At 69.4% G+C, this 56,858-nt stretch carries 50 protein-coding genes and 1 tRNA gene (2 of these 51 cut by a window edge); 28 read left to right on the top strand and 23 right to left on the bottom strand.

The window, feature by feature from the left end:
• The 4 genes from IPK71_18115 to IPK71_18100 all read left to right on the top strand — a co-directional run.
• Window positions 1-503, top strand: the 3' portion of a protein-coding gene (locus IPK71_18115; protein ID MBK8215651.1) for a hypothetical protein. Its footprint begins 694 nt before the window's first position; only the last 503 of its 1,197 coding nucleotides appear in the window; its start codon lies beyond the left edge, outside the window; it ends in the stop codon at window positions 501-503.
• Window positions 504-648: 145 nt separating this feature from the next.
• A tRNA-Leu gene (locus IPK71_18110) sits at window positions 649-732 on the top strand.
• Between the two features lie 161 nt (window positions 733-893).
• On the top strand, window positions 894-2,681 hold the full coding sequence (locus IPK71_18105) for a hypothetical protein (GenBank protein MBK8215650.1): 1,788 nt from the start codon (window positions 894-896) through the stop codon (window positions 2,679-2,681).
• A gap of 10 nt (window positions 2,682-2,691) precedes the next feature.
• Window positions 2,692-6,177: a hypothetical protein gene (locus tag IPK71_18100; GenBank protein ID MBK8215649.1), complete on the top strand. Its 3,486-nt coding sequence runs from the start codon at window positions 2,692-2,694 to the stop codon at window positions 6,175-6,177.
• A 13-nt stretch (window positions 6,178-6,190) separates the two neighbouring features.
• Here the strand turns inward: IPK71_18100 and IPK71_18095 are convergent, their stop codons facing one another.
• Window positions 6,191-6,532, bottom strand: coding sequence for a histidine triad nucleotide-binding protein (locus IPK71_18095; protein ID MBK8215648.1), 342 nt, complete (start codon window positions 6,530-6,532; stop codon window positions 6,191-6,193).
• Window positions 6,533-6,606: 74 nt separating this feature from the next.
• Between IPK71_18095 and IPK71_18090 the strand changes: the two genes are divergently transcribed.
• The gene (locus IPK71_18090) at window positions 6,607-7,266 is read left to right on the top strand and encodes a hypothetical protein (GenBank protein MBK8215647.1); all 660 of its coding nucleotides are present in this window, start codon (window positions 6,607-6,609) and stop codon (window positions 7,264-7,266) included.
• 27 nt (window positions 7,267-7,293) lie between these two features.
• On the opposite strand, the gene IPK71_18085 is transcribed toward IPK71_18090, so the two are convergent.
• Complete coding sequence (locus IPK71_18085; GenBank protein ID MBK8215646.1) at window positions 7,294-9,285, bottom strand: protein kinase; 1,992 nt, start codon at window positions 9,283-9,285, stop codon at window positions 7,294-7,296.
• Window positions 9,286-9,456: 171 nt separating this feature from the next.
• On the opposite strand from IPK71_18085, the gene IPK71_18080 reads away from it, so the two are divergent.
• From IPK71_18080 to IPK71_18060, 5 genes are all read left to right on the top strand, one after another.
• Window positions 9,457-11,106: a hypothetical protein gene (locus tag IPK71_18080; GenBank protein MBK8215645.1), complete on the top strand. Its 1,650-nt coding sequence runs from the start codon at window positions 9,457-9,459 to the stop codon at window positions 11,104-11,106.
• Complete coding sequence (locus IPK71_18075) at window positions 11,103-12,065, top strand: hypothetical protein (protein ID MBK8215644.1); 963 nt, start codon at window positions 11,103-11,105, stop codon at window positions 12,063-12,065. Before IPK71_18080 ends, IPK71_18075 begins: the two co-directional genes overlap by 4 nt.
• A gap of 29 nt (window positions 12,066-12,094) precedes the next feature.
• A complete protein-coding gene (locus IPK71_18070) occupies window positions 12,095-12,325 on the top strand; it encodes a hypothetical protein (GenBank protein MBK8215643.1) in 231 nt (76 codons plus the stop codon).
• A 183-nt stretch (window positions 12,326-12,508) separates the two neighbouring features.
• On the top strand, window positions 12,509-13,462 hold the full coding sequence (locus IPK71_18065) for a DUF362 domain-containing protein (protein ID MBK8215642.1): 954 nt from the start codon (window positions 12,509-12,511) through the stop codon (window positions 13,460-13,462).
• Between the two features lie 319 nt (window positions 13,463-13,781).
• Window positions 13,782-15,641, top strand: coding sequence for a 4Fe-4S binding protein (locus IPK71_18060; GenBank protein MBK8215641.1), 1,860 nt, complete (start codon window positions 13,782-13,784; stop codon window positions 15,639-15,641).
• A gap of 45 nt (window positions 15,642-15,686) precedes the next feature.
• Here the strand turns inward: IPK71_18060 and IPK71_18055 are convergent, their stop codons facing one another.
• Entirely contained in the window at window positions 15,687-16,838 is a 1,152-nt protein-coding gene (locus IPK71_18055; protein MBK8215640.1) for a phosphatase PAP2 family protein, read from the bottom strand.
• Between the two features lie 712 nt (window positions 16,839-17,550).
• On the opposite strand from IPK71_18055, the gene IPK71_18050 reads away from it, so the two are divergent.
• Window positions 17,551-18,300 carry a VOC family protein gene (locus IPK71_18050; GenBank protein MBK8215639.1) on the top strand — a complete coding sequence of 250 codons (750 nt, stop codon included), beginning with the start codon at window positions 17,551-17,553 and terminating at the stop codon, window positions 18,298-18,300.
• 77 nt (window positions 18,301-18,377) lie between these two features.
• Here IPK71_18050 and IPK71_18045 read toward each other — a convergent pair whose 3' ends face one another.
• From IPK71_18045 to IPK71_18035, 3 genes are all read right to left on the bottom strand, one after another.
• On the bottom strand, window positions 18,378-20,138 hold the full coding sequence (locus IPK71_18045; protein ID MBK8215638.1) for an amidohydrolase family protein: 1,761 nt from the start codon (window positions 20,136-20,138) through the stop codon (window positions 18,378-18,380).
• A 154-nt stretch (window positions 20,139-20,292) separates the two neighbouring features.
• A complete protein-coding gene (locus IPK71_18040) occupies window positions 20,293-21,162 on the bottom strand; it encodes a hypothetical protein (GenBank protein ID MBK8215637.1) in 870 nt (289 codons plus the stop codon).
• Window position 21,163: 1 nt separating this feature from the next.
• A complete protein-coding gene (locus IPK71_18035) occupies window positions 21,164-21,469 on the bottom strand; it encodes a YfhL family 4Fe-4S dicluster ferredoxin (GenBank protein ID MBK8215636.1) in 306 nt (101 codons plus the stop codon).
• A gap of 286 nt (window positions 21,470-21,755) precedes the next feature.
• Between IPK71_18035 and IPK71_18030 the strand changes: the two genes are divergently transcribed.
• Genes IPK71_18030 through IPK71_18020 form a run of 3 tightly spaced genes read left to right on the top strand, consistent with a single transcriptional unit; the run spans window position 21,756 to window position 24,221 of the window.
• Window positions 21,756-22,463, top strand: coding sequence for a hypothetical protein (locus tag IPK71_18030; GenBank protein MBK8215635.1), 708 nt, complete (start codon window positions 21,756-21,758; stop codon window positions 22,461-22,463).
• On the top strand, window positions 22,456-23,436 hold the full coding sequence (locus IPK71_18025; GenBank protein MBK8215634.1) for an ABC transporter permease: 981 nt from the start codon (window positions 22,456-22,458) through the stop codon (window positions 23,434-23,436). The genes IPK71_18030 and IPK71_18025 overlap by 8 nt, the downstream gene beginning before the upstream one ends.
• Window positions 23,433-24,221 carry an ABC transporter permease gene (locus IPK71_18020; protein ID MBK8215633.1) on the top strand — a complete coding sequence of 263 codons (789 nt, stop codon included), beginning with the start codon at window positions 23,433-23,435 and terminating at the stop codon, window positions 24,219-24,221. Before IPK71_18025 ends, IPK71_18020 begins: the two co-directional genes overlap by 4 nt.
• Here the strand turns inward: IPK71_18020 and IPK71_18015 are convergent.
• Window positions 24,202-24,681: an acyl-CoA thioesterase gene (locus IPK71_18015; GenBank protein ID MBK8215632.1), complete on the bottom strand. Its 480-nt coding sequence runs from the start codon at window positions 24,679-24,681 to the stop codon at window positions 24,202-24,204. The genes IPK71_18020 and IPK71_18015 overlap by 20 nt on opposite strands.
• Window positions 24,682-24,800: 119 nt before the next feature.
• Here IPK71_18015 and IPK71_18010 point away from each other — a divergent pair, with 119 nt between their 5' ends.
• Genes IPK71_18010 through IPK71_18000 form a run of 3 tightly spaced genes read left to right on the top strand, consistent with a single transcriptional unit; the run spans window position 24,801 to window position 27,524 of the window.
• Window positions 24,801-25,490: an alpha/beta fold hydrolase gene (locus tag IPK71_18010; protein MBK8215631.1), complete on the top strand. Its 690-nt coding sequence runs from the start codon at window positions 24,801-24,803 to the stop codon at window positions 25,488-25,490.
• Window positions 25,491-25,527: 37 nt separating this feature from the next.
• Window positions 25,528-26,187: a hypothetical protein gene (locus IPK71_18005; GenBank protein ID MBK8215630.1), complete on the top strand. Its 660-nt coding sequence runs from the start codon at window positions 25,528-25,530 to the stop codon at window positions 26,185-26,187.
• Window positions 26,188-26,201: 14 nt separating this feature from the next.
• Window positions 26,202-27,524, top strand: a complete 1,323-nt coding sequence (locus IPK71_18000; protein MBK8215629.1) for a sigma 54-dependent Fis family transcriptional regulator — start codon at window positions 26,202-26,204, stop codon at window positions 27,522-27,524.
• 111 nt (window positions 27,525-27,635) lie between these two features.
• Here IPK71_18000 and IPK71_17995 read toward each other — a convergent pair whose 3' ends face one another.
• Entirely contained in the window at window positions 27,636-28,790 is a 1,155-nt protein-coding gene (locus tag IPK71_17995) for a patatin-like phospholipase family protein (GenBank protein ID MBK8215628.1), read from the bottom strand.
• An 80-nt stretch (window positions 28,791-28,870) separates the two neighbouring features.
• On the opposite strand from IPK71_17995, the gene IPK71_17990 reads away from it, so the two are divergent.
• Complete coding sequence (locus tag IPK71_17990; protein MBK8215627.1) at window positions 28,871-29,878, top strand: DUF72 domain-containing protein; 1,008 nt, start codon at window positions 28,871-28,873, stop codon at window positions 29,876-29,878.
• A 3-nt stretch (window positions 29,879-29,881) separates the two neighbouring features.
• Here IPK71_17990 and IPK71_17985 read toward each other — a convergent pair whose 3' ends face one another.
• The 3 genes from IPK71_17985 to IPK71_17975 form a co-directional block, all read right to left on the bottom strand.
• Window positions 29,882-30,235, bottom strand: coding sequence for a glyoxalase (locus tag IPK71_17985; protein MBK8215626.1), 354 nt, complete (start codon window positions 30,233-30,235; stop codon window positions 29,882-29,884).
• A 29-nt stretch (window positions 30,236-30,264) separates the two neighbouring features.
• On the bottom strand, window positions 30,265-31,449 hold the full coding sequence (locus tag IPK71_17980) for an MCE family protein (protein MBK8215625.1): 1,185 nt from the start codon (window positions 31,447-31,449) through the stop codon (window positions 30,265-30,267).
• 168 nt (window positions 31,450-31,617) lie between these two features.
• Window positions 31,618-32,400, bottom strand: a complete 783-nt coding sequence (locus tag IPK71_17975; GenBank protein ID MBK8215624.1) for an ABC transporter ATP-binding protein — start codon at window positions 32,398-32,400, stop codon at window positions 31,618-31,620.
• A gap of 218 nt (window positions 32,401-32,618) precedes the next feature.
• On the opposite strand from IPK71_17975, the gene IPK71_17970 reads away from it, so the two are divergent.
• Both IPK71_17970 and scpB read left to right on the top strand, forming a co-directional pair.
• Complete coding sequence (locus IPK71_17970; protein ID MBK8215623.1) at window positions 32,619-34,895, top strand: segregation/condensation protein A; 2,277 nt, start codon at window positions 32,619-32,621, stop codon at window positions 34,893-34,895.
• A 94-nt stretch (window positions 34,896-34,989) separates the two neighbouring features.
• The gene (gene scpB / locus IPK71_17965) at window positions 34,990-36,633 is read left to right on the top strand and encodes an SMC-Scp complex subunit ScpB (GenBank protein MBK8215622.1); all 1,644 of its coding nucleotides are present in this window, start codon (window positions 34,990-34,992) and stop codon (window positions 36,631-36,633) included.
• Between the two features lie 9 nt (window positions 36,634-36,642).
• On the opposite strand, the gene IPK71_17960 is transcribed toward scpB, so the two are convergent.
• Window positions 36,643-36,969 carry a helix-turn-helix transcriptional regulator gene (locus IPK71_17960; GenBank protein MBK8215621.1) on the bottom strand — a complete coding sequence of 109 codons (327 nt, stop codon included), beginning with the start codon at window positions 36,967-36,969 and terminating at the stop codon, window positions 36,643-36,645.
• A gap of 150 nt (window positions 36,970-37,119) precedes the next feature.
• Between IPK71_17960 and IPK71_17955 the strand changes: the two genes are divergently transcribed.
• From IPK71_17955 to IPK71_17945, 3 genes are all read left to right on the top strand, one after another.
• On the top strand, window positions 37,120-38,115 hold the full coding sequence (locus IPK71_17955; protein ID MBK8215620.1) for a hypothetical protein: 996 nt from the start codon (window positions 37,120-37,122) through the stop codon (window positions 38,113-38,115).
• A 168-nt stretch (window positions 38,116-38,283) separates the two neighbouring features.
• Window positions 38,284-40,851, top strand: coding sequence for a CehA/McbA family metallohydrolase (locus tag IPK71_17950; protein MBK8215619.1), 2,568 nt, complete (start codon window positions 38,284-38,286; stop codon window positions 40,849-40,851).
• Window positions 40,852-40,886: 35 nt separating this feature from the next.
• Window positions 40,887-41,942 (top strand): tRNA-dihydrouridine synthase, encoded by a 1,056-nt coding sequence (locus IPK71_17945; GenBank protein ID MBK8215618.1) that lies wholly within the window; start codon window positions 40,887-40,889, stop codon window positions 41,940-41,942.
• A gap of 4 nt (window positions 41,943-41,946) precedes the next feature.
• On the opposite strand, the gene IPK71_17940 is transcribed toward IPK71_17945, so the two are convergent.
• Both IPK71_17940 and IPK71_17935 read right to left on the bottom strand, forming a co-directional pair.
• Window positions 41,947-42,261 carry a DUF4286 domain-containing protein gene (locus IPK71_17940; protein MBK8215617.1) on the bottom strand — a complete coding sequence of 105 codons (315 nt, stop codon included), beginning with the start codon at window positions 42,259-42,261 and terminating at the stop codon, window positions 41,947-41,949.
• A gap of 82 nt (window positions 42,262-42,343) precedes the next feature.
• Window positions 42,344-43,195: a hypothetical protein gene (locus IPK71_17935; GenBank protein MBK8215616.1), complete on the bottom strand. Its 852-nt coding sequence runs from the start codon at window positions 43,193-43,195 to the stop codon at window positions 42,344-42,346.
• A 156-nt stretch (window positions 43,196-43,351) separates the two neighbouring features.
• Between IPK71_17935 and IPK71_17930 the strand changes: the two genes are divergently transcribed.
• On the top strand, window positions 43,352-43,984 hold the full coding sequence (locus tag IPK71_17930) for a phospholipase (GenBank protein ID MBK8215615.1): 633 nt from the start codon (window positions 43,352-43,354) through the stop codon (window positions 43,982-43,984).
• Here IPK71_17930 and IPK71_17925 read toward each other — a convergent pair.
• On the bottom strand, window positions 43,977-44,576 hold the full coding sequence (locus IPK71_17925) for a hypothetical protein (protein ID MBK8215614.1): 600 nt from the start codon (window positions 44,574-44,576) through the stop codon (window positions 43,977-43,979). The genes IPK71_17930 and IPK71_17925 overlap by 8 nt on opposite strands.
• A gap of 52 nt (window positions 44,577-44,628) precedes the next feature.
• On the opposite strand from IPK71_17925, the gene IPK71_17920 reads away from it, so the two are divergent.
• Complete coding sequence (locus IPK71_17920; protein MBK8215613.1) at window positions 44,629-44,991, top strand: YbjQ family protein; 363 nt, start codon at window positions 44,629-44,631, stop codon at window positions 44,989-44,991.
• A 37-nt stretch (window positions 44,992-45,028) separates the two neighbouring features.
• Here the strand turns inward: IPK71_17920 and IPK71_17915 are convergent, their stop codons facing one another.
• Window positions 45,029-47,134, bottom strand: coding sequence for a hypothetical protein (locus IPK71_17915; protein ID MBK8215612.1), 2,106 nt, complete (start codon window positions 47,132-47,134; stop codon window positions 45,029-45,031).
• Window positions 47,135-47,257: 123 nt separating this feature from the next.
• The gene (locus IPK71_17910; protein MBK8215611.1) at window positions 47,258-47,968 is read right to left on the bottom strand and encodes a DUF72 domain-containing protein; all 711 of its coding nucleotides are present in this window, start codon (window positions 47,966-47,968) and stop codon (window positions 47,258-47,260) included.
• 36 nt (window positions 47,969-48,004) lie between these two features.
• Between IPK71_17910 and IPK71_17905 the strand changes: the two genes are divergently transcribed.
• On the top strand, window positions 48,005-49,195 hold the full coding sequence (locus IPK71_17905; GenBank protein MBK8215610.1) for a pyridoxal phosphate-dependent aminotransferase: 1,191 nt from the start codon (window positions 48,005-48,007) through the stop codon (window positions 49,193-49,195).
• Between the two features lie 22 nt (window positions 49,196-49,217).
• Here the strand turns inward: IPK71_17905 and IPK71_17900 are convergent, their stop codons facing one another.
• Together IPK71_17900 and IPK71_17895 are read right to left on the bottom strand one after the other, a co-directional pair.
• Window positions 49,218-49,868, bottom strand: a complete 651-nt coding sequence (locus IPK71_17900) for a TetR/AcrR family transcriptional regulator (GenBank protein MBK8215609.1) — start codon at window positions 49,866-49,868, stop codon at window positions 49,218-49,220.
• Window positions 49,869-51,374: a coniferyl aldehyde dehydrogenase gene (locus IPK71_17895; protein ID MBK8215608.1), complete on the bottom strand. Its 1,506-nt coding sequence runs from the start codon at window positions 51,372-51,374 to the stop codon at window positions 49,869-49,871. It lies immediately after the preceding gene.
• Window positions 51,375-51,582: 208 nt separating this feature from the next.
• Here IPK71_17895 and IPK71_17890 point away from each other — a divergent pair, with 208 nt between their 5' ends.
• On the top strand, window positions 51,583-53,160 hold the full coding sequence (locus IPK71_17890) for a glycerol-3-phosphate dehydrogenase/oxidase (protein ID MBK8215607.1): 1,578 nt from the start codon (window positions 51,583-51,585) through the stop codon (window positions 53,158-53,160).
• Window positions 53,161-53,176: 16 nt separating this feature from the next.
• On the opposite strand, the gene IPK71_17885 is transcribed toward IPK71_17890, so the two are convergent.
• The 3 genes from IPK71_17885 to IPK71_17875 are packed head-to-tail and all read right to left on the bottom strand — an operon-like array spanning window position 53,177 to window position 55,775.
• Entirely contained in the window at window positions 53,177-54,052 is an 876-nt protein-coding gene (locus IPK71_17885; GenBank protein MBK8215606.1) for a hypothetical protein, read from the bottom strand.
• Window positions 54,049-54,873 (bottom strand): DUF455 family protein, encoded by an 825-nt coding sequence (locus tag IPK71_17880; GenBank protein MBK8215605.1) that lies wholly within the window; start codon window positions 54,871-54,873, stop codon window positions 54,049-54,051. Before IPK71_17880 ends, IPK71_17885 begins: the two co-directional genes overlap by 4 nt.
• Window positions 54,870-55,775: an endonuclease/exonuclease/phosphatase family protein gene (locus IPK71_17875; protein ID MBK8215604.1), complete on the bottom strand. Its 906-nt coding sequence runs from the start codon at window positions 55,773-55,775 to the stop codon at window positions 54,870-54,872. The genes IPK71_17880 and IPK71_17875 overlap by 4 nt, the downstream gene beginning before the upstream one ends.
• A 138-nt stretch (window positions 55,776-55,913) precedes the next feature.
• On the opposite strand from IPK71_17875, the gene IPK71_17870 reads away from it, so the two are divergent.
• Window positions 55,914-56,654, top strand: a complete 741-nt coding sequence (locus tag IPK71_17870) for a GNAT family N-acetyltransferase (GenBank protein MBK8215603.1) — start codon at window positions 55,914-55,916, stop codon at window positions 56,652-56,654.
• A gap of 50 nt (window positions 56,655-56,704) precedes the next feature.
• Here the strand turns inward: IPK71_17870 and IPK71_17865 are convergent, their stop codons facing one another.
• A protein-coding gene (locus IPK71_17865; GenBank protein MBK8215602.1) for a pyridoxal-phosphate dependent enzyme crosses the window boundary here: on the bottom strand, window positions 56,705-56,858 show its final stretch. 1,220 nt of this gene lie beyond the right edge of the window; the window shows 154 of its 1,374 coding nt (coding positions 1,221-1,374); its start codon lies off the right edge, out of view; it ends in the stop codon at window positions 56,705-56,707.

The raw sequence follows: 56,858 nt of genomic DNA, 5'->3' as shown, positions 1-56,858 counted from the left end.
CTTCGCCTCCGCCTTCCCCTCCGCCGGCGCCACCGACGTCGAGCACGGGCTTCGTCCTGGGGGCACACGGAGGCTACCTCGGGCGGCTCTCGTCGTCCCTCGACGACACCTCGGCGAGCGGGTTCACGCTCGGAGGGGACGCCCTCGTGCGCTTCGCGAAGGTCATCGTGGCGGGGGCCACCTTCGACGTAGGAAGTATCGACGGGGCGGCGACCGTGCTGGGAGCCGCACGCATCGGGTTCTTCACTCACCCCGAGAAGACCGCCTTCACCCTGAGCGCGCTCGCGGGCGGCCGCTCCGTCGGACGAGGCGTCGGCGGAGGGGGCGCGTTCGGAGGCTCGATCGGCTTCACGATCCCGATCGCCGGCCGTTTTCGGCTCGACCCACGGCTCGATCTCACGGCGACCTCGGTCGGAGACACGCTGCTCCCGATCCTTTTTCTGGGCCTAGGGTTCGCGTACGACAAGAGCTTCCCTCCGGCGCTCGAAGCCCCGCAGCGCTGACCGTCTTCGCCGAGGCGTCGAGCGAGCGACAGCCCGACGGGCGCGGGCGCCGGAGAGACGAAAGGTCGCGGGATCCGGGTCTCGGCCCGAAACCGCCGCGTTGCCTGTTTCGGAATCGTGGCCGTCGCCTTAGACTCGGCGCGCCGGCCCCTTGGCGAAATCGGTATACGCAGGGGATTTAAAATCCCTAGCCCGGAAGGGCGTGTCGGTTCGAGTCCGACAGGGGCTACCGTGTGCGTGACAAAGCCAGAATAAACCATAGTCCATTCCAGTACTTACAAGGGTCCACGGGCACTCTTTTGCGTCGAGCCCGAGGCCCGAGGGGGAGCGGGTTTGCGGCACCTTCGGGGGCCCGTTCGACTATGCTCGCCGGGCCCCTCGGACCTCCCCATGACGACGCTCACGCTCGGTCTCTCCTCGACTTTTTCGCGCCCTTCCCGCGCCGTTACCCTCGCGGGCCTCTCGCTCGCCCTCGTTTGCGTCGCCGAGCCACGCGCCTCGGCAGCCGAGCACGGCCCGCGTGTCGCGCACGCGGACGAGCCGCACGAGGCCCCTCTCGCGACCCGGTTCGACGACGAGGTCGAGCCCAAGGTCCCCGAGAACCTGCCCGACCTCGTGCTGACGACCGGCAAAGTCCGAAGGCGCACGCCGGAGCCGAAGGTCGTCTTCTTCGACATGCACGGCGAGTATCAGCTCCGCTACCAAGCGCAGCGCAGCGTGCTCATGGTGCCCACCGCGAGCGCCATCGACGAGCGCCCGGGCCTCCTCGAGGACTCGACCGGCCAGAACCACTTCGTCTCGCACTGGCTGCGCCTCGATCCTCGGCTCGTCGTGACCGACAAGCTCAAGCTCGTCTCCCAGTTCGACCTCCTGACCGGCGTCGTGATGGGCCAGCTCACGCGCGGTGTCTCGGCCGACGACACGCCGCGCGACGAGTACGACGGCTTCAAGAACGTCCAGCTTCGTTGGCTCTACGCCGAGGCGAAGCTCCCCATCGGCATCGTCCGCGTCGGGCAGCAGCCGAACCACTGGGGCATGGGCATCCTCGCGAACGACGGAAACCACCCGACCCTCTTCGGAGACTACCGCTACGGCTCCATCAGCGAGCGTATCCTCTTCGCCACGAAGCCCGGAGGAGAGAGCTCCGACTTCGTCATCGCGCTCGCGGGGGATCTCGTCTTCCGCGACCAGAACGCGAAGCTTTCGCGCGGTGACCAGGCGTTTCAGGGCGTCCTCGCCGCCTACTGGGAGCGCGGGCAGAACCAAGTGGGTGTGTTCAGCACCCTCCGGCGCCAGCGGACCGACCGCACGAGCGCGCCCTTCTCCACCTACACCGACGCCATCGACGCGGCGGCCGTCGACCTCTTCGCGAAGTTCGCGGCGCCCGTCCCCGGCACCGACGCGACCGTGTTCGGTGCGGCCGAAGGCGCCGTGATCTTGGGGACGACGAACGCGATCCGCACACAAGACCAGGCCCGCGACGACGAGAAGACCACCCTCCGGAGCTACGGCGGCGCGGCGATCGTCGGCATCGCGCACCGAGCCCGCGTGCCCGAAGGCGCCGCGGCCAAAGCGCCCGGCGAGAGGGGCTTCTTCGGCGATCTCGTCGCGCAGGTGGAGGTCGGGTACGCCTCGGGCGACGCCGACCCCTACGACGGCACCCAGAAGCGCTTCGTCTTCGACGGCAACCACCGCATCGGCCTCGTACTCTTCGACGAGGTCTTGCGCTTCCAGACGGCGCGCGCCTCCACGGCGGCGCGCGATCCGCTCCTCTCGAACGGGGAGCGCCCGACCCCCGGCTCCGACCGCATCCCCACGAACGGAGGCGTGTTCGGCGCGACCTACGTGAACCCGACCTTCGTCTACCGGCCGCACCCGAGCTTCGACGTCAAGGCCGGCATGCTGCTCGCGCAGTCCACGGCCGACGTCGTCGATCCGTACCGCACGGCGACGAGCGGCAGCTACGTGAACGCGCGCGGCGGCAACCCGAGGGCGAAGGACTACGGCCTCGAGCTCGACGCCGGCGTCGAGTGGCGCAAGGGCCTCTCGTTCGACATGACGCTCGCGCTCGGTATGCAGGCCGGGATCCTCTTCCCGGGGGACGCGCTCGCCGACGCGATGGGAGCACGCCTCAAGACCCCCTGGGTCACGATCACCCGCGCGGGCCTCTACTTCTGAAGGAGCCGCCATGTCGAAGACCTTCGCCATCACGACGCTCGTCGCGTTCGGTGCGCTCGCGTCGAGCGTCGCGTGCTCCATGGATACGGTGCCCGAGCGGCTCGGCCCTTCCCCCGTGCGCGGGGGGCCGACCGTGGTCTTCGACCCGACGCGAAGGCCCCTGCCCGCGATCCCGCTCCCGAACGACTACGCGACCTTCGCCGATCCGACGAGCCGAACCGGACGACGCATCAACGTGAGCTTGATCGCGCCCACGGCGATGGAGTCGCGCGCGCGACGCGACTTCGCGACGCTCGAGGGCTTCGGCCTCTCGTCGCCCATCTCCGTGCAGTTTGCACGCACCCCCACGGACGACCCTCGCCTGCCGGCCATCGACGTCGACGACCTCGCGCGCCGCATGCAGGACCCCGATCACGATTTCACGAACGATCCCGTCTACTTGGTAGACTTGACGACGGGCGTCCCGGTCTTCCTCGACGCGGGCTCCGGCGCGTACCCGCTCACCGTGCGCGACCCCTTCAAGTACTTCCCGAACGACCCGAAGGTCGACGAGCCGAACCTCGTCTTCGAGACGGTGGAAGAGGGAGAAGGCCTCGGCCAAGCGGCCTACACGCCGGCGCTCGACCTCGACTTCGACGGCGTGCTCGATCACCCGAACACCCTCGCGACGCCGGGTGTGCGTGGCGGAGAGCGCCGCGCATCGGGTGTGCCGAAGGTCGACGACGTGCTCGGGTTCTACGAGCGCGAGACCGACACGCTCGTGTTGCGCCCGCTCGTCCCGCTCGACGAGCGCCACGAGTACGCCGTGGTGCTGACCGACAGGCTACGAGGGCAAAACGCGAAGCCCGTCTCGTCCCCGTTCGAGGCGATCCACCACCCCCAGCAGCGCGCGATGGTGTCGCGCGTCGGCGATGTGCTCACGGACCCGCGCCTCGCCCGGTACTACGGCGACATCTCGGGCTCGGGCCTCGACCACGTGGCGTTCGTGTGGTCGTTCACCACCCAGCCCGTCGCCGAGGACATGCACCTCCTCCGCAACGGGCTCTACGGGAAGGGCATCTTTTCGCGCTTCGCGACCGCGTTCCCACCCGACGCCACCATCTTCCCCGCCGGGGGCCTCTCCGAGCGGCCCGAGGACGTCCCGGGGTGGCAAACCCAGAACGACGCGTGCAAGGCCCGCGCGAAGGCCCCCTACGTGATACGGCCGAACGACCCCGACGTGCGCGCCACGTTCGAGCTCTTGTTCTCGGAGCTCTTCGGGTTCGACAAGGGCCAGGTGAAGGCCATCATGGATGGCTACCGCTTCATCGACCACTTCGTCGTGGGCAGCTTCGCGTCGCCGTACCTCATGGGCGACCCGCGCTCCAAGGACCCCGACACCCGCTTCGACGCGAACTTTCGCACGGGCGAGGCGACCGTCACGCGCGACGACGTGCCGTTCTACATCGTCGTCCCGAAGCGTGGGGTCGGAATGGCGCAGCCCTTTCCGGTGTCGCTCTGGGGGCACGGCGTCACGGGCCACGCCGACGAGGTGCTCCTCTACGCGGGGGATTTCGCGCGGCAGGGGATCGCCATCGTCGCCTACGACAACCCCGAGCACGGCGCCGTGCTCACGCCGCAGCAGCGCATCTTGGCCGGCGCCAAGCTCCGCGAGAGCTGCCTCGTGCCGTGGCTCTCCGCGTACGAGAAGGGCCGCGCGCGCGACGTCACGGGCGACGGGCTCCCCGACTCGGGCGCCACGTGGTGGACGAGCCACATCTTCCACACGCGGGACAACTTGCGCCAGGGCCTCCTCGACGGCATGCAGTTCCTCCGGGTGCTGCGCGCGTTCGACGGCGTCAAGCGCTCGGCGCAAGATTTCGACGGCGACGGAAAACCCAATCTTGCCGGGGATTTTGACGGCGACGGTGTGCCCGACGTGGGCGGGCCGACGGTGCCCTACTACGCCTCCGGTGAGTCGCTCGGCGGCATCATGGCGGAGCTCCAGGGTGGGGTCGAGCCGCTCCTCACGGCGACGGCGCCGATCTCGGGGGGTGGCTCGATCGCCATGGACGTCGGGTTTCGCTCGTACGGCGTGGTCGACTCGGTCATGGGCCAGGTCATGGGCCCGTTCGTCGTGGCGGTGCCCGCCGAGGAGCGGAAAGAGCAGCGCCGCGAGCGCCGTCGTACGACGTGCGCCGCCGGAGAGCGCTCCGTGCGCCTCCACGTGAACGACTTCCTCGACGGCTACGAGATGGAGATAGCGTGCCTACGCGCCGACGAGCTCGACGAGGGCATGACGCTGGTCGTGACGAACGTGCGCTCGAAGGAGCGGAGGTGCGCGCGTGCAGGCAAGGACGGCCGCTTCCGTATTCCCGTCCCCACGACCGAGGGTGACCGGCTCGACGTGCAGGTCTACCGAAAGCGCGACGCGGTCACCTCCTACGGGACGTGCGAGCTCGTCGCCGAGCCCGAGCCCGGGCGACGCGTGTCGACGTTCGAGCGCGCGATCTCCGAGCCCCTCCCGGTTGCCGACGGTGACGCCACACGTTGCACGGGCGAGGCCGGTTGTGCGCAGTTCCGGGACCGCTTCTTCGACGTCGGGTCCGACCTCGTCGCGCCGAACGACGGCCTCGGCTTGCGGCGCCAGTCGCCCGAGCTTCGCAGGCTCCGCGATCTCGCGCAGATCGGCGTCGACGCGGCCGACCCCGTCGCGTTCGCGCCCTACTACTTCCGCAAGCCTCTCCTCGACGAGAACGAGCGTCCCGCCCCCCCTCGCGCCGTGCTCTCGACGAACACCGTGGGAGACAATTTCGTCCAGGTCGCGGCAGGGATGACCTTCGCGCGCGCCGCCGGCATCCTCCCCTTTTTGCCGCCGAAGGCCCTCGAGAGCTACCGCGAGTACGCCGACTTCGTGACTCCCGAGGCGCTCTACGCCGCGCTCGGGCGAAAGACGCCGATGCAGGTCGTGATCGAGACGGGAGTCAACGAGGGCATCGCGCGGCTCGGTCGGACGCAGGCCGGACCCGCGTGCAAAGGCAACTTCAAGCCGAAGAGCGACCTGTGCTCCGGAAAAGGCGAGCTGTCCGCCGAGGCGTGCCGCACGGCCCTCTTCGACGCCGACTGGGTCTCCGAAGGCAAAATGGGCATCGATCAGCCCCACCCAGCCGTCCCCCTACGCCTCGGACGTGCGCTCGGGACCTCGGTGCGCGACTCGGCGTCCCTCGCCGCGGCCTGGGCGCCGCGCCTCCAAGGTGTGCCCTTCGCGAGCGACGACCGCGGCTGGACGGCCGAGGCCCCGGTCGGCGCCGTGCTCTCGCACTACCTCTCCCCGGGCGGCGCTCACACCTGGAACGTCGGAGACGTGTGCGAAGCGTTCGACACCGCCACCTACGGCAACGCGCTGCTCGCGCGCTTCTTCGCCACCCGAGGGAGAGACGTCTACTACCTCACCCACCCCGGGACCCACGGTTGCCTCGCCGACGGATCGTGCCCGTTCCTGCGGCAGGCGCCCTGACGGCCGTAGCCGTTCAGCCCGGAGGCCAGGACATGCCACGGCCGCCGAGCACGTGCACGTGCAGGTGATGCACCGTCTGGCCGCCGTCGTCCCCGTTGTTCACCACGAGGCGGTAGCCCGGCCCTCCGAGACCGAGCTTGTCGGCCACCTGCCGAGCCGCGAGGAACACCTCGCCGAGCAGGGCGGCCTCGGAGGGGCCCGCGTCGTGGATGCATGCAAGATGCATCTTCGGGATGACGAGGACATGGGTGGGGGCGACGGGGCGAATGTCGCGGAAGGCGATCACGTGGTCGTTCTCGAGCACGATGTCCGCCGGGATTTCGCGCGCCACGATCTTGCAGAAGAGGCAGCTCATCGCCCGGAGCATACGAGAGCCCGAACGCGAGGAGAACGACCATCCGCGAGCCGCGTCTTTGGTACGTTCCCTCCATGAGCCGCTTCGATCTGCCCAACGGGCGCTCGCTCTCCCTCGACCACGCCGAGCAGAAGCTCCGCCTCCGCGCGGGTCTGCCGGGCGCGAGCCTCTTCGACCGCGCGGCGCACGCCCTCCGCAAGGCGCGGGGCAAGGGTCTCGACGTCGACGCGCGCCTCGATCTCGCGTTCGCCTCGAGCTGGCTCGTCAACTCTCCGGCGCCCTCCCCCGCCCTCCGTGCGCTCGCGACCGCACCGCTCCGCCCGGTGCTGCTCGCCGTGATCGAGGTGCTCGAGGGCCTCCCCGAGGTGCTCGCCCCGGCCGACGTCGAGGACCTCACGGTCGCCGTTCGGGCCCTGTCGACGGCCCTCGGCGACGACGCCGCGAAAGGCGCGGAGGCGCTCTCCAAGCTCCTCGCGCTCCTCTGCCCCGAGTCCGTGCCGCTCATGCCGGAGCCGGCGTGCACGTACCTGCTCGGCGCGCCTCCTTCGGATCCCGGGGAGCGGTTCGTGCGCGCGCTCGAGGTCTTCCGCGAGGCGACCTTCGCGCTCTACTCCGACCTCGTCGTCGTCGCGAAGGGCCACCCCCACGCCGTGTTGGACGCCGCCCAGGTCCTCGATCGTGTGCTCTGGTTCGACTCGGAGGGGCACCGCCACTTCCCCAAACTCGAGAGCTAATCCAAAGCAGTATCGGACACTTACGAGCTACACGTCGAACGCGGCGAGGCGCGTCGCCGTGAGGACCTCGACGGCGCGGAGCACGTCGGCCGCGGTGAACGAGCCCGTCTTCGTGGCGAGGCGGAGCACGTCTTTCAGCCCCTGGGGCTTCTCGAGCAGCATCATGATGCGCGACACGAGCGCGGGCCACGCGACCGACGCGAAGGCCGCCATATCGGGCGCGAGGGGGCGCAAGCGGAGCACCCGGTTCATGTGGCCTCGGTAACGCTCGAGGGGGGCATCGCCAGGCATCTCGGCCTCGAGGCCGGCAACCATGAGATGCGGGAGATCGAGGTCGAGAGGGAACTCGACGTGCGCCGCCGAGCGGTCGCGGTAGAACGCCACGGTGCCGGTCTTCCAGGTGAAGAGGTCGGCCACACGGTCACGACCCTGCTCGCGGATCGCCCGGAAGATCTCGACGGGGTCCACGAGCCCGAGCGAGATGAGCGTGTCGCCCATGCGCCCGTTGTACCGAGGGAGGATCGCGAGGGCGAGGTCGAGCTCGTCACGCGAGAGCTTGCGGCGGCGCACGAGGTACTCGCCGAGCAGCTCGCTCGCGTTCGACGACGCGACGTGATGGAGGCGACCCGAGAGAAAATAGAGCTCTTTTCGCGTCGATGCGGCGTTCGGGCTGCCCGGGCGCTCGGCGAAGAGCACGCCCGTCTCGCGCCCTTTGAGGACGTCCGCGAGGAGCGAGAGCATGCTCATCTCGGGGAGCTCGCCGGCGTACGTGGGCGCGCCTGGCCCCTTCAGCGCCGCGGCGCCGGTCGCCGTGGAGGGCGGCACGAAGCGCATGAGCTCCTCGATCTCCCGGAGCGGCTTCAAGCCCGTGCCCATGTAATCGACCCGATCGCCGGGACCGACCTCGCCCGTCGCGAGGGCCTCGATGAGCTGCGCGAACGTCCACGGGCCGTGGAGCCGCCCCGCCGCCGTCACGACGAACGAGGGCTCGGTCGTGTACTCGCTCGTCTTTCGCTCGTCTTCCTTCTTGGCGACGCCGACCGACACCGCCGGCATCTCGCCTTGGGACGGGACGCGGATCTCTCGGCTGGGGCCGCCGGCTTGCTGGGACGCGCGGACGAGGGCGGCGAGCTCGCTTCGGGCGGAAGCCGCGCCGGCGTCGAACGGGGCGAGGTGGGCTGCGAGCTCGGACGCGGTCGCGAAGCGGTCGTTCGGGTCCTTCGCGAGCGCGCGCTGGAGCACGTCGAAGAGGCCCTTCGGCAGCGTCGGGCGCGCCTGTTCGAGCACGTCGAGCTTGCAGTCGCGGATCGCGAGGAGCACCGAGAGCTGACCGCCGCCCGAGAAGAGCGGCTGACCGAGGAGCATCTCGGCCAGGACCGCCGCGAGGCTGAAGAGGTCGGCGCGGTGATCGGCGGCGTCGCCTTTGACCTGCTCGGGGGCCAGGTACGCGTACTTTCCCTTGATCGCGGCGCCGGCCTCGCTCCTCAGGGAGTGCCGCGAGGAAGACTGGGCGATGCCGAAGTCCCCGAGCTTCACCTTGCCGTCGGCGGAGAGATAGATGTTCGACGGCGACACGTCGCGATGGACGATGTGGAGCGCGTTGCCCTGAGGATCGCGCGCGGTGTGAGCGCTCGCGAGGGCCCTCAGGATCTCCCGAGCGATGTGCACGGCCAGACCGACCGGCAACGAACGGCCGTCTTGTTTCAGGCGACGGAGGAGGCGGTACCCGTCGACACCTTCGACGAGCTCGAGGGCGAGGTAAGGCTCGTTCGTGGACTCTTCGACGCCCGAGAAGAACACCTTCACGACGTTCTCGTGATCGATCGCCGCGTGGAGCCGCGCCTCGCGCTCGAACATGGTCCGCGCGTCGGGCTCGTTCAACATGTGCGGGAGGAGGCGCTTCACGACGATGCGATCGGGCAGGTCCGGGCGTGGCTCCGCAGGCCGCGCGACGTACACCTCGGCCGTGCCGCCCACGGCGAGTCGTGCTTCGAGAAAGAAGGGGCCGAACCTACGCATCGAGCCTTTATGGTCGCCGATCTTGCCAGGGGTTGCGAGATCCTTGCGAAGGATCCCGATGCGCGGGCGATAGACCCGACCATTCGAGAACCGGCCTTTTTAGCTCAAGAATCGGGAGGTTGGCCAGCTCTCGGGATTTTCTCGCCGTTCTGGTAAGACCCTGGGGGTCGCATGCCGAACTCACGGGGTCACATCGCACGAAACGCACGAGCGCTCGCGACGCGGGCCGTGGTCGCCCTCTCCTTGGGCCTCTCCGTCACCGCCGTCGCGGCATGCGACGCCTGTCAGCCCAAGGACACGAAGGTGGTGGCCCCAGCGGACGAGAAGCCCACGGTGCGGCTCTACCTCGTCTCCGACCTCGCCGGGGCCCTCGAGCCGTGCGGCTGCGTGAAAGATCAGCTCGGTGGCATGGACCACTTCGGTGCGCTCGTGCGCGCCGAGGAGGCCCGCGCGCCCGCGTACGCGACGGTCACCGCGGGCCCTACGTTCTTCATGGATCCGGACCTCGACGCTCAGAAGAAGAGCCAAGACGTCGCCAAGGCCGAGACCATCGCCGATGCCCTCGCGAGCGTGCGCCTCGCGGCCTTCGCACCGGCCCGAAACGAATGGGCCAACGGCCCACAAACACTCGAAACCATTACCAAAAAGAGTGGCGCCGCGTTCCTCTTCGCCAACGCCTCGGGCGCGACGACGGCGCGCGCGACCGTCAAAGAGATCGGCGGCGTCAAGGTCGGCTTCGTCGGCGTCTCGAGCCCGTCGAAGGCGCGCGAGGGAAAACCCCTCGAGGCCGTGAAGGACGGCCCTCTCGCCGAGGCGGTCACGGCGGGCCTCGCCGAGCTCGAGAAGCAGGGCGCCGACGTCACCGTCTTGCTCGCCTCGGTCGGTCGTGGAGAGGCGAAGCGCCTCGCCGATCAGTTCCCCAAGCTGCTCGCGATCCTCGTGGGCTCCCCGGGCGGCGCAGGCGAAGCGAACACCCAGGCACCGCCGGCCGAGCAAGTCGGGAACGTGCTCATCGTCGAGACGGGCAACCACCTCCAGACGGTCGGCGTGCTCGATCTCCACGTGCGCGAGAAGAGCTTCACCTTCGCCGACGGCACCGGCCTCGAGGTCCTTCGAAAGCGCGAGGCCTTGGCCGTCCGGATCGACGAGCTTCGGAAGAAGATCGCGACCTGGGAGGCCGACCCGACGGTCGCGAAGGTCGACGTCGACGCGCGCAGGCAAGAGCTCCAGAAGCTCGAGCGCGAGCGCGAAGGCCTCGAGAAGACGGCTCCCCCCTCGAAGGGCAGCTTCTACAGGTTCGCGATGCGCGAGATCCGGACGTCGCTCGGGAACGACGCCCAGATGTCGGGCAAGCTCTCGGGCTATTACAAGCGCGTCAACGAAGAGAACAAGCTCGCGTTCGCCTCCCGCTTGCCGCCCGCCGCCGGGAAAGACGACGCGACCTACGTGGGCGTCGACGCCTGCACGAAGTGCCACGAGGACGCGCGCAAGGTGTGGGACGGCACCGCCCACGCGCACGCGTACAAGACCCTCTCCGACCAGTTCAAGGAGTTCAACCTCGACTGCGTCTCGTGCCACGTGACCGGCTACGAGAAGCCCGGCGGCAGCACGATCACCCACGTCGAGCTCTTGAAGAACGTCCAGTGCGAGGTGTGCCACGGGCCCGGCTCGAAACACGAGCGGTCGCCCAAGGTGGCCATGCCCGTGCCCCGCCCCCAAGCCGACACCTGCACCGCGTGTCACCACCCTCCGCACGTGCACGAGTTCGACGGTGCGTCCAAGATGAACCTCATCTTGGGGAAAGGGCACGGACGAAAATGACCAGGCGGTTCGCGGCGCTCGTGGGGCTATGCGGCGTGCTGCTCGCCCCGCGTGTCGCAAGCGCGCAAGGGGATAGCCTCCGGGACCAGGCGCTCGCCGAGATCGGCACGGGCAACTTCGGCGAGGCGTGCCCGAAGCTCGAGGCGGCCTACGCGAGCGACGGGGCCGCGTCCACGCTCCTCGAGCTCGCGAAATGCCGCGACGAGGAGAAGAAGCTCGCGAAGGCCTACGCCGCGTACACCCGCTACCTCGGGCTCCCCGCGGAGCGCACCACCGACGAGGGCCAGAAGCTCGCGCGGTCGCGGGCGGCCGAGCTCGGCCCGCGCGTCTCGAGGGTCACCGTGCGTGTGCCCCCGGAGCTCCGCAGCCTCCCGGGGCTGCGTGTCCTCGTGGCCGGTCGCGAGATCCCCCACGAGGAGTGGGACGCGCCGCAGCCGGTCGACGCCGGCACCATCGAGATCACCGCGATCTTCCCGGGGGGCGGCGTTCGCTCCCGCTCGCTCGTCGTGCCCGTCGAAGGTGGCGACGAGACGGTCGACCTCCCCGACACGCCGACCGCCAAGGGCGCTCCCAAGGCCGTCCGTGTGCGCCTCCCCTACCGCCGGAACGAGCCCGACTACGCGGTCGACCCGTCGACGTTCGGCCCCTACCAGGTCGCGGGGGTCGTCACGATGACGGCCGGCGCGGTGGGGGCGGTCGCCGGCATCCTCGTCGGCCTCGTCAGCGCAGCCGACTACAACCGCGCGGCGCTGAACTGCACGAACGGGCTCTGCAACGATCGCTCGCACGTCGAAGCGGGCAACGCGGCCCGGGAGACCGGCGACATCGGCACCGTGGTCGGGCTCTCGGGCCTCGGGGTGCTCGCGGTGGGCGGGGCGCTCTACATTTTCGGCCCTAAACCATTGAAAGAACAGTCTTTTTCGCTCATCAAAACCCAGCGCTTCGGGGTGTCCTTTTGAAGGCGCGGAGAGCGGCGGTCGCGGTCGGCATGGGCGTGGGGCTTTCCGCGTGCAACGCGTTCTTCGGCCTCGATCCGCTCACGTACGAGCCCCTTCCCCCCGTCACTTACCCGACCGACGCCCCGACCGACGCGGCCGAGACCGGCGCGCTCGACGCCACCCCCGACGTGGGCCCGGACACGGGCGAACGCCGCGACGCCGACACGACCGACGGGGACGCCTCCCCCGAGGCGAGCGCCGACGCCGACAGCGACGGCTGAGGTCTCGCTTTCCCGCACGACTTGCGCCCTTCGAGTTGCCTCTCCGGCGAACTTGGCGCTAAGAGAACGTCGATGGCCGCGGAAAAGAAGCCCCACGAGCGCGCGAGCACACGAGCGACGGGCCGCGACGCCGGCGCGGTCGTCACCGACACGAAGCGCGAGCCCCTCTCTCGACGCGAGGCCATGACGCGCGTCGGTACGACCGTCGGCCTCCTCGCCGCGGCCTCCGCCGTCGGTCGCGCGGTGTGGGACAAGGGCGGCTTCGGGGCCAAGACGGGCACGGGCGAGCGGCAGGTGCGCGACTACCGCGTGAAGGCCGAAGGTCCGCTCGACATGGTGGTCGCCCGCGGACCGAAAGACCAAGACGACGTCTCTCCCGACGCGATCGTGCGCCGCGCCGTCGAGGCGATGGGCGGCATGAAGCGCTTCGTTTCGCGGGGCGACATCGTCGTCGTGAAACCCAACATCGGTTGGGATCGCATGCCCATCCACGCCGCCAACACGAACCCCGACGTGGTCGGCACGGTCATCCAGCTCGCGTACGAAGCGGGCGCGAAGCGCGTCGTCGTGGCCGACGGGAGCTGCAACGACCCGCACCGGTGCTTCCAGCGCTCGGGCATCTGGCACAAGGCGCACGGCCTCGGCGCCGAGGTGGTGCTCCCCTCCGATCACAGGTTCCGAACGACGCGCCTCAAGGGCGAAGTGCTCGACGAGTGGCCGATTTTCACGACGCTCGTCGAGGCCGACAAGGTCATCAACGTGCCCGTGGCGAAGCACCACAACCTCGCCAAGTACACGGCCGCGATGAAGAACTGGTACGGCGTGCTCGGTGGGCGCCGAAACCGCCTCCACCAGAACATCGACACCTCCATCGCCGATCTCGCCACGTTCATGCGCCCCTCGCTCACCATCGTCGACGCGATGCGCGTGCTCATGCGCAACGGTCCCCAAGGCGGAAATATCGACGACACCAAGGTGATGAACACGGTCATCGCGTCGGTCGATCAGGTCGCGGCCGACGCGCTCGGCTGCACGCTCATCGGGCAGAAGCGAGAGAACCTCCCCTACCTCCAGATGGCGCACGAGCGCGGCATCGGCACGATGGACTGGGAGAAGCTCCGCGTGAAGGAGGTCTGACGTGGCCGAGCGCACCGAGACACCGTCGGCCTCGAACCCGTCGTCGCAGAACGCGGCCGTCCCTCACGCCGGCATCTCGCTCGACTTCCGCGCCCTCGAGGTCACCTCGGCCGACGAGCTCTCGGCCGGGCACGAAGGGCCCATCCCGTGGAAGACCGGCGAGGTGGGCGTCGTTCGCCCGATCGATCGCGCCGTCTCCGTGGTGCTGAGCGAGCCCCGCGCCGCCGCCGCGCCGAAGAAGCCCTCCACGGCCAAGGGGTGTGGAGAAGGGTGCGGATGTGCGAAGGGCGCGGCGCCCGAACGCCCCGCAGAAGCCGGCATTTCGGCCGCCGCGGTCGCCGAGCGTGCCCCGGTCGGTGATGCGCAGGGTGGCCCGGGCCGAGCCGGAGGAGGCTCGTCCGGTTCCGGGGGAGGTGGGACCAAGAAGTCCCTCGTCGACAAGCTCCGCGCGAAGCTGAACCCGAAACGCGCAGGGTCGGGGATCCCCGCGCGCAAGGTCATCCGAGCGCTCGTGTGGGCGCGTCGCGTCTCGCAGACGGGGTTCTTCGCGCTCTTCATGTACTTCCTCTTTCAGACGGGCTTCCGCGGGAATTTCGCGGCCCAAGCGGGCGAGGCCGTGCGCCTCCCGCTCCCCGTCGAGGCGTTCTTGCTCGCCGATCCGTTCGTGGCCGCCATGACCGTGCTCAGCACGCACACGGTGTATCGCGGCCTCCTCTGGAGCCTCGGGCTGCTCGGCCTCACGATGCTCTTCGGGCGCGTGTTCTGCGGCTGGATTTGCCCCTTCGGGACGCTCCACCACTTCTTCGCGTGGATCTTGCCGTCGCCGAAGGGCCGAGGCGCGTCGCGCGTCGAAGCCAACAAGACGCACGGCTACCAGCGCGCGAAGTACTACATCATGTACGCGTTCATCCTCGCGAGCGCCGCGGGGAGCGCGATCGGCGGCCTGCTCGATCCCATCTGCGTCGCGGTGCGCGCGATCGGCCTCGGCGTGATCCCGGCCGTGCAGTACCTGTCGGGCCGCGGCCTCGGCGCGGTGCAGAACGTCCCCGCGCGCCCGCTCCAGGGCGCCGCCGACCACACGCAAGACTTCCTGGCGCAGGCCGTCTGGCAAAATAAGCAGTTTTACTTCCACCAGACGTGGCTCATCGTCTTCTTGCTCGTGGCCATCTTGTTCATGAACCGCTTCGTGCCGCGGTTCTGGTGCCGCGTGCTCTGCCCGCTCGGCGCGTTCCTCGGCGTGTTCGCGCGCTTCTCCTTGTTCGGCATGGAGAAGGACCACTCGAAGTGCACGGACTGCAACCTCTGCCTCGTCAACTGCCAGGGCGCCGACAGCCCGCAGGGCGGCGTGAAACACCGCCAAGACGAATGCCACATGTGCATGAACTGCGAGGCGGCCTGCCCCGAGGACGTCATCAAGTTCCGGTTTTTGCCGAACCGCCGCAGCACCATCACGAAGCCCGACACCGAGCGCCGCACCATGCTCGCGACGATGGCCGCGGGCGCGGCGGCGATCCCGGCCATGCGCATCGCCGACTCGCTCGACGTGAACTACCACTCGAAGGTCATCCGGCCCCCGGGCGCGGTCGAGGAGCGCGCGTTCCTCGAGCGGTGCATCCGCTGCGCCGAGTGCATGAAGGTGTGCCCCAACAACGCCCTCCACCCGGCGTTCTTCGAGGCCGGCGTCGAGGGCCTGTGGACGCCCATCCTCATCGCCCGCGTGGGCTACTGCGAGCACTCGTGCGTGCTCTGCGGCCAGGTGTGCCCCACGGGCGCCATCCAGAAGATCACCGAGAAAGAGAAGCTCGGCATCGGCACGCCTCCGGTGAAGATCGGCACCGCGTTCTACGATCACGGGCGCTGCCTCCCCTGGAGCATGCAGACTCCATGCATCGTGTGCGAGGAGTTCTGCCCGACCTCGCCCAAGGCCATCTGGGTCGAAGAGGTCGAGGCCCCCATGCGCGAGAAGACCGCGGGGCCGAACGGCGAACAGCCGGCCATGAAGACCGTGAAGCTCCAGCGGCCTCACGTCGATCCGTCGCTCTGCATCGGCTGTGGCGCCTGCGAGAAGGTCTGCCCCGTGCAGGATCAGCCCGCCGTGTACGTGACGAGCGTCGGAGAGACCCGCTCAAAGACGAACGTCATCTTGCTCGAGAACACGAGCTACAACCAGAAGTCGTAGCGTCACTCCGGGCTTCGCCGTGCGCGTCCTTCGCACGCGAAGCCCTCAGTTTGCCGGTCCGTCGAGGTCGCAAGGACTCGCCGGCGCGGGGGCGACGAGGAGCGCGCGGCGACTGCAACGTGGATCGGCGCCGAAGAGTGGACGCCAAATGGGCGCGTGCCCGAGCCTCTCTCGCTCGGCGTCTTCCCATCTCGGCAGGATGCCAGAGGTGACGAAGGCCGTCGTCGCCAGGACGAGCCCCATGATGACGTCCAACAGGTAATGCCACCTTAGGAACATCGTCGCCAAAATGATGTTTCCCGTGACGAAGGCCAGGATGGGCCACGTGTAGCGGAAGGGAACCTTGTCCCTGTGGCGAAACGAGAAGAGCGTGAAAAACGTGGGGACGGCCGTGTGCAAGCTCGGAAAGATGTCGGTCCGGTGAGCACCGTCGAACGACGCCACCGTGTCGGCGACGAGGGGCCAAAACGTCGGCCCCTCGAGGCCGTGCTCGAACTTCGTCGATAGGAGTCGATACGGACCGAATCCGGGCACCGCGACATAGACGAGCTGACCCACGCAGAACACGAAGAAGATGCCCCACGAGAACTCACGCATGACGTTCATGCGTCGCTCGAAGACGGCCATGGGCACGACGTGGACGAGCAAGATTCCAAAGTAGAGATAGTAGAAGAAGGCAAACCACTCGGTCGTAGCCGGGCACACGTACCGATCCCACGCCTCGGCGGGCTCGAAGCCGAAGACCCGCTTGTCGATGGCGTAGATCTCCGCGTCGAACGACACGCCACGAGCGCTGGGTAGGATGAGATGGAGCTGCGCGAACGTCGTCATGATGGCGCCCGGCAGGGCGAGCCGGTACGCCACGTTCGCCGCGGGCTTCGGTGTGGACCGCCACCGCGCCAGGAAGAGCAGCACGAAGAAACACGCGGCGTCGAGCGTGAGCCAAGCGAGCGCACGTGCGCGCCTCGGTCCGTCGCCGAGCGCCACGAGTGTCCAGAGAGCCACCACGTAGCCCGCCACGAGCCAGTCCTGGAAGGCCAGGGCGCCGATGTGACCTGTCCGAAGTTTCTGGGCCGAGCCTGCCGAGAGCTCCCCCGGGGCGACGGCCACACGCGACCGGGCCGCAAAGTGTCGGATCAGGGCGTAGACCCCGACTATGCCGCCCATGGCCAAGGCCTGGAGGAAGTCCGTCAACATGGTGACCGCGCTTCCCGACGAGCTCGGGGCGGCATAGCGAGGCCTTCTTCGGTCGCACCTCGTCTCGAGAGGCATCCCGCGCGTAACCTTCGACCCTTCGACATTTCGCCTCCACTGGTTGAACCAGCAGATCACTGATCAAGAAACGCGCCTGGGTGATGTGGAGGGAGCCATGGCGCACGAGGCGCCCTTTAGTGGTTCGTTTGGAACACTTCGACGATCGGGTCGCGCCACTCCGCGAGCGGGAGGAATCGCGCGTTCACAGTGCACCGACGCCCCGTCGACACGGGGGCGTGGGGGCGTGGGGGCGTGGGGGCGTGGGGGCGTGGGGAGGTAGCTCGGGCCGCACCCGTGCGACGGCCTGGAATCGTGTCGCGACGCGGTCGCCGCGCAGGCTCAGCGCTCGCGCACGTGACGAGCTTCGGCGAGTGCGACGGCATGGAATCGTGTCGCGACGCGGTCGCCGGGCGCAGGCTCAGCCGGCCGCGCACGTGACGGGCCTCGGCGAGAACCGCTGCAAGACGAACGTCATCGTGGTGAGAGGACGAGCGACGGCGCGACGGCGCAGGCGCCCCACGACTCCCTAATTCGTCAACGAATTCAAGAGCTTTGGGAGCCTCACAAAATTCATGCATATGCATACATCGGCTCGCGGTACCGTACCCGCGAAGCGCGCGGCACGCACGCCGCGCCCGACACGAGGGGAACGACGATGAACGAAGGCAAGGTCGTCTGGAGAGAGTGTTCGAGCACCGACATCGCGAAGAGCCTCGCGTTCTACAAGGGGCTCTTCGGGTGGAAGCTCACCGAGGTGCCGATGGGCGACTTCGTCTACACGATGGCCCAGGTCGGCGAGAAGCAGGTCGGCGGACTCATGCCCATGCCCAAAGAGGCCGCAGGCGTGCCCTCGAACTGGATGAGCTACGTGCTCGTCGAGGACGTCGACAAGAGCTGCGTGGTCGCGACCGAGGCCGGCGGCGCGGTGGTCATGCCCCCGAAGGACATCCCGGGCATGGGGCGCTTCGCGGTGCTCACGGATCCCGCGGGGGCGTTCTTCGCGCTCTGGAAGGCGCAAGGAGAGGCGAACGGTGGCTCGTCCCCGATGCCTGGCAACGGCGAGTTCTGCTGGGAGCAGCTCTCGACGAGCGACGTCGGCGCCGCCAAGGCGTTCTACGCGAAGCTCTTCGGGTGGACGGCAGCGTCGTTCGGCGAAGGCTCCGAGGTCGTCACGTTCTCGAAGGGCGCCGAGATGGTCGCGTCGGCCATGCCCGCGCCGCCCGGCGTGCCTCCGCACTGGATGACGTTCGTCGCCGTCGCGAAGCTCGCCGACACGAACGCACGCGTCGCGAGCCTCGGAGGCAAGGTGCTCATGCCCGAGATTCCGGTCCCGGGAATGGGCGCCTTCGCGGTGATTCAAGATCCTGCCGGGGCGACGCTCGGCATCTTCGAAGCGCGCGCGTAAGAGCCCCACGAACACGAACGCAGCGGCGCCCGCGGACCCCTTTCGGGATCGCGGGCGCGCTTGCGTGAAGGTCGACGTCAGCCCTGGCCGATGCGTGCGAGGCGCCCCGGACGCTTCCCCGTGAGCACGCCGTCCTCGAGGGTCTTTTGGCCGAGGACGAACGTGGCCCGGTAACCGCGTGCATCTTGCAGGAGTCGCTTGCCCCCCGCCGGCAGGTCGGCGACGAGGCGCGGACGCAGGAGCGCGAGGTTGTCGTAGTCGATGACGTTCAGATCGGCGCGCTGCCCCACGGCGATCGTGCCGCGATCGTGGAGGCCGATGAACCGGCTCGTGTCGTGCGTGAGCATCTTCACGACGTGCTCGAGCGAGAAATTCCCTCGTTTTCGGTCGCGAGCCCAGTGCATGAGCATGTACGTGGGGAAGCTCGCGTCGCACACCGTGCCGACGTGGGCGCCACCGTCCGAGAGGCCGGGGAGCGCGAGGGGGTGCGCGAGCATCTCGCCGACGGCGTCGAGGTTGAAGCCGGCGTAGTTGAACACGGGGAAGTACAGGAGCTCCTTGCCGTCGTTCTCGAGGAGCGCGTCGAAGATGAGCTCGAGCACGGGCTTCCCGGTGCGCATCGACTCGGCGAAGATCGAGTCTTCCTTGGGAGGCTCGTAGTTCGGCTTCTCGCCGAGGCGGAACATGCGCATCGCGATGAAATCGATGTTCGCGAGGAACCTGTCGGCCATCGGGGGCACCGAGCTCCCGTCGCCCGCGATTTTCTCGCTCTTCTCGGTGAGGATGCGCGCCTTGAACGCGGGGTCTTTCATCTTCGCGACGCGCTCGGCGAGCGGGAGCTGCGAGATGGCCTTGTAGCTCGGGAAGCCGATGAACGGGTGGAACGTGGCCTCGAGGCCGAGCAAGACGCCGATGCCGCGCGCTCCGACTTGGACGCGCATGGGTACGCCGGCGCGGTTCTCGGCCTCGACCTTCTCGAGGATGCGACGCCACTGGGTGTTGTCGAGGTCGCGCTCCATGAGCGAGATCGACATGCGGTGCCCACCCGAGGCGCGGGCCATCTTGGCGAGCACGTCGAACTCGGCGTCGAAGCGCTCCCGGCCACGCTCCATGTCGAAGTCGGACACGGCCTGCAACACACCATGCGGGATCCCCTCGAACGCGCTCGCGAGCGCCGAGAGCTCCTCGGCGGAGGCCTCGGCCGCGGGCGTGTCCTCGCCGGTGCGCGATCTGTGGTTGTCGGAGCGGCCCGTCGAGAAGCCCCCGGCTCCCGCGAGCAGCGCCGAGCGCACGAGGCCCTTCATGGTGGCGAGGTCCTCCGGCGTCGCGGCGCTCCCCGCGAACGCGCGCTCGCCCATCACGTACACGCGGAGCGCGTCGTGCGGGACCTGCGCCACCACGTCGAGCGCGCGCGGCACACGGTCGATGGCGTCCATGTAGTCCTCGAACGACTCCCAGTCCCAGCGGATGCCCTCGGAGAGCGCGGAGCCGGGGATGTCCTCGACACCTTCCATGAGCGCGACGAGCCGCTCGCGGTCGGCCTTTCGTACGGGGGCGAAGCCCACGCCGCAGCTCCCGATCACCGCCGTGGTGACGCCGTGGAGGCTCGACGGCGCCATGTCGGCGTCCCACGAAACCTGACCGTCGTAGTGCGTGTGGATGTCGGTGAACCCGGGCGTGACGATGCAGCCCTCGGCGTCGAACGTCTCGGTCGCGGGGCCGTCGCACGCGCCCACCTCGACGATGCGCCCGTCTTTCACGCCCACGTTCGCGCGTACCTTCGGCGCGCCCGTCCCGTCCACGACGAAGCCACCCGTGATCTTGAGATCGAAGCCCATCTTGCCTCCGTGCCCGAGACTACGGAATCCCGCACCACGCGCGCCAGCAGGACGGCTCGGTGACGCGTTTAAGACGCGAGGGGCTCGACGGCGCGCCCGACGAAGCCGCGCACAAGCCAAAGTAACAATTGACCATTTTCGGAAAAACGAGGTCTCAGAACGTCCACAGGAGGGCCGTCGCCGGAGACACCGACAGACCGCTCACCGAGACGCTGGACCCGTTGAAGGTGCCGCTCGCGGTCTGGTACGCGACCTGGAGCTCGAGGGCGACGTGCACGTGGCGGAGGCCCGTCGCGAGACCGAAGACGCCCCCCGCGTAGAAGCGCGTCGCGTCGAGGGTGAGGGGCGCCCCGGGCACGGGATCGCGAGGCTCGCTCGAGAGCCGCCCGACGCTGTCCCGCTCGAAGCCACCGCGGGCCCCGCCCCATACACGGTAGAGGCCACCCTGGCTCTGCCATCCGACGAGCAGCGGCACGTCGGCGCCGTAGCCCTTGAGCGCGCCGAGGTCCAAGCCCGGGAGCTCGTTCTGACCGCCGTCGCGTCCGTAGAGGGCGGCGCTCCCGCCGATGCCGATCGAGAGCGACGTGTCTTTCGTGTCGAACGACTTGCGAACGTCGACCCGCACGGCGCGCCCCGTGTAGGCGAGGCCGCCCTCGAAGGCGCTCCCGAGACCGACACGCGCGCCGACGAAGGGCGCGATCCCGGGCGCCATCGCGGCGGCCACGAGCGCGCCGCGGGCGTACGCCGGGTTCTCTCCGGGGCCACCGGGGACGGCCTGAGGAGACGTCGCGGCTTGCTCTCGCGCGGCGCGCAGGTCCGAGGCGAGCCCTCCGGGCACGAAGTTTCCCGAGAGGCCGCCCGCGACCCGCACCTCGCCCGAAGGGAGGGTGCGAGCCGGGTGGAGGAGCGGGGCGCCGCCGCCACAACCGACGAGCGCGCACGCCGCGATCGCCACGAAGCCACGCGTCGCGAGGCCGCGAGCGTGACGACGGACGGACACCGCGGGCGGCGCGCCGAGGGCCACGTTACTTGCGGAAGCGCGACGGGAAGTTGTCGGCGCCGGCGCGCTTCTTGAGCTCTTCGTCGTCCGGGTGGAGGCGGAGCGCGCGGTCGAGGAGGAGCTTCTCTTCCTCGGTGTGCTTCGGATCCGGGAGGCAGCACTCGACCGGGCACACGGCCTGGCAGGCCTCGTGGTCGTAGAAGCCGACGCACTCGGTGCAGAGCTCGGGGTCGATGACGTAGATCTCGTCGCCCTCGCTGATGGCCTCGTTCGGGCACTCGGGCTCGCAGGCGCCGCAGTTGATGCAGTCGGAGGTGATGTAGGTCGCCATGGTGGTGTCCTTGGGATGCCGGCGTGGCCGCCCCTCGCGGGCGAAACGTAGCGGAAGCTCTCGTTTTTTCGGACAGCCCCGGGAGCGGGGCGCCGCCCGCCGGTGCCTTGTGGGCGGCCGGGCTCGGGCGAAAGCACGGAATGCGCCCGCTGTGTAGAGCAGGCCGGGGAATTCGGCAATGCCAAGACGCAGGCCTTTTCGGCTCGCCGCGAGAACTTGTCCCGCTCGGGCGGGTTTTTGGCTAGGGTCCGCCCGCCTGGAGACCTTCTGCTTGAGGATCGTGAGCTTGACCCACCGACGTCTCTTCCCGAACGGCACACGACCGTCCCGCGGGGTCTTGGCCTTCGCGGCGTGCCTCGTCGCGGGCATCTTCGGCCTCGCGTGCCAGCCCAGCATCGGCGACCGCTGCAACCTCTCGACCGACTGCTCCGCCCGCGGCGACCGCCTCTGCGACAAGTCCCAGGGCGACGACGGCCGAGGGTACTGCACGGTCTTCAACTGCAATGGCAACGGCTGCCCCGACGAGGCCGCGTGCGTGGTCTTCGGCTCGTCGGTGCCGGGCTGCGGCTTCGTCGACCGTGGGATCTCCCGCTCGGCGCGCTCCTTCTGCATGAAGACCTGCGCGACCGACCAAGACTGCCGGTCGGACGAGGGCTACCTTTGCCGCGGCATCGTGCGCCCGGGCGTCGCCACCTCGAGCAGCACGATCGAAGGGGTCATCCTCGACGACGACCAGACGAAGCGCGTGTGCGTCTATGTGGGTCTCGTTCGAAACGATGCGGGCGCCCTCGAGCCCGTGGCTCTTCCTCCGCTCGCCACGCAGCCCGACGCGGCCGTGTGCCAGTCGCAGGGCCCCGCGATCGACGCCTCGGCCTTCCAACCCACGGACGCCGGCGTGAAGGACGCGACCGCCAAGGACGCGGCCACGGATGGCTCGCCGAACGACGGGGGCGTCGTGGACTCGGGCCCGACCGACGCGTCCGGCGGTGGCTAGTCTCGAGCGCAAAGCCCAACGGCCCGCCGGGGCAGGCAGCGTCGCGCGTCTCGCCGCCTTCGGCTCTTCGATCGCGTCGCAGCTCGCGGTGGTGCTCGCGCTCGCGTCGGCCGTGTTCTTCTCGCTCAGGCTCCTGCCCGGGGATCCCGCGGCGCTCGTCCTGGGCGAGCTCTCGGGCGAGGACGAACGCGTCGCGCTCCGCGAGAGGCTCTTCCTCGACCGGCCGCTCGTCGTCCAGTACGCCCTCTTCCTGAAGCGCCTCGTCACGCTCGACCTCGGCGACTCGCTCCGACGACCGGGGACCAAGGTCGTATCGCGCCTCGCGCAGGCGCTCGTCCCGACCGCGGAGCTCGCGACGACCGCCGTGCTCCTCGGTGCCCTGTTCGGCACGGCGGCCGCGGTGCTGGCGGCGGGCCCGTGGCTCGGTCGAAGGCGCCGCGTCCTCGAGCGTTTCCTCGACGCCTGCGCCGCGACGCCGCTGCTCGCGCTCGCGCCTCTCGCGACGTTCGTGCTCGCGGCGAGGCTTCGTGTCCTGCCGCTCCCTGGCGATCCCGAGGCGGGGCTCTCGGGGCTCCTCTTCGCGTCGGGGCTGCTCGCCGTGCCCCTCTTCGCGCACGTCGGGCGGATCGCGCGGGCGGCGCTCGCCGAGCACGAGAGGGCGCAATTTCTCCTCGTCGCACGCGCAAAGGGCGCGTCGTTTTTCCGCGTGTGGGTGCTGCACGCGCTCCCGGCTTCGGTCGGCCCCATCGCGACGGTCGTGGGCACGCAGCTCGGCGCGCTGCTCGGCGGCGCCGTGGTGCTCGAGCGCCTCTTCGAGCGGCCGGGGCTCGGCTCGCTCATCCTCGAGTCGTACTCTGCCCGAGACCTCCCCGTGCTCGAGGCGGCCATCGTCCTCACGGGCACCCTCTTCGTGCTCGCGCAGTCGGCCGCGCAGGCCATCCACGGGGCGCTCGACCCGCGGGTGCGGAGGTGAAGGCCTCCTCACGCAGCGCGAGGCTCTTGCCCGCGGCTCCCCTCGCCGTGCTCGTCCTCGCCTCGACGCTCGCGGTGCTCGTCACGGCGAGCCCGACGAAGCTCTCGCCCGACGCGTCGTTCTACCCCCCGGGGAGTGGGCACCCGCTCGGCTGTGGCGAGGGTGGTGTCGACCTCGCCGCCCTCCTCGCGAACGCGAGCCTCCGCGCGATCGGGCTCGCCGTGGGTGTCGCCCTCGTCGGGCTCGTCGTGGGCTCTCCGCTCGGCGCGCTCGCCGCCATGCGCCGCGGGGCGCTCGAGGGCGCCGTCGCGCGGGCCTGCGATGGCCTCCAAGCGTTCCCCACGTTCCTGCTCGCGCTCACGGTGCTCTCGGCGATCCGTCACCCGAATCGCATGCATCTTGCATGCGTCTTCGCGCTCACCTCGTGGGCCCCTTTCGCGCGCCTCGCCCTCTCGGAGGCTCGGGTGCTCCGGGCCGCCGGGTTCGTCGAGGCCGCGCGCGCGCTCGGGCTCGGCGAGGCGAAGATCCTCGTCCGCCACGTGCTCCCGAACCTCTTCGGCACCGTGGCCGTGCAGCTCGGCGCCACGGCGTCGGCCGTGGTCCTGTCGGAGGCGTCGCTGTCGTTCGTCGGGTTCGGCCCTCCGGACGGGGTCTCCCTCGGCGCCGCGCTCGATCAGGGCGTCTCGGCCATGCTGCGCGCGCCGCACGTGCTCGTGTTCTCGGCCCTCGCCGTGTTCGTGACGAGCACCACCCTCCTCTCGGCGGCTAGGGTCCTTCGCCGCTGACCGAAGAGGCCCGCTTCGTACGCGGCATCCCGAACGCCTCGCGCACCGGATCGGGGATCCGCACCGGCCGCGCGCGCGCCGTGTCGATGAAGCCCCACACCGTCTGCGCGCGCACGACCACCTCGCCCGACGCGCGCCTCACCTCGGTGCAACGAACCACCTTCGCGGCCATCGCCGTGGGAATCCACGTACGCACCTCGAGCCGTTCACCGCGTAGCGCCGATCGCAGGTAGTCGATCTCGTGCCGGCTCACGACGAACACCCCGCCGAGCTCCCGGTACTTCGCGAACGAAAGCCCCACGGCTTCCGAATGTGCAACGGCGACGTCCTGGATCCACCGCAGGTACGCCACGTTGTTCGCGTGCCCGAGCACGTCGATGTCGGCCTCCCCGACCTCGACGACGATCGAAAATGCCGGGTTTTCTGCCGTCCCGCCGCGTGTGTCCGTGGGCTCTTCCATCAGGCGAAAGGTCGTACTTCCTCCCACGCCCGGGGCGCAAGGCGCAAACTTGGCCGGCGCGCACGGATCATGCTTCCTGTTCGTCACCGATGCGTCACCTGCTTCCACGTCGGGGGGACTTGACCGAAACGATCGCGACCTTGCGCGAGGTCGTTTTGTCTCCACTCGATCTCGCGCACCGCGTGCCCGAAGGAGTGCGACCGGGCGACGACGTGGTCGTGCTCGTCCACGGCTTCATGGCCACCGCGGGCGTGTTCCGCCCGATGAGGCGCGCTCTCGAAGAACGCGCGCGCGCCAAGGTCGCGAGCTTCTCCCACGCGCCCGGCGAGGGTGTGGAGAGGATCGCGAAGAAGCTCCACCGCCTCGTCGAGAAGCTCCCCGAGGGCGTGCGTCTCCACCTCGTCGGCCACTCGCTCGGCGGCCTCGTGGCGCGCTACTACGTGCAGGAGCTCGGCGGCGCCGCCAAGGTCACGCAGACGATCTCCATCGCGAGCCCCTTCTTCGGCACCAAGGTGGCGCACCTCTTCCCGCTGCTCGTCGGCAAGGATCTCCACCGCGAGAGCGAGGTGCTCGCGAGGCTTCGCGCGCGGGCCCACGAGCACGAGGTCCCTCACCTTTCGCTGCTCGCCGAGGCCGACCGCGTCGTCGTGCCCGAGACGTCGGCCATGTTCCCGGTGGGAGAGGTCGTGAGCTTCCGCGACCGAGGCCACAACTCGCTCCTCTACGATCCCCGCTCGATCGACCTCATCGTCGAGCGCGTGCGTGGGGTCGATCCCTGCCCCAAATCCAGGCGTCTCCACACGATTTGACCGTTTTTCGGCCCTCTTGTGGTAGGTCCATGGGCCGATGAAGCGCACGCTCTTCGCCCTGACCTCGGCCCTCCTCGTCGCCGCTCCTGCGCGCGCCTGGGCCGAGCCCTCGGCGTGGCTCTCGGGCGGCGGCGGTGTCGCGATCCAGAACCGCTCGACCTCCCTCACGCCCGCCGGTGACGCCGACCCTTCCGGGACGTCCGGAGTCGACACCCGGCCCGCGATGAGCTTCGCGCTCGGTGTCGGGACCACCCCCGCGGCGCGCTTCGCCGTAGGCGGCATTTTCCGGGTCACCACGTTCTTCGAGCAAGGCACCGACCTCGCCATCGGACCGAGGTTCGCCACGGGCGGGTTCGCGCGCGGCGACTTCGGCCTCGCGCTCGATCTCGGCGTGGCGTTTCGCACCTACAAGGACGGCATCTACGGCCGCGTTCCCTTGAACGCCGTGCTGCTCTTCGGCGTCCCGTTCGGGTTCCAGGCGGGGCTCGGCGTGCAGGCCCTCAGCCTCGACGGTGGCACCCAGTCGGCGGGCGCTTACGCGATGCTCGAGATCGACGTGCTCCGCCTCACGGTGCTCCGCCAAGGGTCCTCGACACGCTTCTGGGAGAACCCGTCGCCCCTCGGCGGCAAGGTGCGCGAGCTGTCGAAAGAGACCTCGCCACCGGGTCCCCTCCGCTCGCACCTCACCTCCCACTGAACCGGAGCGTACCCATGGCCGGAATCGGACAAGCGACGCTGCGAACCCACCTCGGTCAGCACCACGACGTTCGTTATGTGCTCGTCGTCAAAGAGGGGCCCGACGCCGGCACCCAGCTCGCCATCGAGGAGAGCGAGGGCCAGCGAATTTTGTGCGGCACGGGCCCCCTCTGCACCCTTCGAATCACCGATCCCACCGTGTCTCGGCGCCACGCGGCCTTCGCGAAAGACGCCGCCGGCCTCCACGTCTACGACTACGGCTCCACGAACGGCACGGTGATCAACGGGGTGTCCGTGCGCGAAGCGCTGCTCGTGGGCGGCGAAGAGATCCGCCTCGGCACGACCATGCTCGAGGTGCGCGTCACGTCGGTCGAGGCCGGGCCCCCCGCTTCGGCGGAGCCGCGCCGCTTCGGGCGCATGCTGTCGGTGCACCCCGCGATGCACCGTATTTTCCGCGTCGGGGAGAAGCTCGCGCAGACGACGCTCCCCTACCTCGTCGAGGGCGAAGGGGGCGTCGGAAAGAAGGTCTTCGTCGAGTCCGTGCTCGAGTCGGGCCCGACCCCGAACGAGCCCATCGTGGTGCTCGAGGCCACCGTGCTCCCACCCGAGACGGTCGAGGCCGTGCTTTTCGGCGTGACCGCGGAAGCATCGAAAGACGGCGTCGAGCGCCCTGGTCTCTTCGCCGAGGCGGGCCGCGGCGTGGTCATCATCGACGGCCCCTGCGACCTCGATCCGGCCATCCAGCGCAAGCTCCTCCGCACGATCGAACGCGGCGAGTACTCCCGCGTCGGCGACACCAAGGTGGAGACCACGAAGGCTCGCATCGTCGCCACGTCCCGCGAGGACGTCGACCGCGCCGTCGAGCTCGGGCGCCTCCGCGAAGATCTCTTCCAGCGGCTCGCCGCGGCGCGCGTCGAGGTGCCCTCGCTGCGCACCCGCACGGGAGACGTCGAGCTGCTCGCCGAGCACGTGTGGGCCACGCTATCGGAACGAAAGGACTCGCTCCCGGGCGACGTGCTCACCCGTTTGCAGAAGCACTCTTGGCCCGGCAACGTGCGCGAGCTCGAGTCGGCCGTGCAGCGCCAGTTCGCCGTCGGCGAGGCCTTCGCGGCTCCGTCGGCCTCGCGTGTCACGGCGGAGGGCGCCACCTTGGGCCTCCACGCGTACGTCGAGGGCGGGCTACCGCTCGTGCGCGCGCGCGAAGAGCTCGTGCGGGACTTCGAGCGTGCCTACGTGGCGCACATGCTCGAGCGCCACGGCGGGAACGTGCGGAGGGCCGCGGCCGCCGCGGGCGTCGCGCACCGGTACTTCCAGCTCCTCAAGTCACGCCTCACCTGAGGGCCGACCTCCCAGGGCGCACACGCACGGCCGAAAGGCGCGACGAAGTCACCTCGTACGCACCGTACGCCGCGTGTAACCTCATGAATCCCTTTGGTTCCTTGGGGCCGTTCAGTCGCGGGCGCCGTCGTCGCTCGGAGGGCCGGCCGCGAGCCAGTCGCGCGCGGCCTTCTTCCCTGCCTCGTACATGTCGAGCAGCACCTGCCGCTCGAAGTGGAGGTAGGAGCCCGGCCCGAAGAGCGCCGTGTCGCCGGGGCGAATCGCCGAGAGGAGCTCCACCTTGCTCCACGTGGCGTCGTGCTCGATGCGCCCGACGATCTCGTTCCTCGCGAGGAGGAGCTTGCGGTCGATGTTGTAGGCGTTCTCGAGGAGCGTATCGACGAGGCGCTCCACCGATTCGCCGAACGAGGTCATCGCCGCGCCCGAGCGCCCGTCGAGCTTGGTGACGAGGACGGGGACGAGGGTGCGAGCGCCGAGCGCGACCGCGGGCGCCATGGGCGAGTTCACGAGGAGGCCGCCGTCCCACAAGAGCCGATTTTCCCAAGAAACGGGCCGAAAGAGCAGCGGGATCGAGGCCGACGCGAGCACGAGATCGAGCGGGATGTTCTCGACGTAGCGGTAGTGACGCGACGCCTGTGCGCTCTTGCCCGGCGGCGCGTTGACGATGCGCACGACGCCGCCCGACCGCACGTCGATCGCGTTGAGCGCGAGCTTCACCCGCCCTCGCGGCACGGAGAAGCCCCCGATGGCCGCGGCCAGCCTCCCGCGGAGGGGCGTCGTGTCGAAGAGGAACGGGGTGTCGATCTCCTCGAGGAGCGTGCCGACCGCGTCGAAGCGCGCCGTGAGCAAGATCTCGAGGGCCGCGGCCAAGATGCCGCTCGGCGTGTAGAGTGCATGTTTCTTGGCGACCTGCGCCATGATGGAAAGATCTCGTTTTCGTGCCGAAAAGCTCCGGCCCGGCTCGGAGACCATGATGCGTGTGACGGCCCGACGGAGCGCCTCGAAGAACCGCGGGTTCGCGGCGATCGGCGGGCGCTCCGAGAGGTCGAGCCAGAACTCGAGCATCTGCTCGGGCGAGAGGCCGGCCGCGATGAGCGTCCCGTTGATGGCCCCGGCGCTCGTCCCGCTGACGACGTCGGGCTCACGACCGAGCCCGCGAGGATCGTCGCGCAGGACCTTCCACACCCCGACCTGGAACGCTCCGCGCGCGCCACCTCCCGAGAGCACGAGACCGAGCGGGCGGGTTTCGTCGTGGCCGAGGCGCATCCCTCGAGGTTACCTCCGAACGTCGCGCCGTGTGCCGTTCGATGGCTGGGGCTCTCGGTGAGGTGTATAGCGGAGGCGCGATGGCCGCAAAAAAACGCGGGACGGACGACGCACAGCTCGGGCTCTTCGGGGCGCCCCTCGACAAGGCACCGAAGTCGAGGGTCCTTCCGCGCGTGCTCCCGCGCGACCTCGAGCTCGCCGCGCGGCTCCCTCGGAACGTGCGCTTCGGCACGAGCAGCTGGACCTTCCCGGGGTGGGGCGGCGTGCTCTACGAAGGTCACCCGTCCCAAGCCGACCTCCTCGCCGACGGCCTGCGCGGGTATGCGGCCCATCCGCTCTTTCGTAGCGTGGGCATCGACCGCAGCCACTACGCGCCGCTCGACGAGCCGAGCCTCGCCGACTACGCCCGCGGCATCCCCGAGGACTTCCGCGCGATCTCCAAGGTGTGGGATGAGATCTCAGTGTGTGTGTTCCCGACCCACCCGAAGTACGGCGAGCGCGCGGGGCAATCGAACCCGAGCTTCTTGTCGGCCGAGCGGTTCCTGACCGAGGTGCTCCCGCCGTACGAACGGGCCTTCACGGCGCACGCGGGGCCGTTCGTGTTCGAGATCGCGCCGATGCCCCCGAGGCTCGTGCCCCGGCCCGAGGTCTTCGCGAAGAAGCTCGACGCGATGCTGACGAAGCTCCCGCGCACCTTCCGCTACGCCTTCGAGCTACGGAACCCCGAGCTGCTCACGGAGCCCTACCTCGAGGTGCTCGCGGCCCACGACGCCGCCCACGTGCTCAACGTGTGGACGGGCATGCCTACGCTCCGCTCGCAGATGGCGGTCCCGGGCCTCGTCGCGCGGGCGCCGTTCTTCGTCGCGCGGTTGATGCTGCCGCCGTACACCCGCTACGAGACGCGCAAGGAGAGCTTCTTGCCCTTCGACCGCATCGTGGAGCCCCAGCTCGACACACGCGACGACGTGGTCGCCCTCGTGCGCGCGGCGGGGGGGCGCGACGTGACCGTGCTCGTGAACAACAAGCTCGAGGGCTCGTCCCCCGAGACGGTGCGCGCCCTCGCCGAGCAGGTCGTCGCCGGGGTGTGAGACTCAGCGCGAGGGGCGGGCGAACGCGAGCACGTGCTCGTCGAGGTCGGCCACGTAGGAGACGTCGTGCCCCCAGTCCCGAGGCCCGAGCGGCAAGAGCTCGCGTGCGCCGGCGGCGAGCGCTCGCGCGTGGTGGACTTCGGGATCGTCGACCACGAGGTAGGCCTCGGCCCGCGGGACCTTCGAGGACGACGGGCTCACGATCGCCTCGCCGAGGAGCCGCACGATGCCCGCCTCGGGCATGAGGCCGAGCGTGGTCCCACCGACAGAAAACTCAGTCATTCCAGGGACATCGAGTGATGGTTCGCAGGCGAGGACCGCGCGGTAGAAGCCGCACGCGCGCGCTTGGTCACGCACGTAGAGGATGAGCGAGAGGCGGCTCGGCACTACTTCTGCGCTTCGGCCTTGGGGGGCGCGGAGGCGGGCGTCGAGAGCTTGGGCGTCTCGGCGTGGGGCTTCTGTTCGCCCTCTTTGATGCTGTAGCGCACGAGCGCCCGGAGCACCTGGTTGCGCTCGACGTTGCCGACGATGGCCTTCAGGTCCTCGTAGATGCTCGGGTCGACGAGCAGGCCGCCGATGGTGCCCTTGCCCTGGCGCACGTTGGCGACGACGACTCGCATGTCGTCGCTCATGGCACCGACGTTCTGGAGCACCTTCTGCGTGTTCGGATCGCCGTACACGACGGCGTGCGCGAGGCCCTCTTTGGTGCGCACGGCCTCGAGCGTGTTCTTGAGCTCGACGAGGGAGCCCGTGACCCCCTGCGCCATTTGTTCGTCGTAGAGGAGCGCGTGGGCGAGCCCGGGACCTTGGTTTACGCGCGTGGTCATGCCGTGCACGTCGTTCGTGATGGCCGACACGTTGCCGCTGATGACCACCAGGTTCGAGAGGAGCGCCTCGATCTTCTGGGCCTCTTGTTTGTCGAAGAGGAGCTTGTGGGCCGCCCCGTCTTTGTTGTGGGCGACCGCGTCGAGGATGTCGTGGACGGCAGCGACGGTGCCCTGGAGATCTTGGGAGAACTTGTCGTTCGCGAGCGAGCCCGTGATGCGCTCGATGTTGCCGAGGGTCTTCTCGGCCTTCTCGCCGATCGACTCGAGCTTGGTGATGTACTTGCCGAGGTCCATGGGCTCCTCGGTGCGGAGCTGCGTGTTGGGCACGGCCTCCGGAAAGCGCTGATCGCCCACCGTGAGCTCGATCATCTTGTCGCCGAGGAGGCCCTTGTTGACGACCTTGGCGATGGTGCCGCGGGGGCGATCCTTCTTCGCCGCCTCGAGCTCGCTCACGTCCGGATCTTGCCTCACGCGGCCCGCCTCGGAGCGCACGATGTTCAAGGTGACGTGGATCTTGGTGTCCTTCGCGTCGACCGCGTGGCCCACCTCGCCGACCGTGCCCACGTCGACGCCCGCCATTCGAATGGGCGCGCCCGGCTTCAGGCCCGAGACGTCTCCGAAGGTGGCGTGGAATGTCACCTTCGTCTCCCACATGCGGCGGTTGTCGCCGATCATGAAGACGAAGACGCCGCTCACGAGCAGCGCCAGGGTCACGAAGATCCCGACTTTGATGTTCTTCGACATGGCTGTGGTGGCTCGTGGCCCGCGCGCGGGTGCGGCGGGGCCGGAGCAATGTACCGTGAAATGGGCTACGCAGCGAACCGGTTCGGCCCGAGACGGGACGGGGACCTCGACCGCCGCCGATCCTTGCCGATTCCGCAAGCGAACCGCGGGGTTGGCGCGGGGTCTACCTTACGAGGTCGATAGGAGCGTGTCGACGTCCTCGACCTCGGGGGCCTTGCCCTCGATGAAGTCGCGGACGAAGTCGTCCGTCGTGCGCTTGAAGTCGTCGGGGGTGCCGTAGAGGGCGACGCGCCCCTTGTTCAGCATCACGAGCTTGTCCGAGACGCTGAACGCGGTGCCCATGTCGTGGGTCACCACGATGCTCGTCAGCTTGAGCTGCCGCTTGATGCTCATGATGAGGTTGTTGATGCGCGCCGTGTTGATCGGATCGAGGCCGGTCGTGGGCTCGTCGTACAGGATGACCTCGGGCTGGAGCGCCAAGGTCCGCGCGAGGCCGACACGTTTTCGCATGCCGCCCGAGAGATCGGACGGGCGCATCGCCTCGATGCCGGGCAGACCCACGGCGTCGAGGGACCACGCGACGCGCTCGACGATGTCCTTCTCGGGCATCGTGGCCCAGTATTGCTCGCGGAGCCCGTACGCCACGTTGTCGCCGACGGACATCGAGTCGAAGAGGGCGGCTCCCTGAAAGAGGTAGGCGACGCGGCGACGCACGTCGAAGAGCTTCCGCTCGGACATGGCCGTGATCTCGTCGCCGTCGAACACGATCGTGCCCGTGTCGGCCGTGAGCAGGCCGATGAGCATCTTGAGCATGACGCTCTTGCCCGTGCCGGACGGGCCCATCACCGTCGTGGTCTCGCCGCGACGGAAGGTGAGGTCGAGGCCGCGGTAGACCTGCTTCGGGCCGAACGCCTTGTGCACGTTCTCGAACCGGATGAGCACGTCGCCCATCTTCGTCTTGATCCCGCCGGCTGCGTCCACGCCGCGAACGTACCACAAAGCGCTCGCCACGGCGCGCGACCGGGTTCTCCCGAGGTTTTCCACAGGGGCGTACACCTGCGCGGATTCCCAGCGAAAATCGCTCGTCGAGCGGCGTCGCGGGAACCGTCGTGAAGTCGACCGCGGCCGTTTACGGAGTCTTCCGTCGGCTGCTAGGGTGCCGCCTCCCCGTGTCCGACCCGACCGAGCTCGATGCAGGTGCTGCGACCTACTCGGTGAGCCTTCCCCAGTTCGAGGGCCCACTCGATCTCTTGCTCCATCTTTGCCAAAAGCACGAGCTCGACATCCTCGACATCCCCATCGGGTTCATCACGAAGAAGTACCTCGAGTACCTCGCGGTGATGCAGCTCGTGCACCTCGACGTCGCCGCCGAGTACCTCGTGATGGCGGCCACGCTCGCGCACATCAAGTCGAAGATGCTCCTGCCGGCCCCCCCGCCCGGCCAGGAGGACGACCTCGTCGAAGAGGACGAAGAAGATCCGCGCGAGGCCCTCATCAGGCGGCTCCTCGAGTACCAAAAGTACAAGCTCGCGTCGCAAGAGCTCGAGGCGAAGGGGATCGCCGCTCAGAACGTGTTCCTGCGCGGCGGCAAGATCGAGGGAGACGAGCCGGAGGGGCTCCCACCGCTCGCGCAGATCCCGCTCTTTCGCCTGATCGAGGCGTTCCAGGGCGTGCTCGCCAAGAGCAAGATCACGATCACCCACGACATCGTCGCCGACCGCATCAGCATCACGGATCGCATCCACGAGCTCACGGCCGTGCTCGAGGTGAAGCGGCGCTGCGTGTTCGAGGAGCTCTTCGAGGGGCTCACGTCGAAGTTCGATCTCGTCATCACGTTCCTCGCGCTCCTCGAGATGACACGCCTCCGGATGACGCGGCTCTTTCAGACCGACACACGCTCGCCGCTCTACGTCGAGTACACCGCGGCCGCCGGAGATCCGCTGCCCGAAGGGCTCGAGGCCCGCAGCACGGGCGCCCCGCCGCCCGCGCCTTCTCCCTCCGCTCCGCAACCCACGTCGGACGACAGCGCCATACCTCCTGCCGAAGCGCCGGCAGTCGAGCCTCCGGTCGCGTCGCCCGACGACGAAGAGGTTGTGACGAGCTCCGACGAAGACGAAGACGAAGACGAAGACGAAGACGAAGACGAAGACGACGAAGACGAAGACGACGAAGACGACGAAGACGACGAAGACGACGAAGACGACGAAGACGAAGACGACGAAGACGACGAAGACGACGGCGCTGACAGGGCCGCGCCCTCGTCGCTCGACGAGGATGACGCGGACGGTGGGTCGGACGCCAGCGCTTCTCCCCCGCGTTCCGAAGCGGACGCAGAAGCGCCCAGCTCGAAGCGCATTCCCGAGGTCTCGGAGATCGTCGGAGCGACGGCGTCCGAGGGCACCACCACCCCCGACGAAGGTGAGCCTCGCGAGCCGGAAGCTCCTGACGCGGTCGCTGCGGCCGAACGCGATCTCCCCGCTGACCTCCCGGCGGAGCCTTCGCCATCCGCGCGTGACCTCGGCACCGACGAAGCTCCCGTAGCCGAGGTCGAGCCGGCGAGCGGTTCGTCGTCGGAGGTCCCCGCGGACGAACCGCTACCGACGGAGGACGTCCCGGAGGCCGCGGAGGTCCCCGATGGGGAGAACGCGGGCTCGCTCGCTTCGGAGACGCCCGGCCAGGACGCGCCGCTCGATCACGACGAGCCAGTCGATCACGACGCGCCGGGCGACCACGCCGCGCCGCTCGATCACGACGAGCCGCCTGCCACTTCGGAGCCGCTCGATCACGTCGCGCCGATCGACCACGTCTCGCCGCTTGCCACTTCGGAGCCGCTCGATCACGTCGCGCCGGTCGATCACGTCGCGCCGCTTGCCACTTCGGAGCCGCTCGATCACGTCGCGCCGGTCGATCACGACGCGCCACTTGCCACTTCGGAGCCGATCGATCACGACGCGCCGCTTGCCGCTTCGGAGCCGATCGATCATGACGCGCCGCTTGCCACTTCGGAGTCGATCGATCACGACGCGCCGTCGAACGCGAGGCACGAGGCAGCGGTCGCTACATCCCCGGCGCCCCTCGACGAGACGGACGTGTCGGCACCTCGAGCGGCCGTCCCCGAGGGGACCGTCGATCCGGCGAGCGCGATCGTGGCCGAGGGCATCCCTTCGCAACCATTGGATTCTCAAGAACTTTTGGCGCCCCCAGCGCCCTCTCCGGACGCTACGACCGCGACGGACGGACGGAGCGTCGACCCCGAATGGACGCACGAGGTCCCTTCGGAAGCGAGCGACGTCATGCCCGTAGCGATGTCCTCGGCAGAGCCGGGGGATACGATCGACTCCCCTGCCCTGCCTGCGGGCACCGACGCGCCCGATGCCACCCTCGACGAGGAGCCGCCCTTCAGCGACCCTCGCACCGCCGACGAGCCGAACCGTGAGCAAACGTAAGAAGACCCCGTTCCACAAGAAGCCTCCCGCGCGGTCCTCCTCACGTGGGAAGAAGCCCGAGGTCGCTGCCCCGCCGCCCGAGGCCGAGGCGACGATGGCCGAGGCGACGGAGGCGACCGCGCCCGAAGGTTCTGCGAGCCCCGGAGACGTCGCCCCCTCGACGGAAGAGAGCCCTCACGAAGGCCACGAGAGCGCAGTCACGACCGACGCCGACAGCGCCCCGGCCGAGGTCTCCCCGGAGCCCGACGGAGCCCCCCGTCCCGACGACGAAGCGGGGTTCGATCCCCCTCCGCCGGACAGCGCCCCACCGACCCGGCGCAAGCCGCCCGCGCGCGGAAAGAAGGGTGAAAGACCTGCACGGACCGACTCCGCGCCCGAGGTCAAGGCGAGCCCGATCGACGACAGCGAGCTCACCGAGACCATCGTGTGGTCGGGGACGGCGCGGACCGACTCGCGTCCTCACCTCGAGGACGACGACGACGACGTCGTGACGAGCTCCGGAGCGTCGTTCGGGGCGTTCGAGCGCGACCTGCCCGACGACCTCGAGGTCACGGTCAACCTCACGGGCGACCTCTTGCCCGTCGTGGAACGCGACGATCTCTCGGAGCCCACGCGCACGTCGCTCTCCGAAGAAGAGCTCCAGGCCATCGAGTCGCTCGACCCGAGCCCGATGGACGACGGCGACGACGACGGGGCCGACGCCCTTGACGCGAGCGCCCCCGAAGCGCCACCACCCGACGACGGAGTCAGCGTCGCGGCGAAGCACCTCCGCGGCCTCGTCGAGGCCTTGGTGTTCGCGTCCGATAGACCTCTCCGCCCCGGCGAGCTCGCGAGACGCGCCGAGGCTCCTGCCAAGGAGATCCGGAAGGTGCTCGCCGACCTCCAGGCGTTCTACGCGGGGCGAGGTCTCCAGCTCGACGAGGTCGGTGGGGCCTACACGTTCCGGACGAACCCCGTCTACGCGCCATTCGTCCGCGAGCTCACGGGACAAAAGCCGGTGAAGCTCACGCGCGCCCAGGTCGAGACGCTCTCGATCCTCGCCTACCGCCAGCCGATCACGCGCCCCGAGATCGACGACATCCGCGGCGTCGACTCGGGCCCCGTGTTGAAGATGCTCCTCGAGCGGGACCTCATCAAGATCCTCGGAAAGAAGGACGAGCCCGGGCGGCCCATCCTCTACGGCACGACGCCGCAGTTCCTGGAGTTTTTCGGGATCACGTCGCTGAAGGACCTGCCGACGTTGCGCGAGTTCACCGAGCTCAACGACGATTCGAAACGCGTGGTCGAACGCGAGCTCGGCGAGCCGTACGAGGACGTGCAGCGCGCCCTCGACGAAGAGGCGATCGAGCACCTCCCGACGAACGACCTCGGTCCGGTCGAAGAGCTCCCGCAGGCCGACGACGAGCTCGACCCCGCCGCCGAGACCGCCGCATCCCGCGTCGACGAAGCCCTCCGCGAAATCGAACGAGCGTCCGAGCAAGCCGACGAAGACGAAGACGCCCCGGTGGCCTCCGACACGGCCGGCGACGAAACGGCCGAGGACGAAAGCGACGACGACGAAGACGACGACGAAGACGACGAAGACGACGAAGACGACGAAGACGACGAAGACGACGACGAAGACGAAGACGAAGACGACGAAGACGACGAAGACGACGACGAAGACGAAGACGACGAAGACGACGAAGACGACGAAGACGACGAAGACGACGAAGACGACGAGCCCACGGCGCCCTAGAGCTTTGGGCTACTCCTCCGCCCCGGGGTCGGGGTAGCTCTGCGCGAGCTTTCTGGCCTCGTCCCGTAGCTTCTTGTGCGCGAGGATCTTCCGAAAGAGCTCCCACGTCGCCGGATCGGCGAGCACATTCATCGGCCCGGGGCCTTTCGCCTTCTTCGGAATGGCGCCCGGGTTCTTGCGGAGCGCCTCCATGCGGTCGATGTAGGCTTTGGTGGGAAAGAGCTCTCCCTTCTCCCAAGCGAGCACCGTGGCTTGGTCGAGGTCGAGCGCTTGGGCGAGCTCTTTCGCGGTGCAGGAGAGCTCTTTGCGAAGGGCCTTGAGGTCGTCGGGGCTCATGACGCGATCTAAGTCGCACGGCGGCCGACGCGCACCCCTTTTCGCCGTCGCTCGGCGGCCGTGCGCCGAATTGTTGGGGCGGAGGAATCGCGCTATCCTCCTCGAACTTCCTTGCGCTCCTCACGTCGTGACACGTCCGCTCTCGTGCGCGTGGCCCTCGTTCTCGCCCTCGCTTCCGTCGTGGCCGAGAGCACGGTCTCCTGTGGCTCCTCCACCGAGCCCCCGACCGTGATCGTCGGAGGAGACGGGGGCACCACGGGGCAACCGAAAGACGCGGCGACCTCCGCCAAGACCGACGGTGCGGCACGAGGAACGCTGCGCCTCGTACACCTCGCGGAGGGGCTCCCCTCGATCGATTTCTGCACACGGTCGGGCGAAGCGGATTTGTTCGACGGGCCCGTGCTCGGGCGCGATCGCCCCCGTGACGCCGGCGTGGCTCGCCCCGACGGCGCGGCGACCGACGCGATGGCCTTCGTGGACGCGGAGCCCCGAGACGGCGCGCTCGCCGACGCGAGCGACGCGGGGGGCTCGGGTGTGGTGCCGATGAGCGCTTCGCAGTACGTATCGGTCGAGGGCTCCGGCACGCTCGAGCTCGTGGTCGTCCCCGCCGGACAGGGCTCGTGTGGGCAGCCGCTCGCTCGTGGGCGCATCACGCTCGATCCGGGTCGCTTGAAGACCGTCGTCGTCCACGCGATCGAATCCGACGGTGGCGCCGCTGCGGGCGTCGTCGCGTACGACGACACGGGCGACGTCGTCCCTCAACGGGCGAGCCTGCGCCTCGTGTATGCCTCGAGCCCCGGCAGCCCCTTGCGGGCCACGCTCTATGGCTCGCTCACGACACAGCTCGGGAGGCTCGAGCCGCTCGGGGTCCTCCGCGCCGAGGCCGACGCTTCGACCGTTGACACCCTCGGCTATGCGAGCGTCGATCCGCGCCCTGCACCCGCGACCCTCGGCATCGCCGAGACCACGACGACCGACGCGGCGCTTCCCGCAGCAGCCACGTCGGGCGCCGATCTCGGCCTCGCCGGAGGGTCCGTCCACACGGGCTTCCTCGTGAGACGAGGCGCCGCGTGGAGCCTTCTCTACTGCAACGACTTCGCTACCGACGGGCCTCGGACGCAGTGCGCGGTGCTCCCGCTCCGCTGAAAGGAGCCGCGTTCGGCACCACACCGAACGACCTCGTCACACATCTCGTCCACCGCCGACGAATCGCGCGATGCGATGGTAGGGAGCTCGTCCGTGAGACCGGAGAGCGAGCGAGCTCGTGCGTGGAACCACGCGGCCGGGGCGCGGAAAGTCTGGCAGAATAGGCGTATGCGAAAGCTTGTTTGGCTTCTGCTCGCGTCCGTTCCCATGGTGTTCGTGCTCGCGTGCAGCAGCGACGCCGACCCCGTCCCCGAGGAGCCCACGGAGCCGACGTGCGGCGCCGACGTGCTCTCGAAGACGTTCGCGGCCGGGAGCCCCGAGGGTCACCCCGATCCCTTCGGAGCGAAGGCGGCGAACCAGGCGCGCGCGGGGCGCATCCGCGATCTCTCGAAGGTGCGAAGGCCCGACGACGCCCGGAACCTGCTCCTCGACACCGACTTCGTGCTCGCGAACGACACGATCGCCGTCTTCGTCGAAGGCGCGCGAAAGAGCGACGGCTACAACCCGTTCGGGGGTGAGATCAACACGATCGAGCGGGTCGGGCCCGACGGCCTCCCGACGGGCACGACGCAGTACGGAGAGATGCTCCTCGCCCTCTCTCGGCAGGTGGTGGCCCCCGACGACGTCACCGTGCTCGCCGACGGGAGCGACGGAAAAGCGGCCATCGTCCGGGCCCGAGGCAAGCTCAAAAATATCCCCTTCCTCGAGACGTTCCGCGGGATTTTCCCCGACGAATACGACTTCCCCGCGATCCTCGACTACGTGCTCGAGCCCGGCGCGACGAAGGTGAAGCTGCGCTTCTCGTTCGTGAACACACGCGCGGAGGACGTGACGTTCACGGGAAAGCAGATGTTCGGCTTCTTCCACTCGAACCGCACGAACCTCTTCACCGATCGCACCGGCTACGCGCAAGCCAAGGGCAAACACACGTGGGTCGGCTTCGACGGCGAGCGGTCCACGTTCGCGGTGGCGCAGCCGGGGCGCGAGCTCGAGCTCGGCCTCGAGGTCTCGGGTTTTCAGTACTTCACGGGCTCGGGCCTCGAGGCCAAGGCGTGCGCCACCGTCGAGACCGACTACGCCGAGATCGCAGGCGGCGGACCCGAGCTCGACGGGCTCCGCGAGGCCACGCGCAAGGCCTTCGGTGGACCGGAGACCCGCGTCGTCAAGGGCACCGTGGAGACCGAGCCCGCGACCAAACACGCGGGCGCGCTCGTCGTCGCCGTGAACGCGGGTGGCAAGGTGCTCTCGCGCACGCACGCGGACGCGAACGGGGCCTTCACGTTGAACCTCCCCGCGGAGGCCGCGACCGTCACGGCGATCGTGCCGGGCACCCCCGCCGGACAAGCCAACGTAGGCGCGCAGGACGGCACGGTCCGCGTGCTCGTCCCCAAGACAGGCAGCCTCGCCGTCACCGTGAAAGACTCGGTCACGAGCACGCCGCTGCCAGTGCGCGTCCAGGTGATCCCTGCCACGGCGCCTGCGGCCTTCCCCGCCGAGTGGGGCGTGGAGGAGCCCGGAAACGGTCGAATTTACCAAGTATTTCCGACAAATGGCGTCGCCACTCTCGCCGTGCCGCCGGGCTCGCATCGCGTGATCGTCTCGCGCGGGTACGAGTACGAGCTCTTCGATCAGACGGTGAACGCCGAGGCGGACAAGGTCACCGAGGTGCCCGTGTCGCTCGTGCGGAGCGTCGACACGACCGGCGTCATGTGCGCCGACTTCCACATCCACGCGAACTTCTCGGCCGACTCGGGCGACAAGGTGATCGAGAAGGTGACGAGCGCCGTGGGCGACGGCCTCGAGCTTCCCATCTCGAGCGAGCACGAGTGGATCATCGACTTTCAGCCCACCATCCAGAAGCTCGGGCTCACCAAGTTCGCGTCGAGCTTTCCGTCGGAGGAGCTCACGACGTTCTCGAACGGGCACTTCGGCGTGCTGCCCGCGCGCCCTACGCCGGGCGCCCTCAACAACGGCGCGGTCGACTGGGTCGGCAAGGCGCCGCCCGAGATGTTCTCGCTCGTCCACAAGCGGCCCGAGCAGCCCATCCTGATCGTGAACCACCCGACCTCGGCCGGGTTCATGGGGTATTTCTCGTCGACGAACTTCGACAACGCCACCGGCAAGGGCCGCGACGGGCTCTGGAGCGACGAGTTCGAGGCCATCGAGGTCTTCAACGACTCGGACTTCGACAAGAACCGCCAATCGTCCGTGAAGGCTTGGTTCTCCCTCCTCGACGCGGGGAAGAACGTGTTCGCCGTGGGCAGCTCCGACAGCCACTCGTGGCGCTCGAGCCCCGTCGGGTACCCGCGCACGTGCCTCCCCTTCGGCCACGACGACCCCGAGAAGGTCACGCCCGAAGGCGTGCGTGACCTTGTGAAGGCCGGCAAGGGGGTCATCTCGGGCGGCCTGGCGATGACCGTCGAGGGCCCCGGAGGTGCCACCCCGGGCGGCCAAGGCTCCGAAGGAACGTACAAGGTGCGCGTGGGCGCGGCGTCGTGGGTCGACGCCCAAGAGCTCGAGGTGATCGTCGACGGGCAGTCGCAGGGCACCTTCCCGCTGACCCCTCTCGCGGGCGCCACCGGCCCCGGAAAGGTCTTCGAGAACCCCGTAGCGGTGAAGGCGACGCAGAGCCGCGCGCGGCACTACGTCGTCTTCGTCGCGAAGGGGAAGAAGGACCTCGCCCCCGTGCACCCCGGCCGCCTCCCGTTCGCCGTGTCGAACCCGATCTTCTTCTGAGCGACGCCGCCCGCATCCGCGCCGACGATCACGACATGGCGAGCCCATGCGTGGTCGGACGTGCGGTCGGGCCTCAAGTGCGCTACGGAAGCGGCGTGACCTCGACTCCCACGCCCGAAGCGCCCTCGTTCGACGCCGTTTTCGCGAACAAACCCGTGATTTTGGCCCCTATGGAAGACATCACCGACGACGTCTTCCGCAGGCTCTGCCGAGGCGTCGGCGCCGACGTGTGCGTGACCGAGTTCGTGAACGTCGAGGGGCTTCTCCGCGGCTGCCGGAACGCCAAGCGCAAAATCCGCCTCTCCGAGGACGACGTGCTCACGTCGATCCAGATCTACGGCTCGAGCCCCGAGCGCCTCGCCGAGGCCGCCCGTGTCGCGGCCGACGCGCGCCCCTTCTACGTCGACATCAACTGCGGCTGCTGGGTGCCCAAGATCGCCGGCCGCGGCGCTGGCGCCGGGTGGCTCCGCGATCCGAAGGCCATGGTCGAGATGGCGGCGATGGTGGTCCGCGCCGTCGACGCGCCCGTCACGGTGAAGACCCGCATCGGCTACGGGCCCGAGTCGGACATGCCCATCGTCGACCTCGCTCGTCGCCTCGAGGACGTCGGCGTGCGCGCCCTCACCGTGCACTGCCGCACCGCCCAGATGGGCCACTCGGGCGCGGCCGATTGGTCGTGGGCCCGCAAGGCCCGAGAGGCGGTCAAGATCCCGGTCATCGTCAACGGCGACGTGCGCTCCGGCGAGGACGCCGTCCGCGCCATCGCCGAGACAGGGTGCGCCGGCGTCATGGTCGGGCGGCGCGCGATCGAGCATCCTTGGGTCTTCCGTGAGGCGTACGGCCTCCTCCGTGAGGGTAGGACCGTGCCCCAGCCCACCGCGCAGGAGCGCATCGCGCTGTGCAAAGAGCACCTCCGCGCCAACGTCGCCGCGCGCGGGGAGCCTCACGGGGTGCGCTGCACACGTCGTCACCTGTCCGGGTACCTGCACGGCCTCCCCGGTGCGTCGAAGCTCCGGCAAGAGCTGAACTTGTGCGACTCGCTCGAGGGTTGCCTCGCCATCCTCGACGGCGCGCGCGCCCTCGCGGCCTGAGCCGTCACGGCACGACCAACGTGCCGCGAGACCTCGTGAACGTCACCTTGCCCTCCGCGCCGAGCGCGCGGAGGAACGCGAGGCTCTCCGCGCGGAGCGAGGACGCCGGGCCGGCTTCGTAGGCCGAAAACGCCTCGTCCGACGAATACGTGTAGAGCACACGCACCTCCCGGGGCTCGCCGAGAGGCAGCAAGATCTCGCCTCGTTTTGCGCCCGCGGAGACGACGTCACCGACGTGACGGCCCTCGAGCCAGGCCACGAAGGGCGCGACGTGGGCCTCGTCGTCGAACCGGCACACGACCTCGTAGAAGACCGCCATCCGACGAGCGTAGCGCGAACGAAATGGGCACGGGCGCGCCTCATACCGAGGTGCGCCCGCTTTCACCCGCGAAGAGCGCGGCTCAGTTGCCGGCGTTGGCGAGGCAGCTCGTCAGCTCGGCGGTCTTGCGGAACCCGCACTGGCCGTCGGCGCCGCGCTCGCACACCGCCGAGCGGTAGCACGCGTACTCGGGGCGCATCTCGCAGGTGGTCATCATGTCGCGGTCGGCGCACACCTGGCCGCTGCAGCCGGTGCGGCGGCACGCGGGCTGGGGAACGCAACGCGCCTCGCCGGTCGAGTCGTCGCACGTCGTGCCCTGCGCGCAGCGGACGGCGGCGCAGGTGGTGTTGGGGACGCACGCGGCGTTCTTCGTACCGCCGCCGTCGTCGCAGTGGGTGGTCGCCGTGCAACGAACGACCTCGCAGCCGACGAAACGCTGCTTGGCGAGGGAGACCGTCGTGCCGTTGCGCGTGAGCACGAGGCGCTCGGGCGGGAGCGTGTTGAGCGAGGCTTGAGCGGTCACGATGCGCGCCTGGTACACCCGGCGGCCGTAGCGCGTGGACGTGAGGCGCACGCGGAGGTCGCCGCGGTAGGTGTAGCCGTTCCAAGTGCCCGAGTCGGTGAGGACGCAGGGAGCCTTGATGCAGCGGATGCGGGGGTCGGCGATCTCGGCCGTGTAGCGGCCGTCGGCCCCGAACACGAGCTTCGAGAAGTACATGTTGAAGTCCGTGCCCTCGGCGGAGCCTTCGTTCCAGGTGCCGACGAAGCGCTTGCCCGTGGACGAGAGGGCCTCTTCGCTCGTGCCCGTGTCCTCGGCGTCGACCGCATCGGCCGCGACCTCGTCGTCCGTGGACGTGTCGGCGGCGCAGCCCGTGAGGGCGAAGGCGGCCAACGTGACGTGCGCGAGGGCGAGGACGGAGACGAGCTTCTTCATGCGAGGGACCTCCCAAGGGCGCCGGCCTCGGCCGACTGTGTGCACTCCTTCTGTCACCACCTGAGACGACACGCAACCCCAAATGCACACATTGTGTTCCTTGGCCAAATTCCCGAACAATTGGCCCTGGAGGTTGCGCTTCGGCATGGTGGCGCGGTGCGTACGGTCCGCCTCGAGCTCGTCGTCGACGAGGAGCATGCGTCCCGGGTCGTCTTCGAGATCGTGCTCCGCGCGAAGCGCTCGCTCTTCCTCTCGACGGCGAACGCGAAGGACCTCCGCGTGCCGGCGCCCATCGGCACACGGGACCGAGCGCGGGGCCGCTACGTGTCCCTCGTCTCGCTCCTGGCCGAGCGCGTCCGCTCCGGGCTCGAGCTCCGTTTCTTGCACGCGGGCCTCCCTTCTCGCCCCTTCCGTGCGGTGCTCGCGGCGCACCCCGAGCTCGCGGCGTGCGTACGCGCCTGCCCGCGGGTGCACCTCAAGATGATCGCGGCCGACGGCGAGTCGCTCTACCTCGGGAGCGCGAACTTCACCGGCGCGGGCCTCGGAGAGAAGAGCGACGGTCGCCGCAATTTCGAGCTCGGCATCGTCACGAACGACGACGTCTTGCTCGACACCACGCAGGCGCGCTTCGACCGGATCTGGAGCGGCGCGGAGTGCGCGGGGTGCAAGCTCCGCCGCGAGTGCCCGAAGCCGCTCGACCTCCTCGATCGAAAACCACCACGCGCGAAGGCGCCGACGACGAAGCCAAAAGCGCGCGCGCCTCGCCCGAAGACGCGCGCGTCTACTTGAGCCGCAGGCTCGCGACGAGCGCGTCGAAGTCTTTCCGCGCCGACGCGACCGTGGCTGCGGGGCCGGTGAGCTTGAAGAACGTGGCCTCTCCCCCCGACTCGACGATGGCCGCGAGCATCTTCCACTTGGCCTTCGGCGCCGCCGGGGCCATGCCTGGCATGCCGCCGCCCGTGAAGGTGCCGTCGAGCTCGACGATCGTGACCGCAAGGGGCCCGACCTTGCGATCCTGGCGCTTCGGCGTGGGCTTCTCCTGGAACTGCCCGGCCCACCGGGCCACGTTGGCCTCCACCCCACCACCGGCCACGATCACCGAGAGCTCGGCGTCCTCCGTGTCTCCGCTCACCTTGGCGATTTTGTAAGTCGCCTTGCGCATCGGGCTCGCGTTCGGCACCGTCGCGAACGCGGCCGGGGCATCCCAAACGAGCTCTCCCGCAGCCTTCGGGGGCTCGCTCGGGGGCGTCGTCGAGGCGGAGGGCGCGGCCTTGGGAGGCTCGGCGGCTTTGGGCGCCGGCTCGGGCTCTTTGGGTTTGTCGCACGCGGAGACGAGCGCGACGAGGGGGAGAGCCAGGGCGACGAGGGTCGGGCGGAGCATGGAGGAAAGACTTAGCAAAGTCCGCGGGGCGCCGAGTGTACCCTTTCGCGCCATGAGCGAGACCTACCGCACCCCGGCGACCCCCGCGTCCTCCGTCGTCGTCACCACGGGCCCGAACGTCGAGGGCTACCGCATCACGCAGTACATCGGGATCACGCGCGGCATCGTCGTGCGCAGCGTGAGCTTCGGCCAGGGCTTCGTCGGCGCGTTCAAGCAGCTCGGCGGCGGCAACATCGACGAGTACGTGCAGGTGTGCGAGGCCGCGAGGCAGGAGGCCTACCTCATGATGGTGTCGCACGCCGAGCAAATGGGCGCGCACGCGATCGTGGCCATGCGGTACGACGCGACCGAGTTCGTCCAGGGCGCGACCGAGGTGCTCTGCTACGGCACGGCCGTGCGCCTCGAGCGCGCCTGACGAGGCACGCTCCGAGGCGATCCGCGAGCTTCAGCGGCTACTGCGCTGGCCTCACGCAGCGACCGCCGAACTTTCCGTACTGGAAGGTGACCTGGAAGCCGCCGGTCGTCCCCCGACCGTAGTTGTGCCCCTCCCACGAGCGGCCGATGACCCCACCGCGTGGGATGCCCGTGTAGAGCGTGCCGACGGAGCCGGCGGGCTTGAGGCTACGTGTGCACGTGGTCGCGCCAGCCGCAGGCGCCACCGAGAAGTCGCAGAAGTCGAGCGACGGGCTGCTGAAATCTCCCGTGTACTCGCCGAGGTTGCCGAGCATGTCGTACCAGCCCTCGCCGTTGCCGCTCTTCAGTCGGGTCACGTCGGTTTGGAACCGGCCAGGCGACGCGATCCACGGGCTCATGTCACGGAGCGTGTTGGTGTTCGCGGGGAACTGATAAAATAGGCCGTTTATCCCGAGCGACGTGTCTTGGCACGTCCACCCGCCGGTGCCCGGGCGGCCGTTGCACCAGTTGTAGTTCGGGCGGAGCGGGTCGGCCGGCCCCTGCGGGAAGGCGTCGGGGCCCCACGCATCTTGCATGTCGGCGAGGAGCGCGAGCTCGCCGCCGTCCCACGCGCAGAACGCCGCAAGCATCATCGACGTCGTGCAGGTGAGCGGCTTCGTGTCGAGCGTCTCGCGGGGCAAAATTCGCGTCGGGATGCCATACTGGGCGAGGTCGGCGTCGGGCTGCCAGTAGGTCGAGTGGCCGCTCGAGCCGTTGTTCGGGTTCGCGACGTCGTAGCCGTTGAAGCAGCCGCGAATGCCGTTGTAGTTGTCCATGTCGATCGCGCCGAGGTGCGCGACCAGGTTGAGCGGCCCGGTCTTCGAGGCGGGAAAAAGGTTGCCGACCACGGGCGCGAGGGTGAGGAGGTTCGCGAGCTGAGAGCCCGGGTTCGCGGCCACGTACGAGGCCACCCACGCCCTCACGTTCGGCCCGACGGCGGTGATGAAGGAGCGCATGCGCCCCGCCGTGATCTCGTATTTGTCGAGGCGACGGCTCGAGCGCGTCGGGAGCGGGAGCGAGCGGCAGCACGACTCGTGGGCGGCGCCGAGCTCGCCGACCTCCTTCGCGCCGCACGTGCGAATGCCGGCCACCTCGCCCGTGTCGCACGACTTCGGCACGCACACCCCGGCCGGAGAGCAGGAGGTCGACAGGCAGTCGGCGTCGGCTGCACAGGTGCGGTCGTCGATACAACGTGGGGCGGTGTAGGTGAACGCGCCGTCCGTCACGGCCGCGCCGCCGCAGTCGACGTCGGTCTCGCCGCCGTTCTTGATGCCGTCCGAATCCGTGGGCTCGACGCACACGTTCGCCGTGCACGCGTTCACGCGACAGTCGCCGTTCGTGGCGCACTTCTTCGTGAGCGCGCATTTCGGGGCGTTCGGGCCGCCGCAGTCGACGTCGGTCTCGCCGTTGTTCTGTTTGCCGTCGGTCGCGCTCGGGGCGTCGCAGACGCCGTTCGTGCACGTCGACAGGCAGTCGTCGCTCGTGACGCACTTCTGCCCTGCCGCGCAGAGCTTCTCGGGGGCGGCCTTGCCTCCGCAGTCGACGCCGGTCTCGCCGCCGTTACGCCGCCCGTCTTGGTGCACGGTGGGAGGAGCGTCGTTGCACGCGAGCGCGCGGCAATAGTCGGTCTTGCAGTCGCGATCTTGCAGGCACGCCTCGCCGTTCTCGCACGGGTTCGGGAGGCCGACGCCGCACGTCTTCGTGCCGGGCGGGGCGCATGTCTTGTCGGGTTTGCAGGTCGTGCTCTGGCAGTCTTCGTTCTTGGCGCACGGGTCGCCGTCGCACTTGAGAGGGCAGCTCCCGCCGCAGTCGACGCCGGTCTCGGTGCCGTCTTGGATTTTGTTGGAGCACGACGCGGACGCGCACTTTCCGTTCGTGCAATTCGAGGATTCGCAGTCGGCCGGGACGGCGCAGGACGCCCCGAGCGCACACTTCGTAGGACCGTCCTTTCCGCAGCGGGGAGCGGCGTCGACCGCGCCCGTGTCGGGCGAGCCCGCGTCGACGGCCGGAGGCTCGACGGGCATCTCGGACGACGAGCACGCGACGACGGCCCCCGCCACGAGGACGAGCACGGGCACCCACACGAACGAACGACGGTTCAGCAAAGGGACCTCCGCGGCGAGCAAGCCACCAAGAGTCCAAGCTATTCGAGCGGGCGCGGGGCGCAACCCATGTCCTTGGACATTACGGCAAGGTCGGGAGCGGCCGAGCTCGGTCGGCTCGCGCCGTCAGCGCGACCGTTCGAGGGCCTCGAGGAGCTTCTGGGCGAGCACGGGCCCGGTGCCGGCGTCCTCGTGCTTGAAGAACACCCACGCGTCCACGAAGCCCGCGTCGGAGATTCGGCGCGCCCACTCGGCGATCTCGTCGTCGGTGTAGGACACCCTGCGCAGCCGGAGGTAGCCGTGCTCGGCGGTCCTGACGAACGGCGCCGCCTTCCGCGGCGACGCGTCGTCCACGATGCAGAGCGCGACGCCCCGCGCGCGGAGCAGCTCGTACACGTCGTCGGAGAACCACGAGGGATCACCGGCCTCGAGCACGAGCTTCGTCCCGGGCTCGAAGACGTCGAGGAACGCGGCGAGCCGAGGGAGATCCTTCTTCAGGTGCGGGGGGAGCTGGAAGAGCAACGGACCGAGCTTCTCGCCCATCACGCGGGCCACGCTCACGAAGTGGCGGGTGTCGTCCTCGGCCTCGACGAGCCGCTTGTGATGCGTGATCCGTTGGGGCGCCTTCAGCACGAACGAGAAGCCCGCCGGGACCTCGGGGAGCCAGCCCGCGAGCATGTCCGACTTCGGCATCCGGTAAAAGGTCGCGTTGATCTCGACCGTCGAGAACCGCTCGGCGTAGTACGCGAGCATCTTCTTCTGAGGAAGCTTCTCCGGGTAGAAGGTGCCCTTCCACTCGACGTACGAGAACCCGCTCGTGCCCACTCGGATCGTCATGCGTGCACTCTACCCGAACCCCGACCAGGCTTGTCCATGAGCCCTTTTTCGAAGCGCTCCGCCCACGATCTCGAGGAGAACGCGCTCACCTCGGCGCTCCGCGCGCGCCGCGCGAAGGGCAAGGTCGTCGATCTCACCGTGTCGAACCCGACCACCGCGGACCTCTCTCCTCCTCCGCTGTCGGAGACCGGGCGCCTCGCGCTCGCCGCGCCGGGCTGCGCGGTGTACGAGCCGCTCCCCTTCGGCCTCCCGGAGGCGCGCGCCGCGATCGCCGAGAGCCTCGGCGGGACCGTCTCGCCGGACGACGTCGTGTGCACGGCGAGCACGAGCGAGGCCTACGGATGGCTCTTTTCCCTCCTCGCCGATCCGGGCGACACGGTCCTCGTCCCGAGCCCGAGCTACCCGCTCTTCTCGTTCCTCGCGGCGCACGCGGCGGTTCGCCTCGTCCCCTACCCGCTCCGGTACGACGGCGCGTGGCACACGGACCTCGCCGAGCTCGGGCGGATCGCCGCCGCGGAGCCACGCGCCCGCGCCGTGCTCGTCGTGTCGCCGAACAACCCCACGGGCTCGGTGCTCACCGCGCACGAGCTCGAGGCCATGCTCGACCTGGGGCTGCCGGTGATCTCGGACGAGGTCTTCGCCAGGTACCCGCTCGGAGCGCGACGAGGCCCATTTTTCTCGGCGCGAGAGGCCTCGCGTGGCCTCGTGCTCGTGCTCTCGGGCCTCTCGAAGGAGGCCGCGCTGCCGCAGATGAAGCTCGGGTGGATCGTGCTCGCGGGCGAGCGCGCGCTCGTCGACGAGGCGAAGGCGAGGCTCGAGGTCTTGGCGGACACGTTCCTGTCGGTGGGGGCGCCCGTGCAGCACGCCGCGCGCACCTTGCTCGAGGAGGCGCATGGGCCGAGGGACGCCATCGTCGCGCGGACGAACCGAAACCTCGCGCGCCTCGACGAGGTGCTCGCCGGCACCGCTGCGACGAGGCTCTTCGTCGAAGGAGGGTGGTACGCGACGGTGCGCTTGCCCGCCATCCTGTCCGAAGAGGAGTGGGTCGAGGCGCTGCTCGAGCGAGGTGTCTACGTGCACCCGGGCGCATTCTTCGACTTCACCGAGTCGCCCCTCGTCGTGATCTCGCTGCTCACGCCCGAGCCCGACCTCGACGAGGGGCTCGCCGTGCTCGCGAGCACGCTCGCGTGGGCGCTCGAAGAGCCCGTGGCGAGCACCAAAAAGTAACGCAGTTACGAGCCGTTACAGCCTATTCACCGCGCGACGCGTCGGCCTCGGCGACGAGGCGGCCGACGAGCTCGGAAGAGGCGCCTCGCGTGTGCTTCGCGAGCCGGAGCGCGCCTATCGCCTCGCGTGGCTCGACGACCTCGCGAAGGAAGATCTCGAGGGCGCGCCCTGTCCGCTCGACGTCGCGGGTCGCCAGCAGATCGAGCATCAGCCCGCGCGTGACGGCGATCGTGAGCGTGGCGGTGGCGTCGTCGCCGTCTTGGGTGGCCTCGCGCACGATCGAGATCCAGCCCGTGATGACCGTGTCGAGGAAGGCGCCGTAGCGCTCGGGCTCGTGCACGGCCAGCCCATAGACCTCGAAGAAGAGCCGCACGTAGGGCTCGGCGTCCGGTCGGCTCGCGAGCGACCAGAACGTGCGGAGGCCCGTCGACATCTTCTCGTCGGAGGCCGCCTGCGCCATGAGAAAGAGCCGAAGCTGCTCCCGAATGGTCTCGATGACGAGCGCGATGAGCTTCTCGCGCGACTCGAAATGATAGAGGAGCATGCGCGCGCTCGTCCCGACCCCTTTGGCGAGGGGCCGGAGCGACAGCCCGGTGAGGCCGTTCTTGAGCACGAACTCGACGACGGCCTCGAGCAGCTCTTGGCGGCGCTCAGGCTCGGGAGGCCGACCCACTCACTTGCCCAAGACGAACTTGAGGAAATAGTCGATCGCCTTCCCGAAGGGAGGGCGCATCAGATCCGAGGCGTTGAGGCGCGCCTGGTAGAAGACGGGCTTCTTCTTGGTGAGCGCGTCGAAGCCCTCTTTGCCGTGGTAGTGGCCCATGCCGCTCGGCCCGACGCCGCCGAAGGGCATGTCGTCCTGCGCGATGTGCAGCATGGTGTCGTTCACGGTCACGCCGCCCGACGTGGTCTCGGAGAGCACCTTCTCGACGGCCTCGTCGTCGTGGTCGAAGACGTAGAGCGCGAGCGGCCGCGGCCGATCGTTCACGTAGGCGATGGCGTCGTCGAGCGTGTCGTACGGGAGGATCGGCAGGATGGGGCCGAAGATCTCCTCCGAGAGCACGGCCATCTCGTCGGTGCCCCCGAGCACGAGCGTCGGCTCGAGCTTCTTCGAGCCCTCGAACGACTCGTTCGCCGGGTTCAAGCGCACGACCTTGGCGCCTTTCTCGGTCGCCTCGGAGAGGTAGCCCTCGAGGCGGGCCTTCTGTCGCGCGTTGACCACGGCGGTGTAGTCGGCGTTACCGACGAGTGTAGGATACATACGAGCCACGACGGCCTTGCACTCGGAGACGAAGGCGTCGAGCTCCTTGCGCGGGACGAGCGCATAGTCGGGCGCGATGCACGTCTGCCCGGCGTTGAAGAGCTTGCCGCTCATGATGCGATGCGCGGCCGTGGCGATCGAGAAGTCGCGCCCCACGATCGCCGGGGACTTGCCGCCGAGCTCGAGGGTAACCGGCACGAGGTTCTCCGCCGCGGCCTTCATAACGGCCTTTCCGACACGCGTGGACCCCGTAAAGACCAGGTGATCGAACGCGAGCCGCGAGAAGGCCTCGCTCACCTCGACCCCACCCTCGTGGCACGTGACGTGGTCGGGCGCGAAGGCGGACGCGATCATCTTCGCGATGAGCGCGCTCGTCTCGGGGACGAGCTCGGACGGCTTCACCATGGCGCGGTTGCCGGCGGCGAGCGCGGCGACGAGGGGCGCGAAGACGAGCTGCACCGGGTAGTTCCAAGGCGCGATGATGCCCACGACGCCGAGCGGCTGGTTGTGGACCTCGGCCCGCCCCGGGAGGAACGTCCAGGCGACCTCGCGGGGCTCGACGTCCATCCACTCGTGGAGGCGCTCTTTCGCGTAGTCGATGCCGGCGATGGTCACGAACACCTCGGCGACGAGGCTCTCGGTGCGCGAGCGGCTGCCGAAGTCGGCCGAGATGGCGCGGGCGATCTCTTCTTTGTTGGTGAGGAGCACGCGCTTCAGCGCGTCGAGGTGCTCGATGCGCTTGTCGTACGACGGAGCCCCGTGTTTGCGGCACGCGGCCTTGAGCGTGGCGAGCGTCGCGTCGAGCCCCTTCGGGCTCGCGGCCTCCTTCTTCGTGGCGTCGCCGCTCTCGGGGGCGCCGTCTCGGGCCGCGATCTTCTGGGTTCCGCTGTCGGACTGGGCTTCCTGGGCAAGCGACATTGAGACTCTCCTACGGCGCGCTCACGCGGCGCATGCTTCGGGCGTTCGCCCGGGGTGCCCACAAGGTAGCGACATGTGCCCCTTCACGCACGCGCTTCGGGGCAAATATTGACCGACCGCGTCGTAACGTTTTCCAACCCAGCGACACCGCTCTATAAACGGTGACGCGGCGGGGCGAGGGCCGCCCCCGACGCGAAACGAGGCGGCGATGTGGGGCAAGGGTTTTCGCGAGGACGCGTGGGAGAAGCTCGGAGCCCCGTGGGACCTCGTCGTCGTCGGCGGGGGCATCACGGGCGCGGGGATCTTCGCGGAGGCGACGCGCGCAGGGTTCCGCACGTTGCTCGTCGAGGGAGGAGACTTCGCGCAGGGCACCTCGAGCCGCTCGACGAAGCTCGTTCACGGGGGCCTGCGCTACCTGCGCCAGGGGCAGTTCCTCGTGACACGAAAGAGCGTCAAAGAGCGTGAGCGGATGCTCGACGAGGGCCGCGGTCTCGTCGAGAGCCTGCCCTTTTCGCTCGCCGCGTTCCCCGGCGACACCATGCCGCGCTGGATGTTCGGCATCGGCCTCAGCATGTACGACGCGCTCGCGTGGAAGTGGAACCACGAGCGCTTGAACGAGGCCGAGATCGTGCGGCTCTTCCCGATGCTCGAGCGCTCCGGCGTGCTCGGCGGGTACCGCTACCACGACGCCCAGACCGACGACGCCCGCCTCACGCTCCGGGTCTTGCGCGAGGGAGTAAGGCGCGGAGGCACGGCGCGAAGCTACACCCGCGCCGTGAGCCTGCTCCGAGACACGAGCGGTCACGTTCGCGGCGTCGTGCTGCGTGACGAGCGCGGCCCCGGCAAGGGCAAGACGGCCGAGGTCACGGCCAAGGCGGTGATCAACGCGACGGGGGCCTGGGCCGACGAGCTCCGAAAGGTCCTCGGCGAGGCGCCGAAGCTCCGGAAGATTCGCGGCAGCCACCTCGTGTTCCCCCGGTCGAAGGTCCCCGTCACGGAGGCCATGAGCTTCATGCATCCCCGCGATCAGCGGGGTGTCTTCGCGGTCCCTTGGGAGGGCGTGACGCTCGTCGGGACGACCGACGTCGACCACGACCACGAGCTCGACGAGGAGCCGCGCATCTCGTCGTCCGAGGCGGACTACATCCTCGAGGGCGCGAGGAAGGTGTTCCCCGGGCTCGGGCTCGTCGAATCCGATGTACTTTGCACCTACTCGGGGGTCCGCCCCGTCATCGACACGGGCAAGGCCGACCCCTCGAAGGAGTCGCGCGAGCACGCGGTGTGGCACGAAAAAGGCCTCGTCACGATCACCGGGGGAAAGCTCACCACCTGGGCCCTCATGGCGCGCGAGGCCCTCGAGGCCGCCCGGGCCGAGCTCGGGCCGCTGCCCGATCGCGCGGGAATGTTCGACCGCGGGGCCGACGAGGCCACGCTCCCGTCGTCCCTCTCGCAGGACGTCCGGCGCAGGCTCGCGGGCCGGCTCGGCGAGGACGCGACGAAGGTGGTGTCGTCCGAGGCCGACCTCGAGCGCATCGGCGACAGCGTATCCATCTACGGCGAGCTGCGCCTCGCCGCGCGCGACGAGGGCTGCGTATCCCTCGCGGATCTCCTTCTGCGCCGGGTGCGTATCGGCCTCACCCTGCCCGAAGGCGGGCGGCACGAGATGGCGAAGATCCGCGCCACGGTGCAGCCCGAGCTCGGTCTCAGCGACGCGGAGTGGGAGGCCGAGGAGGCCGAGTACCACCGCACGTGGCGTTCGGCGTACGCGCCGCCGACGGGCGCGTGATCCGGGCCTCGGGAGATCACTCGAGATCGGGACGAAGCTCGCCCATGCCGACGGCCCATCCCATCGTGTAGCGCGCGTTGATTTCGACGCGCGGGTGGAACGCGGCTCGGCCACGAAGGAGGTAGCGGAAGGCGTCCAGGCCAAACGGTCCGAAGTACGCGGCCGATCGGAGGGCATCGGCGACGCGCTCGAGCTCGTCTCGGAGCGCGCGGAGCTCGTCGGGCTCGAGGTCATGGTCGCGTGTCGAGCCTCGCCAGGCGCCTCGGGCATCGCAGCGCTGCGCCGTGGGCTCACCGACCGTCACCGCGCCAGTCCGCGCGAGGAACCCGTGGAGCGCGAAGTCGGCGGTCCGCTCGACCCAAGGCTCCACCCTGACGCCTCCCGCCTCGTCCAAACACCGCTGCGCAAAATCGCGGGTGCGAGCGTCGAGCTCCTGGGTCGTATGACGTAAGCGTCCGACGTACCCGTGCGGATGTTTCACGACCCACGAGCCGGGCCACTCGGCAGCGGACCAAGCCGCCTCCAGAGCGCCCAGGGAGGTGACGTAAGCCGCCCCGGGGAGCGTCGGGCCGAGCGAAGCGCAGAACGCCCTGTGATTCACGCGCGCGAGCACCTCGATCGGCGGCGCGTCGCACGGACGGGCGCCCGCGTCGGTGAGGGCGGCGAGGGCGAGCGGCGTCGGCGCGAAGGCTCGGCCCGAGAGCCCCTTCTCGACGACGTCGAGCCCGACGATCGGGCCACCTCGCGCGAGGCGGTCGAGCACGTCGCGGTGCGCGGTGACCATGGTGAGCACCCCCTTGTCGAGCGCAGCGAGCGACGGCGTGCGTCCACCCGAGGTGTACCGCCGGAGCTCCTCGTCCGCCCCGAGGTTCATGACCCACGCGACCTTCATGCGCCCACCGGGCGACGCGGCGCGGGCCTCCCCGAAGGGTTCTCGACGACGAACGCGTCGAACGCGTCGAGGAACTCGGCGTCGAAGCCGGCTCGCTCACGAAGGCCGCGCTCGAGCGTCGGCCCGCGCATGACGCTCGGGGTGAGCGGCGGCGGGATCGCGCGCGCGAAGTCGCCGAAGTCGGCACGAGGCTTCTCGAGGAAACGCCCGAGCCAGTGGAGCGCGAAGCGGACGTGGACGATCTCCTCTTCGCCGACCCGACGCACGATGGCGGCGCTCGCCCGATCACCGACGTCGTCGAAGGCCTTCGCGAAGCGCGCCGCGTGATCGAGGTTCCCACCCTCGAACCCGACGCCCATGGTCGCGACGAAGGCCGCGGGAGACGGTGTGTCCCCGAGGCGCTCCCAGAACCAGTCTCTCACGGGGAAATCGCCGACCGAAAAGCCGAGCGCCGCCATGCCCTCCTGGTAGGCGCGCATGTGCCGGATCTCGTCGAAGAGCACGCGCAAGAGCCCCACCCGGAACGCCCGCGGCGTCTCGGGGAACGCGACGAGCGCGCTCGCCATGAGCTCGGCGGCCTGAAGCTCGTGGTGAAAGAACGTGTGGAGCGCGTGAGCACGCTTCTCGCGCGTCGCGAAGGGCGGACGCGGCCCCTTCGCGCGCGCGACCACACGGAGCTCCGGGGGTCTTCCGGGTGCCCGAGGCCTCTCGGCGACCTTCGGCGCGGGCTCGGGCACGCGGGGAGGCTCGGGCGGGTCGAGCTTGGTCGCGAGCGAGGTCGACGCGACGTACTCGGCCGCCCAAGACGCGAGCGCGCTCATGGCACCGGGATGTCGCACACGACGGGCCTGTGGAACGCCGCGGCGCCAGCGTCGGGCACGACGACGCGCGTCGGCTTCGCGAGTCCCTTGCCGACGAAGACGTAGTCGAGGCGACGCGTCGGCACGTCGGCCGGGAACGTGGCTCCTCCCCCGTCCGACACGAGCGACCACGCGTCGTTCATGGCCGCGGACAGCGTGACGATCGAGGGCTCGGAGGGCTCTCCCCCGAGGCTCCCGAGCAAGATCGACCGCGGCGCCGAGCCGAGCACCTTCGTGACCTCCGCGACCTGCGCCGCGCGCGAGGCCTCGGCCGCGTCCAGCGCCGTGACCGCGACCTTCACCGTGGCCGCGCCCCCCAGATCGAGGTCGACGGTGGACACGATGCGAGGCTCGCCCGGCGAAGGGAGCACCACGCGCTCGCCTCCGGTCATCGGGTACCGCGAGAGGAGCGCCACGCCGTTGGCACCCGCGTCGCCCGAGGAGGTCGCTGCACGAAAGAGGTTGGCCATGCCGGTGAGCTGACCGAGGCGCTCGGCCTGGTTCACGCTCGACGTACGCGGCGCGCCGAGGTCGACGTCCGCGAGCCCGACGAGGTCCGGAGACTCGGCGCGGATGACGGCCGCGAGCGCCTCGAGCCCCTGCCGCTCGGCGTGGCCGATGTCGTAGGTCATGACCCGGAGCACCCTCGTCGCGCCACCGCCGTCACCGTCGTTTCCCCCGTCGCCAGCGTCCCCCGAATCGGGGAGCGCGGTGCTCGGTGGCGGCTGCGGACCCACGGGCACCCCGGGCCGAAGATCCTCCGGATCGGTGCGCGAGGACGCGCTGCACGCGACCCCGAAGGCGAGGCTCCCGAGCGACAGCGCGACGACGACCGACCGCACGAGCCCCGTTTCGGACAACATTTTCCCGAATACTTTCGAATATTTGAGAGCTGCGCCAGGGAGCATTGCCCCACACTACACCACCCCTCGGGCGCCGACCAAGCGCACGGCAACGAACCCGCCCACCGACCTCGGACGGTTTTCGTTAAGCTCCACCGGGTGAGCACGAACGACGATCCGCCGTTTCGTCGAGACTCGCCCGACTGGCGCGTCTCGCGGTCGCTGTCGGACGGGACCGTGGTCACGTTGCGGCCCCTCCGTGCCGAGGACAAGGCGGCGTTCCTCGAGGCGTTCTCGCGCCTCTCCGTCGAGAGCCGCTACCTCCGCTTCTTCTCGGTCGTCACCGAGCCGTCGGAGGCCATCCTCCGCTACCTCACCGAGGTCGACCAAGTGGATCACGTCGCCATCGCGGCGCTCGTCGAGACCCTCGATCTGAAGGCGGAACGTGGCGTGGGGCTGGCGAGGTTCGTGCGGGTCGCGGGCGAGCCCCACGTCGCGGAGGCCGCCGTCACGGTGATCGACGAGTTCCAGAAGCGAGGGCTCGGCACGGTGTTGCTCATCGAGCTCACACGAGCCGCCATCGCGCGCGACGTGCGTGTGTTCCGGGGCGAGGTGCTCGCGACCAACGAGCGCATGCTTCAGATCCTCCACGCCGTCGGGGCGAAGCTCGAGCCCGTCGGCCCGGAGGCCCGGGAGATCTCGCCCGATTTCGGCCTCGGACGGAAACCGCCGTCGATCGACGCGTTCCGCTTCGAGGTCCCGCTCACGCTCGAGGACCCTCAACACGAGAACGCGATCGTGCACGCCTTTCGCGCGGCCGCGCGCTCGATGGCCACCCAGCTCCGCTCGGTGCTCGCCCAGGCGACAGGAGAGGCGGAGCCGAGCGACACCTCGGGGTGAACGGGCCGAGCACGGTTCGGGCTCGTGCTCGGCCATTCGATCCCGGGCTGCTAGGCCATCTTGCGGCGGAGGTACGTGAGCAGATCGATCTTCGTCACGAGGCCGAGGAGCTCCCCACGACCATCGACCACGATCGGGACGAAGCCCTTCGCGTAGATGGGCAAGAGCTCCGAGACCTTGGTGGTCACCGGCACCGTGGTGAGC

Source organism: Myxococcales bacterium, assembly GCA_016712525.1.
Lineage (GTDB): Bacteria > Myxococcota_A > Polyangia > Polyangiales > Polyangiaceae > JAAFHV01.
This window is presented reverse-complemented; position numbering and strand designations above follow the sequence as displayed.

Excerpts from the sequence above, each read along its gene's own strand:
- IPK71_18105 (MBK8215650.1), top strand. The coding sequence starts at position 894 with ATGACGACGCTCACGCTCGGTCTCTCCTCGACTTTTTCGCGCCCTTCC.
- IPK71_18100 (MBK8215649.1), top strand. The coding sequence starts at position 2,692 with ATGTCGAAGACCTTCGCCATCACGACGCTCGTCGCGTTCGGTGCGCTC.
- IPK71_18095 (MBK8215648.1), bottom strand. The coding sequence starts at position 6,532 with ATGAGCTGCCTCTTCTGCAAGATCGTGGCGCGCGAAATCCCGGCGGAC.
- IPK71_18090 (MBK8215647.1), top strand. The coding sequence starts at position 6,607 with ATGAGCCGCTTCGATCTGCCCAACGGGCGCTCGCTCTCCCTCGACCAC.
- IPK71_18085 (MBK8215646.1), bottom strand. The coding sequence starts at position 9,285 with ATGCGTAGGTTCGGCCCCTTCTTTCTCGAAGCACGACTCGCCGTGGGC.
- IPK71_18080 (MBK8215645.1), top strand. The coding sequence starts at position 9,457 with ATGCCGAACTCACGGGGTCACATCGCACGAAACGCACGAGCGCTCGCG.
- IPK71_18075 (MBK8215644.1), top strand. The coding sequence starts at position 11,103 with ATGACCAGGCGGTTCGCGGCGCTCGTGGGGCTATGCGGCGTGCTGCTC.
- IPK71_18070 (MBK8215643.1), top strand. The coding sequence starts at position 12,095 with ATGGGCGTGGGGCTTTCCGCGTGCAACGCGTTCTTCGGCCTCGATCCG.
- IPK71_18065 (MBK8215642.1), top strand. The coding sequence starts at position 12,509 with ATGACGCGCGTCGGTACGACCGTCGGCCTCCTCGCCGCGGCCTCCGCC.
- IPK71_18055 (MBK8215640.1), bottom strand. The coding sequence starts at position 16,838 with ATGTTGACGGACTTCCTCCAGGCCTTGGCCATGGGCGGCATAGTCGGG.
- IPK71_18050 (MBK8215639.1), top strand. The coding sequence starts at position 17,551 with ATGAACGAAGGCAAGGTCGTCTGGAGAGAGTGTTCGAGCACCGACATC.
- IPK71_18045 (MBK8215638.1), bottom strand. The coding sequence starts at position 20,138 with ATGGGCTTCGATCTCAAGATCACGGGTGGCTTCGTCGTGGACGGGACG.
- IPK71_18035 (MBK8215636.1), bottom strand. The coding sequence starts at position 21,469 with ATGGCGACCTACATCACCTCCGACTGCATCAACTGCGGCGCCTGCGAG.
- IPK71_18015 (MBK8215632.1), bottom strand. The coding sequence starts at position 24,681 with ATGGAAGAGCCCACGGACACACGCGGCGGGACGGCAGAAAACCCGGCA.
- IPK71_18005 (MBK8215630.1), top strand. The coding sequence starts at position 25,528 with ATGAAGCGCACGCTCTTCGCCCTGACCTCGGCCCTCCTCGTCGCCGCT.
- IPK71_18000 (MBK8215629.1), top strand. The coding sequence starts at position 26,202 with ATGGCCGGAATCGGACAAGCGACGCTGCGAACCCACCTCGGTCAGCAC.
- IPK71_17995 (MBK8215628.1), bottom strand. The coding sequence starts at position 28,790 with ATGCGCCTCGGCCACGACGAAACCCGCCCGCTCGGTCTCGTGCTCTCG.
- IPK71_17990 (MBK8215627.1), top strand. The coding sequence starts at position 28,871 with ATGGCCGCAAAAAAACGCGGGACGGACGACGCACAGCTCGGGCTCTTC.
- IPK71_17980 (MBK8215625.1), bottom strand. The coding sequence starts at position 31,449 with ATGTCGAAGAACATCAAAGTCGGGATCTTCGTGACCCTGGCGCTGCTC.
- IPK71_17975 (MBK8215624.1), bottom strand. The coding sequence starts at position 32,400 with ATGGGCGACGTGCTCATCCGGTTCGAGAACGTGCACAAGGCGTTCGGC.
- scpB (MBK8215622.1), top strand. The coding sequence starts at position 34,990 with ATGGCCGAGGCGACGGAGGCGACCGCGCCCGAAGGTTCTGCGAGCCCC.
- IPK71_17960 (MBK8215621.1), bottom strand. The coding sequence starts at position 36,969 with ATGAGCCCCGACGACCTCAAGGCCCTTCGCAAAGAGCTCTCCTGCACC.
- IPK71_17950 (MBK8215619.1), top strand. The coding sequence starts at position 38,284 with ATGCGAAAGCTTGTTTGGCTTCTGCTCGCGTCCGTTCCCATGGTGTTC.
- IPK71_17945 (MBK8215618.1), top strand. The coding sequence starts at position 40,887 with ATGGCGAGCCCATGCGTGGTCGGACGTGCGGTCGGGCCTCAAGTGCGC.
- IPK71_17940 (MBK8215617.1), bottom strand. The coding sequence starts at position 42,261 with ATGGCGGTCTTCTACGAGGTCGTGTGCCGGTTCGACGACGAGGCCCAC.
- IPK71_17935 (MBK8215616.1), bottom strand. The coding sequence starts at position 43,195 with ATGAAGAAGCTCGTCTCCGTCCTCGCCCTCGCGCACGTCACGTTGGCC.
- IPK71_17925 (MBK8215614.1), bottom strand. The coding sequence starts at position 44,576 with ATGCTCCGCCCGACCCTCGTCGCCCTGGCTCTCCCCCTCGTCGCGCTC.
- IPK71_17920 (MBK8215613.1), top strand. The coding sequence starts at position 44,629 with ATGAGCGAGACCTACCGCACCCCGGCGACCCCCGCGTCCTCCGTCGTC.
- IPK71_17910 (MBK8215611.1), bottom strand. The coding sequence starts at position 47,968 with ATGACGATCCGAGTGGGCACGAGCGGGTTCTCGTACGTCGAGTGGAAG.
- IPK71_17905 (MBK8215610.1), top strand. The coding sequence starts at position 48,005 with ATGAGCCCTTTTTCGAAGCGCTCCGCCCACGATCTCGAGGAGAACGCG.
- IPK71_17895 (MBK8215608.1), bottom strand. The coding sequence starts at position 51,374 with ATGTCGCTTGCCCAGGAAGCCCAGTCCGACAGCGGAACCCAGAAGATC.
- IPK71_17890 (MBK8215607.1), top strand. The coding sequence starts at position 51,583 with ATGTGGGGCAAGGGTTTTCGCGAGGACGCGTGGGAGAAGCTCGGAGCC.
- IPK71_17885 (MBK8215606.1), bottom strand. The coding sequence starts at position 54,052 with ATGAAGGTCGCGTGGGTCATGAACCTCGGGGCGGACGAGGAGCTCCGG.
- IPK71_17880 (MBK8215605.1), bottom strand. The coding sequence starts at position 54,873 with ATGAGCGCGCTCGCGTCTTGGGCGGCCGAGTACGTCGCGTCGACCTCG.
- IPK71_17875 (MBK8215604.1), bottom strand. The coding sequence starts at position 55,775 with ATGTTGTCCGAAACGGGGCTCGTGCGGTCGGTCGTCGTCGCGCTGTCG.